This window comes from Streptomyces composti (genome assembly GCF_012034205.1).
GTDB lineage: Bacteria > Actinomycetota > Actinomycetes > Streptomycetales > Streptomycetaceae > Streptomyces > Streptomyces composti.
Genome location: NZ_JAATEM010000002.1, coordinates 56944 through 112467, shown reverse-complemented (window position 1 = coordinate 112467; position 55524 = coordinate 56944). Strand labels below are relative to the sequence as shown.

At 72.6% G+C, this 55524-nt stretch carries 53 protein-coding genes and 2 pseudogenes (2 of these 55 cut by a window edge); 17 read left to right on the top strand and 38 right to left on the bottom strand.

The features are described 5' to 3' along the window. On the top strand, positions 1 to 2404 hold the 3' portion of the coding sequence (gene xdhB, locus HCJ93_RS02170) for a xanthine dehydrogenase molybdopterin binding subunit (protein WP_167990553.1). It extends 8 nt beyond the left edge of the window; the window shows 2404 of its 2412 coding nt (coding positions 9-2412); its start codon lies beyond the left edge, outside the window; it ends in the stop codon at positions 2402 to 2404. Position 2405: 1 nt separating this feature from the next. Beyond that, positions 2406 to 3215: a xanthine dehydrogenase accessory protein XdhC gene (xdhC, locus tag HCJ93_RS02165; RefSeq protein ID WP_167990551.1), complete on the top strand. Its 810-nt coding sequence runs from the start codon at positions 2406 to 2408 to the stop codon at positions 3213 to 3215. A gap of 78 nt (positions 3216 to 3293) precedes the next feature. Here xdhC and HCJ93_RS02160 read toward each other — a convergent pair whose 3' ends face one another. Continuing rightward, positions 3294 to 3797 (bottom strand): nucleoside deaminase, encoded by a 504-nt coding sequence (locus HCJ93_RS02160; RefSeq protein WP_167990549.1) that lies wholly within the window; start codon positions 3795 to 3797, stop codon positions 3294 to 3296. A gap of 234 nt (positions 3798 to 4031) precedes the next feature. Here HCJ93_RS02160 and HCJ93_RS02155 point away from each other — a divergent pair, with 234 nt between their 5' ends. Then, complete coding sequence (locus tag HCJ93_RS02155; protein ID WP_167990548.1) at positions 4032 to 4532, top strand: DUF6314 family protein; 501 nt, start codon at positions 4032 to 4034, stop codon at positions 4530 to 4532. Here HCJ93_RS02155 and HCJ93_RS02150 read toward each other — a convergent pair. The 3 genes and pseudogenes from HCJ93_RS02150 to HCJ93_RS02140 all read right to left on the bottom strand — a co-directional run. Further along, a complete protein-coding gene (locus HCJ93_RS02150; RefSeq protein ID WP_167990546.1) occupies positions 4486 to 5085 on the bottom strand; it encodes a histidine phosphatase family protein in 600 nt (199 codons plus the stop codon). The two genes, HCJ93_RS02155 and HCJ93_RS02150, sit on opposite strands and share 47 nt — an antisense overlap. A gap of 199 nt (positions 5086 to 5284) precedes the next feature. Continuing rightward, positions 5285 to 5728: a GNAT family N-acetyltransferase gene (locus HCJ93_RS02145; RefSeq protein ID WP_167990545.1), complete on the bottom strand. Its 444-nt coding sequence runs from the start codon at positions 5726 to 5728 to the stop codon at positions 5285 to 5287. 41 nt (positions 5729 to 5769) lie between these two features. Next, positions 5770 to 6098 (bottom strand): annotated as a pseudogene (locus HCJ93_RS02140) (PLP-dependent aminotransferase family protein); the annotation flags it as partial. Between HCJ93_RS02140 and HCJ93_RS02135 the strand changes: the two are divergent. Both HCJ93_RS02135 and HCJ93_RS02130 read left to right on the top strand, forming a co-directional pair. After that, positions 6090 to 6529, top strand: a pseudogene (locus HCJ93_RS02135) (DMT family transporter); the annotation flags it as partial. The pseudogenes HCJ93_RS02140 and HCJ93_RS02135 sit on opposite strands and share 9 nt — an antisense overlap. Before the next feature lie 91 nt (positions 6530 to 6620). Beyond that, entirely contained in the window at positions 6621 to 6818 is a 198-nt protein-coding gene (locus HCJ93_RS02130) for a DUF1918 domain-containing protein (RefSeq protein WP_167990543.1), read from the top strand. Here the strand turns inward: HCJ93_RS02130 and HCJ93_RS02125 are convergent. Continuing rightward, the gene (locus tag HCJ93_RS02125) at positions 6790 to 8067 is read right to left on the bottom strand and encodes a glycoside hydrolase family 10-like protein (RefSeq protein WP_167990542.1); all 1278 of its coding nucleotides are present in this window, start codon (positions 8065 to 8067) and stop codon (positions 6790 to 6792) included. The genes HCJ93_RS02130 and HCJ93_RS02125 overlap by 29 nt on opposite strands. A gap of 189 nt (positions 8068 to 8256) precedes the next feature. Between HCJ93_RS02125 and HCJ93_RS02120 the strand changes: the two genes are divergently transcribed. Next, positions 8257 to 9117, top strand: coding sequence for a 3-hydroxybutyryl-CoA dehydrogenase (locus HCJ93_RS02120; protein ID WP_167990540.1), 861 nt, complete (start codon positions 8257 to 8259; stop codon positions 9115 to 9117). A gap of 182 nt (positions 9118 to 9299) precedes the next feature. Next, a complete protein-coding gene (locus HCJ93_RS02115; RefSeq protein WP_167990538.1) occupies positions 9300 to 9557 on the top strand; it encodes a hypothetical protein in 258 nt (85 codons plus the stop codon). A 12-nt stretch (positions 9558 to 9569) separates the two neighbouring features. Here the strand turns inward: HCJ93_RS02115 and HCJ93_RS02110 are convergent, their stop codons facing one another. From HCJ93_RS02110 to infC, 9 genes are all read right to left on the bottom strand, one after another. After that, a complete protein-coding gene (locus tag HCJ93_RS02110) occupies positions 9570 to 10097 on the bottom strand; it encodes an NUDIX hydrolase (protein ID WP_167990537.1) in 528 nt (175 codons plus the stop codon). Between the two features lie 108 nt (positions 10098 to 10205). Further along, positions 10206 to 11546 carry an NsdA family TPR-like regulatory protein gene (locus HCJ93_RS02105; protein WP_167990534.1) on the bottom strand — a complete coding sequence of 447 codons (1341 nt, stop codon included), beginning with the start codon at positions 11544 to 11546 and terminating at the stop codon, positions 10206 to 10208. A 414-nt stretch (positions 11547 to 11960) separates the two neighbouring features. Further along, positions 11961 to 14471, bottom strand: coding sequence for a phenylalanine--tRNA ligase subunit beta (pheT, locus tag HCJ93_RS02100; protein WP_167990532.1), 2511 nt, complete (start codon positions 14469 to 14471; stop codon positions 11961 to 11963). Then, a complete protein-coding gene (gene pheS, locus HCJ93_RS02095) occupies positions 14471 to 15592 on the bottom strand; it encodes a phenylalanine--tRNA ligase subunit alpha (RefSeq protein ID WP_167990530.1) in 1122 nt (373 codons plus the stop codon). Before pheS ends, pheT begins: the two co-directional genes overlap by 1 nt. A 163-nt stretch (positions 15593 to 15755) precedes the next feature. Beyond that, entirely contained in the window at positions 15756 to 16913 is a 1158-nt protein-coding gene (locus tag HCJ93_RS02090) for a sensor histidine kinase (RefSeq protein ID WP_167990529.1), read from the bottom strand. Between the two features lie 53 nt (positions 16914 to 16966). Then, on the bottom strand, positions 16967 to 17815 hold the full coding sequence (locus HCJ93_RS02085) for a TrmH family RNA methyltransferase (RefSeq protein ID WP_167990527.1): 849 nt from the start codon (positions 17813 to 17815) through the stop codon (positions 16967 to 16969). Between the two features lie 205 nt (positions 17816 to 18020). Continuing rightward, the gene (gene rplT, locus HCJ93_RS02080) at positions 18021 to 18404 is read right to left on the bottom strand and encodes a 50S ribosomal protein L20 (RefSeq protein ID WP_167990525.1); all 384 of its coding nucleotides are present in this window, start codon (positions 18402 to 18404) and stop codon (positions 18021 to 18023) included. Between the two features lie 99 nt (positions 18405 to 18503). Beyond that, positions 18504 to 18698, bottom strand: a complete 195-nt coding sequence (gene rpmI, locus HCJ93_RS02075) for a 50S ribosomal protein L35 (RefSeq protein WP_003977225.1) — start codon at positions 18696 to 18698, stop codon at positions 18504 to 18506. Between the two features lie 110 nt (positions 18699 to 18808). Continuing rightward, positions 18809 to 19423, bottom strand: a complete 615-nt coding sequence (gene infC, locus HCJ93_RS02070) for a translation initiation factor IF-3 (protein ID WP_167990828.1) — start codon at positions 19421 to 19423, stop codon at positions 18809 to 18811. Between the two features lie 359 nt (positions 19424 to 19782). On the opposite strand from infC, the gene HCJ93_RS02065 reads away from it, so the two are divergent. Then, a complete protein-coding gene (locus HCJ93_RS02065; protein ID WP_167990523.1) occupies positions 19783 to 20163 on the top strand; it encodes a DUF1844 domain-containing protein in 381 nt (126 codons plus the stop codon). A gap of 63 nt (positions 20164 to 20226) precedes the next feature. On the opposite strand, the gene HCJ93_RS02060 is transcribed toward HCJ93_RS02065, so the two are convergent. The 3 genes from HCJ93_RS02060 to HCJ93_RS02050 form a co-directional block, all read right to left on the bottom strand. Beyond that, positions 20227 to 20958, bottom strand: coding sequence for an SseB family protein (locus HCJ93_RS02060; RefSeq protein WP_167990522.1), 732 nt, complete (start codon positions 20956 to 20958; stop codon positions 20227 to 20229). 93 nt (positions 20959 to 21051) lie between these two features. After that, positions 21052 to 22311 carry a type VII secretion-associated serine protease mycosin gene (gene mycP, locus HCJ93_RS02055; RefSeq protein WP_167990520.1) on the bottom strand — a complete coding sequence of 420 codons (1260 nt, stop codon included), beginning with the start codon at positions 22309 to 22311 and terminating at the stop codon, positions 21052 to 21054. Further along, the gene (locus tag HCJ93_RS02050; protein WP_309141286.1) at positions 22308 to 23309 is read right to left on the bottom strand and encodes a hypothetical protein; all 1002 of its coding nucleotides are present in this window, start codon (positions 23307 to 23309) and stop codon (positions 22308 to 22310) included. The genes mycP and HCJ93_RS02050 overlap by 4 nt, the downstream gene beginning before the upstream one ends. A gap of 713 nt (positions 23310 to 24022) precedes the next feature. Between HCJ93_RS02050 and HCJ93_RS02045 the strand changes: the two genes are divergently transcribed. Further along, entirely contained in the window at positions 24023 to 25225 is a 1203-nt protein-coding gene (locus HCJ93_RS02045) for an amino acid deaminase/aldolase (protein ID WP_167990518.1), read from the top strand. Between the two features lie 28 nt (positions 25226 to 25253). Here the strand turns inward: HCJ93_RS02045 and HCJ93_RS02040 are convergent, their stop codons facing one another. From HCJ93_RS02040 to HCJ93_RS02025, 4 genes are read right to left on the bottom strand one after another with little or no spacing between them, the layout of a single operon-like run. Further along, positions 25254 to 26333 carry a DUF2510 domain-containing protein gene (locus HCJ93_RS02040; protein ID WP_167990825.1) on the bottom strand — a complete coding sequence of 360 codons (1080 nt, stop codon included), beginning with the start codon at positions 26331 to 26333 and terminating at the stop codon, positions 25254 to 25256. Between the two features lie 27 nt (positions 26334 to 26360). Then, on the bottom strand, positions 26361 to 27143 hold the full coding sequence (locus tag HCJ93_RS02035) for a 3-oxoacyl-ACP reductase (RefSeq protein ID WP_167990516.1): 783 nt from the start codon (positions 27141 to 27143) through the stop codon (positions 26361 to 26363). Beyond that, positions 27140 to 28519, bottom strand: a complete 1380-nt coding sequence (locus HCJ93_RS02030; RefSeq protein WP_206316705.1) for an aldehyde dehydrogenase family protein — start codon at positions 28517 to 28519, stop codon at positions 27140 to 27142. The genes HCJ93_RS02035 and HCJ93_RS02030 overlap by 4 nt, the downstream gene beginning before the upstream one ends. Positions 28520 to 28527: 8 nt before the next feature. Continuing rightward, complete coding sequence (locus HCJ93_RS02025) at positions 28528 to 29889, bottom strand: glutamine synthetase family protein (protein ID WP_167990513.1); 1362 nt, start codon at positions 29887 to 29889, stop codon at positions 28528 to 28530. A gap of 107 nt (positions 29890 to 29996) precedes the next feature. Here HCJ93_RS02025 and HCJ93_RS02020 point away from each other — a divergent pair, with 107 nt between their 5' ends. The 3 genes from HCJ93_RS02020 to HCJ93_RS02010 all read left to right on the top strand — a co-directional run bounded on the left by HCJ93_RS02020 (position 29997) and on the right by HCJ93_RS02010 (position 33064). After that, a complete protein-coding gene (locus tag HCJ93_RS02020; RefSeq protein WP_167990512.1) occupies positions 29997 to 30731 on the top strand; it encodes a FadR/GntR family transcriptional regulator in 735 nt (244 codons plus the stop codon). 163 nt (positions 30732 to 30894) lie between these two features. Continuing rightward, complete coding sequence (gene eat / locus HCJ93_RS02015; RefSeq protein ID WP_167990510.1) at positions 30895 to 32349, top strand: ethanolamine permease; 1455 nt, start codon at positions 30895 to 30897, stop codon at positions 32347 to 32349. A 25-nt stretch (positions 32350 to 32374) separates the two neighbouring features. Beyond that, positions 32375 to 33064 (top strand): gamma-glutamyl-gamma-aminobutyrate hydrolase family protein, encoded by a 690-nt coding sequence (locus tag HCJ93_RS02010; RefSeq protein ID WP_167990508.1) that lies wholly within the window; start codon positions 32375 to 32377, stop codon positions 33062 to 33064. A 33-nt stretch (positions 33065 to 33097) separates the two neighbouring features. Here HCJ93_RS02010 and HCJ93_RS02005 read toward each other — a convergent pair whose 3' ends face one another. Beyond that, the gene (locus tag HCJ93_RS02005; protein ID WP_167990507.1) at positions 33098 to 34048 is read right to left on the bottom strand and encodes a LysR family transcriptional regulator; all 951 of its coding nucleotides are present in this window, start codon (positions 34046 to 34048) and stop codon (positions 33098 to 33100) included. A gap of 71 nt (positions 34049 to 34119) precedes the next feature. Here HCJ93_RS02005 and HCJ93_RS02000 point away from each other — a divergent pair, with 71 nt between their 5' ends. After that, the gene (locus tag HCJ93_RS02000; RefSeq protein WP_167990506.1) at positions 34120 to 35286 is read left to right on the top strand and encodes an SLAC1 family transporter; all 1167 of its coding nucleotides are present in this window, start codon (positions 34120 to 34122) and stop codon (positions 35284 to 35286) included. Here the strand turns inward: HCJ93_RS02000 and HCJ93_RS01995 are convergent. From HCJ93_RS01995 to HCJ93_RS01980, 4 genes are all read right to left on the bottom strand, one after another. Then, positions 35213 to 35941 carry a helical backbone metal receptor gene (locus HCJ93_RS01995; RefSeq protein WP_167990504.1) on the bottom strand — a complete coding sequence of 243 codons (729 nt, stop codon included), beginning with the start codon at positions 35939 to 35941 and terminating at the stop codon, positions 35213 to 35215. The two genes, HCJ93_RS02000 and HCJ93_RS01995, sit on opposite strands and share 74 nt — an antisense overlap. After that, positions 35938 to 36507 carry a helix-turn-helix domain-containing protein gene (locus HCJ93_RS01990; protein ID WP_167990503.1) on the bottom strand — a complete coding sequence of 190 codons (570 nt, stop codon included), beginning with the start codon at positions 36505 to 36507 and terminating at the stop codon, positions 35938 to 35940. The genes HCJ93_RS01995 and HCJ93_RS01990 overlap by 4 nt, the downstream gene beginning before the upstream one ends. 282 nt (positions 36508 to 36789) lie before the next feature. Beyond that, positions 36790 to 39402, bottom strand: a complete 2613-nt coding sequence (locus HCJ93_RS01985) for an ABC transporter permease/substrate binding protein (RefSeq protein WP_167990502.1) — start codon at positions 39400 to 39402, stop codon at positions 36790 to 36792. Next, positions 39395 to 40486 (bottom strand): quaternary amine ABC transporter ATP-binding protein, encoded by a 1092-nt coding sequence (locus tag HCJ93_RS01980; RefSeq protein ID WP_167990500.1) that lies wholly within the window; start codon positions 40484 to 40486, stop codon positions 39395 to 39397. Before HCJ93_RS01980 ends, HCJ93_RS01985 begins: the two co-directional genes overlap by 8 nt. 249 nt (positions 40487 to 40735) lie before the next feature. Here HCJ93_RS01980 and HCJ93_RS01975 point away from each other — a divergent pair, with 249 nt between their 5' ends. The 4 genes from HCJ93_RS01975 to HCJ93_RS01960 all read left to right on the top strand — a co-directional run bounded on the left by HCJ93_RS01975 (position 40736) and on the right by HCJ93_RS01960 (position 44195). Next, positions 40736 to 41656 (top strand): 5'-3' exonuclease, encoded by a 921-nt coding sequence (locus tag HCJ93_RS01975; RefSeq protein ID WP_167990499.1) that lies wholly within the window; start codon positions 40736 to 40738, stop codon positions 41654 to 41656. 111 nt (positions 41657 to 41767) lie between these two features. Continuing rightward, positions 41768 to 42616, top strand: coding sequence for a siderophore-interacting protein (locus HCJ93_RS01970; protein ID WP_167990497.1), 849 nt, complete (start codon positions 41768 to 41770; stop codon positions 42614 to 42616). Between the two features lie 118 nt (positions 42617 to 42734). Next, a complete protein-coding gene (locus HCJ93_RS29990) occupies positions 42735 to 43139 on the top strand; it encodes a hypothetical protein (protein ID WP_309141285.1) in 405 nt (134 codons plus the stop codon). A gap of 51 nt (positions 43140 to 43190) precedes the next feature. Continuing rightward, positions 43191 to 44195, top strand: coding sequence for an RluA family pseudouridine synthase (locus HCJ93_RS01960; protein ID WP_167990496.1), 1005 nt, complete (start codon positions 43191 to 43193; stop codon positions 44193 to 44195). On the opposite strand, the gene HCJ93_RS01955 is transcribed toward HCJ93_RS01960, so the two are convergent. From HCJ93_RS01955 to HCJ93_RS01900, 12 genes are all read right to left on the bottom strand, one after another. Further along, positions 44189 to 45829, bottom strand: coding sequence for a cytochrome P450 (locus tag HCJ93_RS01955; protein WP_167990494.1), 1641 nt, complete (start codon positions 45827 to 45829; stop codon positions 44189 to 44191). The genes HCJ93_RS01960 and HCJ93_RS01955 overlap by 7 nt on opposite strands. Before the next feature lie 64 nt (positions 45830 to 45893). Continuing rightward, entirely contained in the window at positions 45894 to 46514 is a 621-nt protein-coding gene (locus HCJ93_RS01950; RefSeq protein WP_167990492.1) for a GTP-binding protein, read from the bottom strand. Then, a complete protein-coding gene (locus tag HCJ93_RS01945) occupies positions 46495 to 46899 on the bottom strand; it encodes a DUF742 domain-containing protein (protein ID WP_167990491.1) in 405 nt (134 codons plus the stop codon). Before HCJ93_RS01945 ends, HCJ93_RS01950 begins: the two co-directional genes overlap by 20 nt. Further along, positions 46896 to 47303 (bottom strand): roadblock/LC7 domain-containing protein, encoded by a 408-nt coding sequence (locus HCJ93_RS01940; RefSeq protein ID WP_167990489.1) that lies wholly within the window; start codon positions 47301 to 47303, stop codon positions 46896 to 46898. The genes HCJ93_RS01945 and HCJ93_RS01940 overlap by 4 nt, the downstream gene beginning before the upstream one ends. After that, on the bottom strand, positions 47300 to 48919 hold the full coding sequence (locus HCJ93_RS01935) for a sensor histidine kinase (protein WP_373563544.1): 1620 nt from the start codon (positions 48917 to 48919) through the stop codon (positions 47300 to 47302). The genes HCJ93_RS01940 and HCJ93_RS01935 overlap by 4 nt, the downstream gene beginning before the upstream one ends. Before the next feature lie 426 nt (positions 48920 to 49345). Next, on the bottom strand, positions 49346 to 52156 hold the full coding sequence (locus HCJ93_RS01930; protein WP_167990486.1) for a DEAD/DEAH box helicase: 2811 nt from the start codon (positions 52154 to 52156) through the stop codon (positions 49346 to 49348). A gap of 146 nt (positions 52157 to 52302) precedes the next feature. After that, on the bottom strand, positions 52303 to 53193 hold the full coding sequence (locus tag HCJ93_RS01925; RefSeq protein WP_167990484.1) for a diacylglycerol kinase: 891 nt from the start codon (positions 53191 to 53193) through the stop codon (positions 52303 to 52305). 30 nt (positions 53194 to 53223) lie between these two features. Then, positions 53224 to 54162 carry a twin-arginine translocase subunit TatC gene (gene tatC, locus HCJ93_RS01920; RefSeq protein WP_167990482.1) on the bottom strand — a complete coding sequence of 313 codons (939 nt, stop codon included), beginning with the start codon at positions 54160 to 54162 and terminating at the stop codon, positions 53224 to 53226. A 47-nt stretch (positions 54163 to 54209) separates the two neighbouring features. Continuing rightward, positions 54210 to 54491 (bottom strand): Sec-independent protein translocase subunit TatA, encoded by a 282-nt coding sequence (gene tatA / locus HCJ93_RS01915; RefSeq protein ID WP_167990480.1) that lies wholly within the window; start codon positions 54489 to 54491, stop codon positions 54210 to 54212. 282 nt (positions 54492 to 54773) lie between these two features. Beyond that, positions 54774 to 54968 carry a hypothetical protein gene (locus tag HCJ93_RS01910; protein WP_167990479.1) on the bottom strand — a complete coding sequence of 65 codons (195 nt, stop codon included), beginning with the start codon at positions 54966 to 54968 and terminating at the stop codon, positions 54774 to 54776. A gap of 99 nt (positions 54969 to 55067) precedes the next feature. Continuing rightward, positions 55068 to 55361, bottom strand: coding sequence for a hypothetical protein (locus tag HCJ93_RS01905; protein ID WP_167990477.1), 294 nt, complete (start codon positions 55359 to 55361; stop codon positions 55068 to 55070). An 85-nt stretch (positions 55362 to 55446) separates the two neighbouring features. After that, positions 55447 to 55524, bottom strand: the 3' end of a protein-coding gene (locus HCJ93_RS01900) for a helix-turn-helix transcriptional regulator (RefSeq protein WP_167990475.1). 918 nt of this gene lie beyond the right edge of the window; only the last 78 of its 996 coding nucleotides appear in the window; the start codon falls outside the window, past its right edge — the gene reads right to left on this strand; its stop codon occupies positions 55447 to 55449.

Sequence of the window (55524 nt, the reverse complement as noted above, 5' to 3'; positions counted from 1 at the left end):
TCTTTCCGAGCGCCCCGAGAAGCCCGTCGTCGGTGTCCCGCTGCCGCACGAGAGCGCCGTCCAGCACGTCACCGGCGCCGCGCTCTACACCGACGACCTGGTGTACCGCACCAAGGACGTGCTGCACGCCTACCCGGTGCAGGTGATGACGGCGCACGCCCGGATCACCGCGCTGCGCACCGAGCCGGCCCTGAAGGTGCCGGGTGTGGTGCGGGTGCTGACCAAGGACGACGTGCCCGGCGTCAACGACGCCGGCATGAAGCACGACGAGCCGCTCTTCCCCGACGAGGTCATGTTCCACGGCCACGCGGTCGCCTGGGTACTGGGCGAGACCCTGGAGGCGGCCCGGCTCGGCGCGGCGGCCGTGGAGGTGGAGCTGGAGGAGCTGCCCTCCCTGGTCACCCTCGAGGAGGCCATGGCGGCCGGCAGCTACCACGGAGCCCGGCCGGTGATGGAGACCGGCGACATCGACGCCGGGTTCGCCGACTCCGCGCACGTGTTCACCGGCGAGTTCCAGTTCTCCGGGCAGGAGCACTTCTACCTGGAGACGCATGCCTCGCTGGCCCAGATCGACGAGAACGGGCAGGTGTTCATCCAGAGCAGCACCCAGCACCCCTCGGAGACACAGGAGATCGTCGCGCACGTGCTCGGCGTGCCCTCGCACGAGGTGACCGTGCAGTGCCTGCGGATGGGCGGCGGTTTCGGCGGCAAGGAGATGCAGCCGCACGGGTTCGCGGCGATCGCCGCGCTGGGCGCCAAGCTCACCGGCCGGCCGGTGCGGTTCCGGCTCAACCGCACCCAGGACCTGACCATGTCCGGCAAGCGGCACGGCTTCCACGCCAGGTGGCGGATCGGCTTCGACGCCGAGGGCCGGATCCAGGCCCTGGACGCCACCCTGGTCGCGGACGGCGGCTGGAGCCTGGACCTGTCCGAGCCGGTGCTGGCCCGCGCCCTGTGCCACATCGACAACACCTACTGGATCCCCAACGCCCGGGTCGCGGGCCTCATCGCGAAGACCAACACGGTCTCCAACACGGCCTTCCGGGGCTTCGGCGGGCCGCAGGGCATGCTGGTGATCGAGGACATCCTGGGCCGCTGCGCGCCCAGGCTCGGGCTCGACCCGACGGAGCTCAGGGAGCGCAACTTCTACCGGCCGGGCCAGGGGCAGACCACGCCCTACGGCCAGCCGGTCACCCAGGCCGAACGGCTCACCACCGTCTGGCAGCAGGTCAAGGAGAGCGGCAGCATCGCCGACCGCAAGCGGGAGATCGCCGCCTTCAACGCCGCGCACCCGCACACCAAGCGGGCCCTGGCGCTCACCGGCGTCAAGTTCGGCATCTCCTTCAACCTGACCGCCTTCAACCAGGGCGGCGCGCTGGTGCTGATCTACAAGGACGGCTCGGTCCTGATCAACCACGGCGGCACCGAGATGGGCCAGGGCCTGCACACCAAGATGATCCAGGTGGCCGCCACCACCCTGGGCATCCCGGTGCACAAGGTCCGGCTGGCGCCGACCCGCACCGACAAGGTGCCCAACACCTCCGCCACCGCCGCGAGTTCGGGTGCGGACCTGAACGGCGGCGCCGTCAAGAACGCGTGCGAGCAGCTGCGCGACCGGCTCCTCCAGGTGGCCGCCACCCAGCTCGGCGCCAACCCGTCGGACGTGCGCATCGTCGACGGCGTGGCCCGCGCCCTGGGCAGCGACAAGGAGCTGGCCTGGGACGACCTGGTGCACACCGCGTACTTCCAGCGGGTCCAGCTGTCGGCGGCCGGCTTCTACCGGACCGAGGGCCTGCACTGGGACGCCAGGAGCTTCCGCGGCTCGCCGTTCAAGTACTTCGCCTACGGGGCCGCCGCGACCGAGGTGGAGGTGGACGGCTTCACCGGTGCCTACCGCATCCGGCGGGTGGACATCGTGCACGACGTCGGCGACAGCCTCTCCCCGATGATCGACATCGGTCAGGTGGAGGGCGGCTTCGTGCAGGGCGCGGGCTGGCTGACGCTGGAGGACCTGCGCTGGGACACCGGCGACGGACCGAACCGGGGCCGGCTGCTCACCCAGGCGGCGAGCACCTACAAGCTGCCGAGCTTCTCGGAGATGCCCGAGGAGTTCCACGTGACGCTGCTGGAGAACGCCACCGAGGAGGGCGCGGTCTACGGCTCCAAGGCGGTGGGCGAGCCCCCGCTGATGCTGGCCTTCTCGGTGCGCGAGGCGCTGCGGCAGGCGGCGGCCGCCTTCGGGCCCGCCGGGGTCTCGGTGGAACTGGCCTCGCCGGCGACTCCGGAGGCGGTGTACTGGGCGATCCAGGCCGCCCGCCGGGGCACCGCCGGAGGGAACGGACACGCCGCCGAGGGCGCCGGCGGCCGGGTCCGTGCCGACGCGGAAGCGCTGAGCGGTGCCTGACATGACGTGGATCGCCGCGGTCGCGCGGTTGCGGGAACGCCGGGAGCCCGGCGTGCTCGTGACCGTCGCGGCCGTGCGCGGCCACGCCCCTCGGGACGCCGGCGCCAAGCTCGTCGTCGGTGAGCGGGAGACCTGGGGCTCCGTCGGGGGCGGCAATGTGGAGGCCGTGGCGATCGACCGGGCCCGGGAGATGATCGCCGCGGGCGAGCGGAAGCCGGAGCTGATGGACTTCGCACTGAACGACAAGGTGACCAACCAGCACGGTGTGCAGTGCTGCGGCGGCACGGTCTCGGTCCTGCTCGAGCCGCTGCCGGTGGTGCGTTCGGTGGCGATCTTCGGGATGGGGCACGTCGGCCTGGAACTGGCCCGGATCCTGGCCCGTCAGGACCTCGATCTGCATCTGGTCGACTCACGGGCCGAGGTCCTCGCCCCGGAACGCCTGACGGCGCTGGCCGACTCGGTGGCCCGGGTGCACGTGCACCACACTCCGCTGCTGCCGGAGGAGGTGCTGGAGGAGCTGCCGCGCGGCACCCATGTGCTGATCATGACGCACGACCACGCCGAGGACGCGGCCCTGTGCGACGCCGCGCTGCGCACCCCCCACCTCGGCTCGATCGGACTGATCGGCTCGGCGGCCAAGTGGGCGCGGTTCCGCAAGCGGCTGGCCACCGAGGGCGGGCACGACGACGCGGCCATCGACCGGATCAAGACGCCGATCGGGCTGCCCGGCATCGGCGGCAAGGAACCGGCGACCATCGCCGTGAGCGTGGCGGCGGACCTGCTGCGCACCTTCGAGTCCGAGAGGGGCTGAAACGAGGACGAACGGACGAAGGTGCCCCGCGCCGGCTCGGCGCGGGGCACCTTCGTCCGTTCGCCCGTACGCCGCCCGTCAGTAGGCGATGCGGTCCGACTTGGCGATCCAGGCGTCGAACGGCTGGGTGCGGTTCGGCAGGTCGAGGTGCACGACCTCCACGGGCCAGGCCTCCTGGGGGCGCTTCTCGAACAGGTCGTAGAACTTGCGGTCGTCGAAGCCGGCCACGGCCGCGTCGTGCCGGTCGGCGGCGTAGATGATCCGGTCGACACGGGCCCACAGGGACGAGGACAGGCACATCGGGCAGGGCTCGCAGGAGGTCACCAGGGTGCAGCCCGCCAGGCTGAAGGTGCCGAGCTTCTGGCAGGCGGCGCGGATGGCGCTGACCTCGGCGTGAGCCGTGGGGTCGAGGCCGGCGGTGACCTGGTTGTTGCCGAGTGCGACGACCTCGCCGTCCTTGGCGATCAGCGCGCCGAAGGGTCCGCCACCCCTGGCCACGCTCTCGGTGGCCAGCTCGACGGCCCGCTCCATCCAAGCGCGCTCCAACTCACGGATGCCGGTCTCGGCCGTGCGGGTGGTCATGGCAAGCTCCTTGTCATCGCGACGCTTCCCGGAGTACGTCGTGTACGAGGAGTACACAGCCTGCCGATCGGCCTCGAACAGGGACCGAAGCCATCAACTGCGGCCCGCTACGGGCCCCTGGTTCATAGGTTCCTACAAGTGCGCCGGGCGCCTCCACTCGACGGAGCGGCACGGTGATGACGGACGGGACACGCGGCGCGGCACGGAACGCGGGAGACAGGGGAACGGAGCGGGATGGGCGAGTTCTGGCCGGTGCCGGACACGCTGGCGTATCTGCGCGGCGGCTGGCGGGTGACCCGCACGGTGCGAGACCTGTCGACCGGCGACGAGGGCGAGTTCCGGGGGACGACCGTGTTCCGGCCGGAGGCCGGGGGCGGCCTGCTGCACGAGGAGTCCGGCTCCTTCACCTGGCACGGCGTCACCCGGCCCGCCGAGCGGACGCTGCGGTTCCTGCCGGGCCCGGGCGGCACGGCCGACGTGCGGTTCGCGGACGGCCGACCGTTCCACGACCTGGATCTCCGCAGCGGGCGGCACGTCGCCGACCACCCCTGCTCGGCGGACCTGTACCGGGGCGAGTTCACGGTCCGGGACGCGGATCACTGGCGTACGGTCTGGCGGGTGCGCGGCCCCGCCAAGGACCTGGAGATCACCACCGACTACGCGCGGGCGGACCGAATCCTCACCGGCGTCACAGGTGTGCCCGGGCGGTCTGGGCGGACACGCTGTCCAGGGTGAGGCTCCAGCGGCCCGCGCGGCCGGTCACGGTGGTGGTGGACAGCGGGCGCACATCGAGGTTCCAGTACGTCGCGGGCGGCGCCTTGAGGGCGTAGACGAGCGCGGCCCGGATCACGGACGGCTCGGCCACGGCGACGATCCGGCAGCCGTCCTCGACGGGCCGGGTGTCCAGCCAGCCGCCGACCCGCATGATGAACTCCAGCATCGACTCCCCGCCGTGCACCTTGGCGGTGGGGTCGGCGAGCCAGGCGTCCACCGTCTGCGGCTCCCGGGCCATCGCCTCGCCCAGGGTCAGTCCGCGCCAGCGGCCCATGTCGCAGTCGCGCAGAGCCAGCTGCACCAGCGGGGCGTAGCCGAGTCCGTCCCCGGTGGCCCGGCTGCGCGGGGCCGGGGAGCAGTAGCGCAGGTCGGCCGCGGCGAGCGGCAGGAGTTCATGGGCGGCACGCTGCACCTCGCTCCAGCCGGCCTGGTCCAGCGGCCGGTCGTCGTCGAAGCGCTCGCCCAGCACCGAGGAGCTCCCCGCGGCGGCGACGAACGTGACCCGAAGTGCCATGCGGCGAATCGTCAGCCGCGGATGTGCCCAGGTCAAGAGGTCCCGTTCGGTCGTGACGCTCAGTGCGACGGAGGTTACTCAGCGGTAAGGACCTTCCGGGCAAACCCGTCCCGACCCACCGCCCGGCGGCCCGTACTCCGCGGAGCCCGCGCGCACGACCGGAGCCCCGCGCGTCACTCATCCGCAGCCGGCCCAGGGCTCACTCGAGGCCGAGCACCATCCAGTCGCCGGACCGTTCGAGCGTGCGGAACCCCAGTTTCGCGTAGACGCCGTGCGCGTCGTCGGTGACGAGCGCGATACGGCGCAGCCCGCAGGGCCGCAGCTCCTCGCACACCCCGGCCACCAGGGCCGTGCCGATGCCCTTGCCGCGCACCGAGCGGTCGACGTACACGTCGCACAGCCAGGCGAAGGTCGCCCGGTCGGTGACGACCCGTGCGTAGGCCACCTGTTCGCCCGAGACGCTCTCGTAGACCCCGAAGTTGAGCGAGCCCTTCATCGCCGCGTCGTGCTTGGCGCGGGGGCGGCCCAGCGCCCAGTAGGCGTCGGTGGACAACCACCGGTGCACGCGGTCGGCGTCGATCCGGTCGGGGTCGGTGGAGATCTCGTAGCCCTCGGGCAGGCGTGGCGTCGCGGTCTCGGTCATGTCCCGGATGCTGGCAGGCGGCCTTCGCGGACGTCGAGCGGTTATCCCGAGTACTGGACGGGGCGTCCCAGCACCTCGTCGCAGGCGGTGCGCAGCCGCCGGCCGCCCTCGGTGACCTCCCCGGTGCCCGCCACGGCCGGGAAGCTCAGCCGGACGCGACCGGCCGGGGGTTCGGCGCCGAAGCAGGGCCCGCCGGGTGTGACGGCGACGCCGGCCCGCAGGTCGGCGGGGTCAGGGCGGACTCGGAGACGCCCTCGGGCAGCCTGAGCCGCAGGTGGTGGCCGCCGGACGGGATGCGCGGAAGGGCGGGTCCGGGCAGCCGGTGCCGGATCGCGGCGGCCGTGGCGTCGCGGCGGGCGCGCAGGGCGGCGGGGTGCTCTCCGCGGCCGACCGGTATCTGTTCGCCGCGCTGCTGGTGTGCGCGGCCGAGTACACCGAGGGCGGCGGGCCGGCCGGGGGGATGCCGGGCTGGCTGGTGGTGAGCTGGGCCCTGGTGCTGTGCCTGCCGCTCACCGTGCCGGTCGCGGCGGTGGCGCCGTCCTGTGAGCCGGCCGAGCTGACCGGTCACGCCGTGGCGGGGCTGCTGTGGGTGGCGGCAGGCTCGCAGTTCCCCGGTCTCGTGGTCGGGTACCGGGGCGTGACCGTGATCGGCATCCCGCGGGCAGTCGGTTGCAGCTCGCCCAGCCCCTGCTCACACTGGTGTGGTCGGTGCTGCTGGGCGAGCACCTGACACCTGCCGCCCCGCTGACGGCCGTCGCGGTGCCGGTGTGCACCGCGGTGACCCGGCGGACCCGCGGCTGAAGGGGCCGCAGGCCCGCTGCCGAGTGGCGTGCCCAGGCCCTAAACTCGAGGTCACGGACCGCTGCTCCCCCCATACGGTGAGGAGGCATCGATGCACGCAAACGTCGGTGACCAGCTTGTCCAGCATGGCAGGGTGGTCGGTCAGCACGACAGGGTCGGTGAGATCGTCGAAGTACTCGGCGAGAACGGAAACCCGCCCTACCGCGTCCGCTTCGAGGACGGTCACGAGGGCATCTGCTCCCCCGGCCCCGACACGGAGATCAGGCACCGGGCGACCACGACCCGGTAGCACGCACAGGGGCTCGGTCCGGGGGGCCGGCCGGCCGGCGGTAGTGGTCGGCGGCCACCCGTGACATCGCCCCGATCGGATCGGCCGTCACCTCGCGCGCGGAGAAGAAGACGTGACCGCGCACCGGCGGGTACCTCTTCGCCAGCGCGAGGTGCCGGGAGAGCTCGGCCGGCTGCTGCCAGGCGGCCGGCTGAGCCGGGTCACCCGCCTTGTAGAGCGCCTCGCCGAGGTACAGCCGGGTCCGAGTGTCCCGCACCACGCCGGCCCACCAGGCGAGCAGGGTGGCGTAGTCGGCGGCGGTGTGACCGATGTGCCAGTACAGCTGCGGGCAGATGTAGTCGATCCAGTTCTCGCGGGCCCACGTGCGGGTGTCCGCGTGCAGGTCGTCGTAGGTCTGCACACCGGCCGCGGTGTCCGAGCCCCGCGGGTCCGTGTCGCTGTTGCGCCACACCCCGAAGGGGCTGATGCCGAACTGCGTGCCGGGCCGGATCTCCTTGATCCGGGCGGCCATCTCCCGCACCAGCCGGTCGACGTTGTCCCGCCGCCAGGAGGCGCGGTCGGGGAATCCGGCACCGTGCGCGTCGTGGGCGGCGGCGTCGTCGAAGCTCTGCCCCGGCAACGGGTACGGGTAGAAGTAGTCGTCGAAGTGGACCGCGTCCACGGGGTAGCGGCGCACCGCGTCGAGCATCGCCTCCTGGACGAAGGCCCGCACCTCGGGCAGCCCCGGGTTGTAGTAGAGCCGCCCGCCGTACGGGACCACCCAGTCGGGGTGGCGCCGCGCCGGATGGGAGGCGGCCAGCCGGGACGGGTCGGCGTGCAGGGCGACGCGGTACGGGTTGAACCAGGCGTGCAGCTCCAGTCCGCGGGCGTGCGCCTCCGCCACGGCCGTGCCCAGCGGATCCCAGCCGGGATCCCTGCCCTGGGTGCCGGTGAGGTACACCGACCACGGCTCGTGCGGCGAGGGCCACAGGGCGTCGGCGGCCGGCCGCACCTGGAGCATCACCGTGTTCAGCCGGTACCGCACGGCGGTGTCCAGCAGGGCGGTCAGCTCGGCGTGCTGCTCGGCGGCGCTCAGCCCGGGAGCGGAGGGCCAGTCCCGGTTGTCCACGCTGGCGATCCACATGCCGCGCATCTCGCCGGCCGGCGTGCCGACCCCGGCGGGCCGCCGCGCCGCGGCGGAGGCCGTCGGCATCACCGTGAGCGCCGACAGCGCCGCCGCCGCGAACGCCCTGCGTGAGACTCGTCCCATGCGCACACCCCTGAGGACCGCCGGTCCGCCGGTCGCGGACCGGTCCGCGCCCCAGGATGCCCGACCCCCGCGATCGATCATCGATTCCTCGGAGTAACGTGCACGAACGGAGCAGGGACCGGGACCCGGCACCTGCGCAAGCCGTAGCAGCGAACAGGCGAGCTGCCCGTAACAGGTGAAGGGGACGATGTGACCGACATCGAACGCGTCGGAGTGGTGGGCTGCGGCCAGATGGGCGCGGGGATCGCCGAGGTGTGCGCCCGCGCCGGTCTGGAGGTGAAGGTCGCCGAGACCACCGGCGAGGCCCTGGAGATCGGCCGTACCCGGCTGTTCAACTCCCTGGCGAAGGCGGTCGGGCGAGGCAAGATCACCGAGGAGGAGCTGGAGGCCACCCAGGCCCGGCTGAGCTTCACCACGGATCTCGGCGAGTTCGCCGACCGCGATCTGGTGATCGAGGCGGTGGTCGAGAACGAGCAGGTCAAGACCGAGATCTTCCAGGTGCTCGACCAGGTGGTGACCCGCCAGGACGCGATCCTCGCCTCCAACACCTCCTCGATCCCGCTGGTGAAGCTGGCGGTCGCCACCGCGCGCCCGGACCACGTCATCGGGATCCACTTCTTCAACCCGGCCCCGGTGCAGAAGCTGGTCGAGCTGATCCCGGCGCTGACCACCTCGGAGGGCACCCTCGGACGGGCCCAGGTCTTCACCGAGAAGGTGCTGGGCAAGCACGCGATCCGGGCCCAGGACCGCTCCGGCTTCGTGGTGAACGCGCTGCTGATCCCCTACCTGCTCTCCGCGATCCGGATGTTCGAGTCGGGCATCGCCAGCCGCGAGGACATCGACAACGGGATGGAGCTGGGCTGCGCCCACCCGATGGGCCCGCTGAAGCTGGCCGACCTGATCGGCCTGGACACGGTCGCCTCGGTCGCGTACTCGATGTACGAGGAGTACAAGGAGCCGCTGTACGCCGCTCCCCCGCTGCTCCAGCGGATGGTCGACGCGGGCCGGCTCGGCCGCAAGACCGGCTCCGGCTTCTACTCCTACGGCTGACCACGCTCAGCGACCAGCGCGGGCCCGGCACTTCGTGAGGTGCCGGGCCCGCGGCTTTCACACACCGTGTGCGCGCCGGGCCCGCATATGCCTGACGCACACTCTCCCCATGCGTCCACCAGGCGAGTTGACTCAGCATGCGCATGCAAGGGACACGCACGACCACGGAAAGGAGCGGTTTCGTGACCGCCGAGTCCGAGCATCTGGCCGTCAAGGGAGAACTCGCAGAGTTACGACGCAGGACGGACGTGGCCCAGGCCCGCGTCGAGGGCGGCCTGGCGCTGCTCTCCCATCGCACCGAGGAGACGGCCCGGGAGATGGAGGACCTCAGCACCCGTCTGACGGCACTGGAGCAGGCCCGCTGGCCCCTGCAGTCGGTCACGGTGCTCACCGCCGTGGCGGCCCTGCTCCTCGCCGTCTGGCAGGCTTTCGGCCGCTAGCAGCCGTCCGGGCTAGATCCTGAGATGGTGCAGCAGCAGTAAGGCCGCCGCCATGTTGGCGGCCGGGACCTCGCCGCGGGCGACCAGATCGGGGACGACCTTGAGGGGCACCCACTCGCGGCGGTCCGACTCGAAGTCGTCCACGGGGTGGCCGACGTACTCGCCCTCCTCGGACCAGTAGATGTGGTGCCGGGCGTCGGTGAGGCCGTTGGACGGCTCCACGCTCATCAGATGGTGCAGCGGGCCGGGCCGCCAGCCGGTCTCCTCCTCCAGTTCCCGGGCCGCGGCGACGGCGACGTCCTCGCCGTCCTCGACCACGCCCGCGGCGAGCTCCCACCCCCAGCTGTCGGTGATGAAGCGGTGCCGCCACAGCAGCAGCACCTCGTTGGCCTCGTTGACCACCGTGGCCACGGCGACCGGCCGCAGCCGTATCAGGAAGTGGTCCAGGTGCCGGCCGTCGGGTAGTTGGACGTCCGCGAGATTGACGCTGAACCAGCGGTTTGAGTACACAGTCTGTTCGTTCTGTTTCGTCCACTGCACGGTTCTGCCACCTTCCGCCGAGTAAGGGGCAATATCGCAGCAGGGACGGTTCGGCAGCAGTGCGCCTCGTCGCGCATGTGCCGGGCCGCCGCGGCGGCCCGGCAGGGTCTACAGCGGTACGCGCAGCGCCCCGTCGATGAGTTCGGCCGCCTCGGCGGTGCCCGCGCAGCCGCTGCGCATCAGGTGCTCGCGCACCGCGCGGAGTCGGTCCCGCAGCCGCTGCGACTCCATCCCCCGGGCCTGCTCGGCCATCTGCACCGCCACCGCCACCGCCTTGTCGGCATTGCCCTGCCGCAGCTCGATGGTGCTGAGCATGGCGAGCCGGTGCACCCGGCCCCGGTCGTGCGCGGGGTTGTCCACGGCGGCCGCCGCGTGCTCACCCGCCGCCGCGAGCTCGCCGAGGCTCAGCAGCGCCTCGGCCACCTGCACATTGACCAGGCCCGGCTGGACATAGCCGGTCTCGTCCGGCTCGTAGCCGCGCCGGATGCGTTCGGCGGCCTGCTCGGCGCGCCGGATGCAGTCCAGCGCGCTGCTGCCGTCGCCGAGGTGCGCGTACGCCTTGGCCTGCATCGCGTACAGATCGGAGGCGAGCGCCGGGGTGATGTGCTTGCCGGCCGCCCGCAGCGCGGACTCGGCGAAGGCGACGGCCTGCCGGAACTCCCGCATGAACAGTGACTGGTTGACGAGGAGCGCGATGACATACGCGCCGAGCCCCCTGTCGCCGCTGGCCTTGGCCAGCCGCAGCGCCTGGTGGAAGTAGCGCTGGGCGAGGCCGTGCGCGTCGGAGTCGTAGGCGCAGATCCCGGCGATCGCCACCAGCCCGCCCGTGGCGCGGTGCAGCTGGCGGCCGACGGCGTCGGTGTAGCTGCCGCGCAGCAGCGGGGCCGCCTCGGCGTTGAGGAAGCCGACGATCCGGGCGCGGGTCGCGATGCCGCCGGCCTTGCGGTACATCTGCTCGTAGTGGCCGCGGGCGGCGCGCAGCATGGCGAGGTCGCTCGCGGTGACCCGGTGCCGGCCGCCACGGGAGACGTCCGTGTCCTCGGGCGGGTTCTCCCATTCCCACACCGGCATCACGGCGGGCGTGCCGGTGACCGCGGGTGCGCCCAGTATGTGCGGCCGCTGCTGCTGGTCGGAGCGCCACAGGGCGGTGGCCCGGTCGACGAAGCCGGACAGCGAGCCGGTGTGCGGGGCGGACGGCTCCCCGGGCACGCCGAGCCCGATGTCGTCCAGGGTGACCGGGCGGTGCAGCCGGGCGGCGAGCACCTCGCAGATCAGGTCGGGTACCTGGCCCCTGGGCCGCTGGCCCTTCAGCCAGCGGGCCACGGCCGTGTGTTCGTATCTCAGGTTCAGTCCGCGGGCCCGCCCGGCCTGGTTGACGTGCGCGGCCAGGCCGGCATGGGAGATTCCCGCCTCGTCCAGGATCGCGTCGAGCAGTGTGTTGGGCTGCATGTCTGGCCCCCCGAGTCCGGTGCCCGTCAGCGTAGTGGCACCCGCTTCACACGGGGTGTGAACGGAGTGCCCGAATCCGCAGTGTGCGCGCACTGTTGCGGAGAGTTTCCAGCCGGTTGACTGAAATGCCTCGAAAGAGACCGGCCGGGCCGCCGGCTCCCCCTCGTACAGTGCGGCGGCCCGCTTCCGCGCCGTCCGCCCAGCTGCCTGCCCGACACTCCGTGGCGGGGCGGACGGCGTCGCCGGTCGGCTGCCGCCGGGGGTCCTCAGGGGGTTCGGCCGCCGCCCTCGGGGAGATGACGTCCTCAAAGGCGCGGGGAACTGCGCGAACGGCCACCGCGCTCCCGCAGTCGCCATATCATCCGCAGTTCCCCGCCCCTGGGTGCTTCTCGGCTCACGTCGGCCGAAGGAGCCTCAGCTGCGCAGCACAGCCCCCGTTCGCTCGCCCGCGAGGGCGACTGCCGCGTCCCGCGCGGCCGACGCCTCGTCGACCGTCAGCGTCCGGTCCGCCGCCCGGAAGCGGAGTGCGTACGCGAGGGACTTGCGGCCCTCGCCCAGCTGCTCCGCGTTCTCGTAGACGTCGAACAGCCGGATGGACTCCAGCAGTTCGCCCGCCCCCTCGCGCAGCGCCGCCTCGACGTCCGCCGCCGGCACGAACGCGTCCACGACCAGCGCGACGTCCTGCGTCGCCACCGGGAACGTGGAGATGCTGGGCGCCTGCGGGGTGTCGTCGCCGACCCGCTCGAGGACGTCGAGGTCGAGCTCCATCGCACAGGTCCGCGCGGGCAGCCCGAGCGTCTTCAGCACCCGCGGGTGCAGCTCGCCCGCGTGTCCGACGACTCGCTCCGTCCCGTCCACGGTGACCACCAGCTCGGCGCAGCGGCCGGGGTGCCAGGGCCCGTACTGGCCCTTGCGGACGGTGAGTTCCGCACCGGCCTCGCGCGCCACGGTCCGCGCCGCCTCGACGGCGTCGGCCCAGTCGGCGGGGCGGCCCTTGCCCCACCAGCCGGCCTGCTCGCGGGCGCCCGCGAGGACCACGGCGACGTGCCGCGGCTGGTCCGGGAGCGCCGCGTTCAGCTCGGCGATCTCCTCGTCGGTGGGCCGCCGGTCGACGGGCAGGCGGACGGCGATCCGCTGCTCGTCGCGCGGGTGGAACACCAGGCCCGTCTCGAACAGCGCCAGATCGTGGCTGCCGCGTCCGTCGTTGCGGCGCAGCGCACCGAGCAGGCCGGGCAGCAGCGAGGTGCGCAGCGCCGGCTCCTCGTCGCTGAGCGGATTGGTCAGCTTCACCACCCGGCGGGCCGGGTCACCGGCCTCGAGACCGAGCTGGTCGAAGATCTGCTCGCTGATGAACGGGTAGGTGGGCGCCTCGACGTAACCGGCTCCGGCCAGGGCCCGGCCGATCCGCCGGTGCAGCCGCTGCCTGCGGGTCAGGCCCCGCCCGGCGGGCGGCTTGGGCAGCGTGGAGGGCAGGTTCTCGTAGCCCTCGAGCCGGATGACCTCCTCGGCGAGGTCGTTCGGGTCGGTCAGGTCGGGCCGCCAGGACGGCACGGTGACGATCAGCTCGTCCTGCCCGTAGACGTCGCAGCCGACCTCCTGGAGGCGGCGCACCACGGTCTCCCGGCCGTAGGCGACGCCCGCGACCTTGTCGGGGTGATCGGCCGGGATGGTGATGGTGGTGGGCGCGGACGGCGCGATCACCTCGGTGACCCCGGCCTCCGCGGTGCCGCCGGCGAGCAGCACCAGCAGGTCCACGGTGCGCTGCGCGGCGGCCGAGGCGGCCATCGGGTCGACGCCGCGCTCGAAGCGCCGGGACGCCTCGGAGGACAGCTTGTGCCGGCGGGCGGTGCGCGCGATGGCCACCGGGTCGAAGTGGGCCGCCTCGATCACCACGTCGACGGTGGCGCTCCCGGCGTCGTGGTCGGCGATCTCGGTGTCGGCGCCGCCCATCACGCCGGCCAGGCCGATCGGGCCGCGCTCGTCGGTGATCACCAGGTCCTCGGGGTCGAGCGTGCGCTCGACGCCGTCGAGGGTGGTGAGCTTCTCGCCCGGCTCCGCCCGGCGCACTCCGATGGCGCCCTGGACCAGGGAGCGGTCGTAGGCGTGCAGCGGCTGGCCGAGCTCCATCATCACGTAGTTGGTGACGTCGACGGCCAGCGAGATCGGCCGCATGCCGACCTTCTGCAGCCGGCGCTGCAGCCAGATCGGGGAGCGCGCCTCGGGGCTGAGCCCGGTGACGGTGCGGGCGGTGAAGCGGTCGCAGCCGGCGGGGTCGGAGACCTTCACCGGGTAGCCGTAGGCGTTGGGCGCGGGCACGTCCAGCAGGGCCGGGTCGCGCAGCGGCAGCCCGTAGGCGGTGGCCGTCTCGCGGGCGACGCCGCGCATCGACAGGCAGTAGCCGCGGTCGGGGGTGACGGCGATGTCGAGCACCTCGTCGACCAGTTCGAGCAGCTCGATGGCGTCCTTGCCGACCTCGGTCTCGGGCGGCAGGACGATGATGCCCTTGCTGCCGTCGTCGCCCATGCCCAGCTCGTCGCTGGAGCAGATCATACCGCGGGACATCCGGCCGTACGTCTTGCGCTCGGAGATCTGGAAGTCGCCGGGCAGAACGGCGCCGGGGAGGGCGACGACGACCTTGTCGCCCTCGGAGAAGTTCCGGGCGCCGCAGATGATCTCCTGCGGCTCGCCGGTGCCGTTGGCCTGTCCGACGTCCACGGTGCAGAAGCGGATGGGCTTCTTGAAGCCCTCCAGCTCCTCGATGGCCGTCACCTGCCCCACCACGAGGGGGCCCTTGAGGTCGGCGCCGAGGTGCTCGACGGTCTCCACCTCGAGGCCGGCCGAAATCAGTCTGGCCTGTACGTCACGGCCGGTCTCCGTCGCCGGCAGGTCGACGTACTCCCGCAGCCAGGAAAGCGGGACCCGCATCAGATCTCCATCCCGAACGGCCGGGTGAACCGGACGTCACCCTCGACCATGTCTCGCATGTCCTCGACGTTGTGGCGGAACATCAGCATCCGCTCGATACCGAACCCGAAGGCGAAGCCGCTGTACTTCTCCGGGTCGACCCCGCAGGCGGTCAGCACCCGCGGGTTGACCATGCCGCAGCCGCCCAGCTCGATCCATCCCTCGGAGGAGCAGGTGCGGCAGGGCCGGTCGGGGTTGCCGACGGACTCGCCCTTGCACACGTAGCAGAGCATGTCCATCTCGGCGCTCGGCTCGGTGAACGGGAAGAAGTTCGGCCGCAGCCGCGTCTTCATGCCCTCGCCGAACAGCGACTGCACCATGTGGTCCAGGGTGCCCTTGAGGTCCGACATGGTCAGGCCCTCGTCGACGGCGAGCAGCTCCACCTGGTGGAAGACGGGGGTGTGCGTGGCGTCCAGCTCGTCGGTGCGGTACACCCGGCCGGGGCAGATCACGTAGACCGGCAGCTCGCGGTCGAGCAGGGAGCGGATCTGCACGGGCGAGGTGTGGGTGCGCAGCACCACGCCGGACTCGGTGCCGCCCTCGGGGCCCTGCACGAAGAAGGTGTCGTGCTCGCCGCGCGCCGGGTGGTCCGGGCCGATGTTGAGCGCGTCGAAGTTGAACCACTCGGCCTCGACCTGCGGGCCCTCGGCGACCTCGTAGCCCATGGCCACGAAGATGTCCTCGATGCGCTCGGACAGCGTGGTGAGCGGGTGCCGCGCGCCGGCCGCCACCCGGTCGTAGGGCAGTGTGACGTCCACGGCCTCCTCGACCAGCACGCGCGCGTCCCGCTCGGCCTCGAGCTCGGCCTGGCGGGCGGCGAGCGCCTTGTTCACGGCGCCGCGGGCCTGGCCGACGCGCTTGCCGGCCTCCGCCTTGGCGTGCGGGGGCAGGGCGCCGATCTCGCGGTTGGCGAGGGCCAGCGGGGAGGCGGGGCCGGTGTGGGCGACCTTGGCCTCATGGAGTGCGTCGAGGGAGTCCGCGGCAGCGAAAGCGGCGAGCGCCTCGTCCCGCATGCGCTCGATCTCTTCTGGTTTCAGTGCCTCGACCTCGACAGGGTCGTACGACTTGTTCGGTGCCGACATCTCTTCCCGTGCTTCCGATTGGCTGGCTGAAGGTCCCCGTCACCGACGCATGGACGGTCTGTCACGGCTTTCGGGACACAAAGGTGCCAAAGGCCGAGTCTAACGGGGTGGAGACAGGCGAATGCGCCCGCGGGCCGCTCCGGCGCCCCTGCCCGCCCGTGTCCTAGCGGACCGTGCGCGGCAGGTCGAAGTCGATCGCCGGTGCCCCCACGGGCAAGGTGAATCGGAACTGGGCGCCGCCGCCCGGAGCGCGGCCGACCGTGATGGTGCCGCCGTGGGCCTCGACGATGCCCTTGACGATGTACAGACCGAGGCCCGTCCCGCCGCGCTTGCTGCCCCGCCAGAAGCGGGTGAAGACACGGTTCATGGACTCCTCCGGGATGCCGGGACCCTCGTCGCTCACGGTGACCGACGTGCCGGCGTCCTCGCCCTCGCGGGGTGACGCCGTGGCCGTGACGTCAATGGTGACCGTTCCCTCGCCGTGCCGCACGGCATTTTCCAGCAGGTTGCTCAGGACCTGGTCGATCTTGTCCGGGTCGGCCCACAGATCGGGCAGCGGCTGCTGGACCCGCAGCAGGAACCGGTCGGCGGCCTGCCCCGCGGCGACGTGCGCCTGGATGTGCCGGGAGACGGCGGCGCCCATGTCGACGGGCTGGCGGCGCAGCTCGAGCCGGCCGGAGTCGATGCGGGAGATGTCGAGCAGTTCGGCGATGAGCCGGGTGACCCGGTCGGCGTCGGCGTCCACGGTCTCCAGCATCAGCCGCTTCTGGTCGTCGGTGAACCGCTCCCATTTGGCGAGCAGGGTGGCGGTGAAGCCCTTGACGGAGGTGAGCGGCGAGCGCAGCTCGTGGGCGACGGTGGCGATCAGCTCGGCGTGGCTGCGCTCGGTGCGGCGCCTGGCTTCGGTGTCCCGCAGGGTGACCACGACACGGTGCACCGGTCCTGCGGGCCGGGTGCGCACGTAACGGGCGGCGACGAGGACTTCCCGGCCGCCGGGCAGCAGCAGGTTCCGCTCGGGCTGCCGGACCCGGATGGACAGACCGCCGTAGGGGTCGGTGAGCTGCCACCAGCGCCGGCCCTCGAGGTCCTCCAGGGGCAGCGCCTTGTCGAGCCGCTGCCCGAGGGCCTCCTCGGCGGGCACCGCGGTGATCCGGGCGGCGGCCGCGTTGAAGCAGATCACCCGCCCGTGCTCGTCGGCGACGACCAGCCCGTCGGGCAGTTCGTCGGGGTCGATGCCGAGGTCGGCGAGGTCACCGGGACGGGGCGAGAGCGGGCGTGCCGCACCGTGTGCTCCCGTTGCCCTGCTCGTGCCGACGCTCATCCACGTACCCCGCCTCTCGGACTTCTCAGGGGGCTCCCGAGCTGGTCACACTACTAGGCTCCGGTGACGGAGCGGCACCCTCCGGCGGCGCGCTGTGCACGTGCCGACGCGTAGAGACATACGGCGGCGGCGGTGGCGAGGTTCAGGCTCTCGGCCTTTCCGTGGATGGGGACCCTGACGACGGCGTCGGTGAGGGCGCGGGTCTCCTCGGGCAGTCCCCAGGCCTCGTTGCCGAACACCCAGGCGGTGGGCCCGCCCATGCTGCCCTTGTCGAGCTCCTCGTCCAGGTCGCGGTCGCCCGCCCCGTCGGCGGCGAGCACCCGCACCCCGGCGTCCTTCAGCCCGGCCACGGCCCGCTCGACCGGCACGCCGACGGCGACGGGCAGATGGAACAGCGACCCGACGGAGGCGCGCACGGCCTTGGGGTTGTAGACGTCCACGGAGGCGTCGGTGAGCACCACGGCCTCGGCCCCCGCGGCGTCCGCGCAGCGCAGCACGGTGCCGGCGTTGCCCGGGTCGCGCACATGGGCGAGGACGGCGACCAGCTTGGGCCGGGCGGCGAGGATCTCCTCGAACGGCGTGTCCAGGAACCGGCAGACGCCGACCAGGCCCTGCGGGGTGACGGTGGTGGAGATGTCGGCGATGACCTGCTCGGAGGCCAGATGCAGACGGACGCCTGCGTCCCGCGCCGCCCCGATGATCTCCGCGTACCGCTCGGCGGCCTCGGGCGTGGCGAACAGCTCGGTGAGGGTGTCCGGATGCATGGCCGCCTCCCGCACGGCCTGCGGCCCCTCGGCCAGGAACAGCCGCTCCTTCCCCCGGAAGTTCCGCTTCGCCAGCCGCCGCGCGGCCACCACACGCGACGAACGGGGGGAGATCAGCTCGGGACCGACGGAGGACATCTTCTCTCTTCACTTCCGGGAGTACTCGGCGGGGCGAACCGCACCTCCCCAGGGGCGCGGGGAACCGCGCGACCGGTCACGACGGCCCCGCGGCCGGACGACGGCGGACGACCGGCAGAGGACGGCGGCGACGACCGGCAAGAACAGGACCCGCAGGCTGAAATCCTGCGGGTCCCACGATGACACCGGCTCGAAGCCGGCAGCGTCACGCAGCCTTGGGCGCGTTCACGTCCGCCGGCAGCGCCTTCTGGGCGACCTCGACGAGCGCGGCGAACGCCGTCGCGTCGTTGACGGCCAGCTCCGCCAGCATCTTGCGGTCGACCTCGATGTTCGCGGCCTTCAGACCCTGGATGAAGCGGTTGTAGGTGATGCCGTTGGCGCGGGCAGCGGCGTTGATGCGCTGGATCCACAGCTGGCGGAAGTCACCCTTGCGCTTCTTGCGGTCGTTGTAGTTGTAGACCAGCGAGTGGGTGACCTGCTCCTTGGCCTTGCGGTAGAGGCGCGAACGCTGACCGCGGTAGCCGGAAGCCTGCTCGAGGATCGCCCGGCGCTTCTTGTGGGCGTTGACTGCCCGCTTGACGCGTGCCACTTGTTAACTCCTTGTAGCGGGGCCGCGGTGGTCCTCACACGGCCCGGAAATCGACTGGGTCCCGGTCTGACGTACGGCGCTCGTTCAGGGCGCCGGGCGTCACTTGCCGAGAAGCTTCTTGATCTTCGCGGCGTCGCCCGGGGCCATCTCGGCGTTGCCGGTGAGGCGACGCGTCACACGGGACGACTTGTGCTCGAGCAGGTGGCGCTTGCCGGCACGCTCGCGGAGCACCTTGCCGGAGCCGGTGATCTTGAAGCGCTTGCTGGCACCGCTGTGCGACTTGTTCTTCGGCATAGCGCCGTTCTCTCCTCGTCGGTGGCGCTCCTGTGCCCGGTCACGAGACCGGGCACGGTGGAGCGTCGTACTGGTTTCGGTTGCTTCCCGGGACCTGGCGGTCCCCTGGATCACGCCTCGGCGTCCGCAGGGTTCTGCGAGCGGCCGGGGTTGGCCTTCGCGGAAGCCTTGCGGGCCTCCTGAGCCTGGCGGGCCTCGGCCATCGCCTCGGTCTTCTTCTTGTGCGGACCGAGGACCATGATCATGTTGCGACCGTCCTGCTTCGGGTTCGACTCGACGAACCCGAGGTCGGCCACGTCCTCCGCGAGACGCTGCAGCAGCCGGTAGCCCAGCTCGGGCCGGGACTGCTCACGACCACGGAACATGATCGTGATCTTGACCTTGTCGCCCTGCTTGAGGAACCGGACTACGTGACCCTTCTTGGTTTCGTAGTCGTGCGGGTCGATCTTCGGCCGGAGCTTCATCTCCTTGATGACCGTGTGCGCCTGGTTCTTGCGCGCCTCACGGGCCTTCATGGCCGACTCGTACTTGAACTTCCCGTAGTCCATGAGCTTGCACACGGGCGGACGGGCGTTCGCCGCGACCTCGACCAGGTCCAGGTCGTACTCCTGCGCAAGCTCCAGTGCCTTGGCCAGGGGGACGATGCCCACCTGCTCGCCACTGGGACCGACAAGTCGCACCTCGGGAACGCGAATCCGGTCGTTGATGCGGGGCTCGGCGCTGATGGATCCTCCTCGGTAGCACCACGCGACGGTCTGGCAGACAGCCGCGTAACGTGTGTTTTCGTTAGACCTAACCGCGCCGGTGCAGAAAAAATGCCCCGGACGATCACAGGCGGGGCTCCTCGAACTACCGGAGCACCGCCGCGTTCGGTCGCGGGGCGCGCTCTCGGGCGGTGCACTCTCGGGGACTGCGCCGCCTGACCGGTGACCCGCCACCCGCGAGGGTGACCAGGTGGGAGTTCGAAAGCCTCCACTTGTGGGCCGGGCACAGTCGTGTCCGGCCGGTCGTGGACCAGATTACCAGGATCGCTTGACAAGGGCTAACCGGAGGGCTCCGGAGCGCACCGCCTATCGTGTGGGCCATGAGTGAGACCTCCCCCTCGGACAGCGCCGAGACCCCAGGCAACCCCGACTTCGACGCCATGGCCCGCGACATCGCGGAGGTACCGGCGGTCGAGGTGATCGTGACCGTGGCCGTGAACCTGATGAGCGCGGCGGCCGTGAAGCTCGGCCTGACCGAGGAGGGGGACAAGTTCAAGGACCTCGACGAGGCGCGCAAGCTGATCCACGCCCTGGCCGGGCTGCTGGACGGCAGCACGACCGAGATCAGCTCCTTCCACGCCGCCCCGCTGCGGGACGGCCTGAAGTCGCTGCAGCTGGCCTTCCGCGAGGCCTCCCTGGTGCCGGACGAGCCGGGCCAGGGCCCGGGCGAGAAGTACACCGGCCCGGTCTACGGCGGCTGAGCACCGCCGGCGCCCTCTCCTCCCGGCTTCTTCTGTCCCCGTCCGTCCTGTTCCTCTATTCCTTTATTCCTTCACGTACAGGGGCTCGCCCGGTGGGACGGTCCCGGCCGGCAGCACCGCCAGGTCGAGACCGCGCACCAGGCGGGCCCTGAGCGTCTCGTCGGCCGCCAGCCGCTCGGCCACGGCACGGGCGGCCTCGGCGACGGGCGCGGCGGGGTCCAGGACCAGGGCGAGGGTGCCGTCGGCCTGGCCGGGTCCGAGGTGGGCGCGGCGCACGGCGGGTTCGGCGGCGACCACCGCTCGGACGGCCTCGGTGACCGCGGGGTCCTGCAGCGGGTCGGTACTGGTGCGTCCCTCGGCGAGTGCGAGCAGCGCGGGCCCGGTCAGCTCGAACGGCACGGGGCCCGCCAGGTCGAGGACCACGGTGTCCGCCTTCTCGTGCGCGGCGGCCTGCAGGGCCTGGTGCAGCGGCACGGCGACCGGGCGGGCCCCCGGGTCCCAGCGGGCCAGCGAGTCGGTGGAGGTGAAGGCGGGCAGCGCGGTGCGGTCGCCGGCCTTCAGGGTGGGGACGGCCATGTCGCTGGTCTTCTCGCGGCGCAGCCCGTTCTCGTCCTCCTCCACCTCGCCGAGCACCGCCACGACCGGGACGAGCAGCCGGGCGCCCTTGAGCGCCTCCAGGACGGGTCCGACGGCGTCGCGGTCCTCGGCCCAGGCCGCGAGCGCGGCGCTCAGCCGGGGGTCGGCGGAGCCGTCGTCGTCGCGGAAACCGGGGTCGGGAATGTTCTTCTTGGCCACGGTCACCGACCCTATCGGCAGCCGGTCGGCACCCTCCCGGCGGGAGCGCCCGGTCGCCCGGCCCGGCACCGGCCCGGACCGGCCCTGCCGGAGCTAGATGCCGCCGTGCGGGTCCTCGCGGCTCGCGCTGCGGCGGCCCCGCCACAGGACGACGGCGGCGACCAGCAGGACCCCGCCGGCGCTGCCCGCGAGCGGAGCGGCCCAGCCGGCGGCGCCGTCGCCGGCCCGGGCCTCGTCGGGGCCGGGCCCGAAGTACTTCTCCCCGTAGGCGGCCGAGCGCAGGCCCTCCGGCTTCAGGCGGCCCGCCGCCCTGATCGCCGCCGCGGGGTCGATGAAGCCGAAGCCGCGGCTGTCGTCCCGGCCGCCGGCGGGGGCGTTGCGGGCGGTGTCCTCCAGGAGCCGCTTGACCTGGGCCGGGGTGAGATCGGGGTGGGCCGATCTGATCAGGGCGACGGCGCCGGAGACGAAGGCGGCCGCCGCACTCGTGCCCCAGCCCTCGTAGTACTTGCGGTCGGGGTCGGCGATGATCACGTCGACGCCGGGGGCGCTGACCGTGGCGTACCAGCGGCGGGTGGAGAAGGAGGCGCGGGTGCCGTAGCGGTCCACGGCGGTGGCGGCGATGACGCCCGGGTAGGCGGCCGGGTAGGAGACGTGGTCGCCCTTCTCGCCGCCGTTGCCTGCGGAGGCGACCACGGAGACGCCCTTGCGCAGGGCGTACTGGATGGCCTCGTCCTCGCCTGCCTCGGGGTGGGCGGAGGCGGAGTCGTCGCCGAGGGAGAGGTTGATGACGTCGGCGCCGTGGTCGGCGGCCCAGCGGATGCCCTCGGCGAGGGCGCTGCCGCGGGTGCTGCGGGCCTTGCTCCGGGAGGGGTCGCGGTCCTCGAGGATCACGCGGACGGGAAGGATCTTCGCCTCGGGGGCGACGCCCATGACGCCGTCGGCGTTGCCCGGACCGTGTCCGTGACCGGCGATGATCCCGGCCATGGCGGTGCCGTGCCGGGCCCAGGCACGGTCGCCGGGGCCGGCGCCGAAGCCGATCAGGTCCTTGCCGCTGAGCACGTTCCCGGCGAGGTCCGGGTGGCCGGGGTCGACCCCGGTGTCCAGGACGGCGACGGTGACGCCCCCGCCCTTGGTGGTCCGCCACACCTCCTCGGTGTGCAGGGCGTCCAGGGCCCACTGCCGGGCGCGGATGCCGTCCGCGTGCGCGGCGGTGGCGGGCAGCAGAGCGAGCGTGGCGGCGAGCGCGATGCCGAGGCCGGTGCGCGCGGCGCGGCCTGTGCGGCGCAGGCGGCCCACCCGGGTCACGCGGCGCAGGCGGCTCGCGTCGGACGAGGGCGCGGAGGACGGCTTCATGAGGCACGCTCCTGGTTCGCCGGGTCTTCGTCGCCGCCGACGGCCTTGCGCAGTCCGCGTTCGGCGCGGTCCGCGAGCCCCTGCGCCTCGTGGCCGAGGCCGGACTGGGCCGGGGCCGTGGTGGCGCCGGACTCCAGGGCTTCCGCGGCGGGCTGCGGTTCGTCGACGGCGCGCCCGTCGGCCCAGCCGGAGACGGCGTAGACCACGACGGGTGCGTCGGTCAGCACGGAGATGGCCCAGGCGGCCCGCTGCTGCTTCCCGAACTTCTCGGCGGCGGTGCCCTTGGCGGCGTACGGCAGGGGCATCAGATCGGTACGCCGGTCCAGGCGCTCGCGTTCGAAGCGGCGGGCGAGGACGGTCATCCCGGCGGGGTCGGTCTTGGTGAACAGCAGGCCGACGGTGGTGACATGGCTCTGGGTGGCGTCGGTGTAGGTGGCGCGCAGCAGGCGTTCGCAGCCGACGGGCGCGAGGACCTTGTGCAGCAGCGGGTCGAAGGCGTCCTTGCAGCCGCTGTCCGGGGCCACGGCTATCCGCGTCCAGGTCCGGTCGGCCTCGCCGGGCCCCGCACCGGTCCCCTTCACGACCGGCGGGAACAACTGGTCCACGGGCACGCTGTGCCACAGATCCCGACCGGCGGTGAACCCGGTCCGGCGGCCCTCCTCCTCGGATCCCCCGGACAGGTAACTCCCGGTCACCGCTCCCCCGATGAGCCCGATTCCGAGCACCAGGCACACGGCAGCGGCCACGGCCTGCCCGCGGGCCGTGGTCCTGCGCGCCCACGTCGAGGACGCCTGCGCCGGCTGCGGTACGGGTACCTCGCCCGTCACGCCCTCCGGCGCCGGGGAGGGCGCGGTGGCACTCCACGACAGGGCGGGATCCGGCAGCGGGTAGGCGGCTGCCGCCCGCGGCGGCACGGCGGGCGGCTCGGGCGGCGTCCTGCCGGCGGTGCCCGCGTCGCCGTTGCCGGTGCCGGGCCCGCGCTGCGGCTGCCGCGGCACGGCCGCTCCCCTGACACCCCGGCCCACGGTCGGCGGGGCATCGGGGAACCGGGCGGACGCCTGCGGCGGAGGCGGCGCCGCACGCTCCCCACCGGCCGGAACCCCGGCCCCGAAGCTCGGGTTGCGCGCAGCCCGCACGGCCTCCGCCGGGGCGGCAGAGGCACGAGGACCGCTTCCGGCATCCCTCGGCACGGCCTCTCCGCGGCGCCGGGGGCGTGCGTCGCCCGCCGCCGGAGGCCGGTCGTCCGTGGCACGAGGCTCCGGGCGGCGAGAGGCCGGCGGGCGGCCGGTGCCGGGCGGTGTGCGGTCGGCGGCGCCGGAACCGTCGGGCGCCGTGCTCGCCGGACGGTGGTGCTGGGCGGTGCCGGGCGCGTCGGGGCCGGCCGCCACCGGACGGTGGTGCTGGGCGGTGCCGGGCGCGTCGGGGCCGGCCGCCACCGGGGGGTGGGGCGGGGGCGGTGGGGTCGTCGGGCGCGGGGGGTAGGGAGTGCGCTGGGCTTCCGTGCTCATGCACCCCCCCGTCTCCTCGTCGCACAGTTACCCGCACCGGCGGTCCGTCATCCCGGCGCGTTCACGCTGCCGGTGGCGGGCCGCCCTGCGTGCGCGTACTCTACGGCGTGGTGCCACCCGAACGGGAACCGGTCCGCAGGCCGGTGGCATCTGCCCGGAACGTCCCCCTACCCTGCGGTAATCCCGTCTGGCAGGCTGCGTCCATGACTGCGCGCGCCTCTGACCGGGCCCGTTACGACCGGGCCACCGCCCATCTCGACGCCCCGCTGGCGATCGTCGATCTGCCCGCCTTCGACGCGAACGCTGACGACCTGGTCCGCAGGGCCGGCGGAAAGCCGATCCGGGTGGCGAGCAAGTCCGTGCGCTGTCGTGCGCTGCTCGAACGGGTCCTCGCCCGGGACGGGTTCGCGGGCATCATGTCGTTCACGCTCGCCGAGTCGCTGTGGCTGGCCCGCTCCGGGTTCGACGACGTGCTGCTCGCCTACCCCTCCGCCGACCGCGCCGGGTACGCCGAGCTCACCGCCGATCCCAAGCTCGCCTCCGCCGTGACGGTGATGATCGACGATCCGGCGCAGCTGGACCTGATCGACGCCGCGCGCTCCGGCGGGGGCGAAGAGGTGCGGGTGTGCCTGGAGTTGGACACCTCGCTGAAGCTGCTCGGCGGGCGGGTGCGGGTGGGCGCCCGGCGCTCCCCGCTGCACTCCCCCGCGCAACTCGCCGATGTGGCACGGGCGGTGGACCGGCGGCCGGGGTTCCGGGTCGTGGGGGTCATGGCGTACGAGGGTCATGTCGCCGGGGTCGGCGACGCGGTGGCCGGGCGTCCGCTGCGCTCCCGGGCCATCCGCCTGATGCAGGCGGCGGCCCGGCGCGAGCTGGCCGAGCGGCGGGCGGCGGCGGTGCGCGCGGTGCGCGCGGTGGTGCCGGACCTGGAGTTCGTCAACGGCGGCGGCACGGGCAGTGTGCAGCACACCGCCGCCGAGGAGGCGGTCACGGAGGTCGCCGCCGGTTCGGGGCTGTACGTGCCGCGGCTGTTCGACCACTACACCTCGTTCACCGGGCGTCCGGCGGCCCTGTTCGCGCTGCCCGTGGTCCGCCGGCCGGGCGTGGGCGTGGTGACGGTGCTCGGCGGCGGGTATCCGGCCTCCGGCGCTCCGGGCGCCGACCGGCTGCCGATGCCGTATCTGCCCGAGGGGCTGCGCTACGACCCGCAGGAGGCGGCCGGTGAGGTGCAGACGCCGCTGCTCGGCCCGCCCGCCGACGATCTGCTGATCGGCGACAAGGTGTGGTTCCGGCACGCCAAGGCGGGCGAGCTGTGCGAGCGGTTCGACGCGCTGCATCTGGTGGAGGGCGAGGCGGTGACGGACACGGTGCCGACGTATCGCGGCGAGGGCCGCACCTTCCTGTAGCCCCGCCCCGGCACTCCGGCCGCCCGGGTCAGTCCTCGGGGCCGATGCTGCTGCCCACTCCGCCGCCCGTGCCGGCGCCGTTGACGGAGCGGATGCCCTTGGTGATGCGGTCCATGTCGGACAGGGGCGGGCCGTCCTCGCCCGCGTCGAAGACGTACCGCACCACGATGGGCGACTCGGTGCCGACGCTGGACGGGAAGACCATGGACTGCACATAGCCGCCGGGGCCCTTGCCGGTGGTGACCCGCCAGCGCACCAGGTAGCCGGCCCGGCCCGCCACCGCGACCGGGCCGGACTTGACGACGGTGTGGGACTTCAGGCCGCCGTAGGGACGCTGGCCGAGCTGGTCCTTGTCGAAGGCGTCCTCGGCCGCGTCGGAGATGTCCTTCTTGGCGAGTACCTCGGGCGAGGTCTCGTCGGTCCCGGTGACGGTGCGGGAGATCACCGTGCCGTGGCGGCAGACGATGCCCTCGCCGGGGCAGTCGTAGGTGCCGTCGGTGGTCATCACCACGTCGTCGTCGGCGACGTGCTCGGGGCGGATCCAGCCGTCGAGGAGAGGGAAGGTGATGCCGTTCAGGGGGTCCTCGACGACGGCCGGGTCGTCGGCCGAGGGCTCGGAGGAGGACGCGGACGGCGACGGGGTCCCGCTCTGCGAGGCCGAGCCGCCGCCCGGAGCCGGGTCGGCACCGGACGAGGTCTCGGTGCGGGCCCGGGGTTCGCCGTCGTCCCGGCCGAGGAACACGGCTCCGGTGACGACGGCGGCCACCAGGACCGCCCCCGCGGTGGTCAGGGCGATCACCTTGGAGCGGCCGGCGGCGCCGGCGGCGCCGCCGGGACCGACGGGACCGCCAGGACCGACAGGATGGCCGGGCCCGACAGGACCGACGTGACTGCCGGGTCCGGCGGGTGCGCCGGTGCCGCCCTGGACGAGGGGCGCCGGCGTCGCAGGTGCCCCGGGTGCCCCAGGGACCCCGGGTGCTCCAGGTACCCCGGGTGCCCCGGCGGCGGCCTCCGGGGTGCGGCGGTGCTCGGTCCAGGCCGTGCCGTCCCACCAGCGCTGCAGGTGGGGTGCCTTGGGATCGGGGTACCAGCCGGGCGGAGGCGTCATGCTCATTCCGGCACTGTAGGACGCGGTCTACAGCGGTGTGACATAGGCCCCCGAGATTCCGCCGTCGACGAGGAAGTCGGTGGCGTTGACGAAGGAGGAGTCGTCGCTGGCCAGGAAGGCGACCGCGGCGGCGATCTCCTCGGCCTCGGCGAACCGGCCCAGCGGGATGTGCACGAGCCGGCGGGCGGCGCGCTCGGGGTCCTTGGCGAAGAGTTCCTGCAGCAGCGGGGTGTTGACCGGGCCGGGGCACAGCGCGTTGACCCGGATGCCGTCCCGGGCGAACTGGACGCCGAGCTCGCGGGACAGGGCGAGGACGCCGCCCTTGGACGCGGTGTAGGAGATCTGGCTGGTGGCCGCTCCCATCCGGGCCACGAAGGACGCGGTGTTGATGATGGAGCCCTTGCCCTGGCGCCGCATATAGGGGATCACGGCCTTGCAGCACAGGTAGACGGAGGTGAGGTTGACCTCCTGGACGCGCTTCCAGGCCTCGAGTCCGGTCTCCAGGATGGAGTCGTCGTCGGGGGGCGAGATGCCGGCGTTGTTGAAGGCGACGTCGACGCTGCCGTAGGTGTCGTACGCGGTCCTGAACAGCGCCTCGACCTGCTCGGGGTCGGTGACGTCGACGCCGGCGAAGATCCCGCCGGTCTCCTCGGCGGCGGCCTTGCCGCGGGCCTCGTCCACGTCGCCGCAGACGACGTTGGCGCCCTCGGAGGCGAGCCGGCGGGCGGCGGCGAGGCCGATGCCGCTGCCGGCTCCGGTGACGACGGCGGTGCGGCCGACGAGCCGGCGGCAGATGATCTCTTCGGTCACTGTGCGGGGCCTTCCGTGCTGATGAAGACGTTCTTGGTCTCGGTGAAGGCGGTCAGGGCGTCCGGGCCCAGTTCGCGGCCGATGCCGGACTGCTTGAATCCGCCGAAGGGTGTCCAGTAGCGGACGCTGGAGTGGGAGTTGACGGACAGGTTTCCGGCCCGGACCGCCTGGGACACCCTGAGGGCGCGGCCGACGTCCCGGGTCCAGACGGAGCCGGACAGCCCGTAGTCGGTGGCGTTGGCGAGCCGCACGGCCTCGGCCTCGTCGTCGAAGGGGAGGACGACGGCGACGGGACCGAAGACCTCCTCGACGGCGACGCGGTCGCGCGGGCCGGCGCCGGTGAGGACGGTGGGCGGGAACCAGAAGCCGGGGCCCTCGGGGGCCTTGCCGCGGATCCCCTCCAGGTCGTCGGGGACGTAGGAGCGGACGCGGTCGAGCTGGGTCCGCGAGATCAGCGGCCCCATCTGGGTCTTCTCGTCGGCCGGGTCGCCGACCAGCACCGCCTCGATCGCGGGGGCGAGCAGTTCGAGGAAGCGGTCGTGAACGCTGCGCTGGACCAGGATGCGGGTGCGGGCGCAGCAGTCCTGCCCCGCGTTGTCCAGGAAGGACATGGGGGCGGCGGCCGCGGCGGACTCGAGGTCGGCGTCGGCGAAGACGATGTTGGGGCTCTTGCCGCCGAGCTCCAGGGTGACCCGCTTGAGCCGCTCCGAGCCCTTGGCCAGCACCTGTTTGCCGACCGCGGTGGACCCGGTGAAGACGATCTTGGCGACGCCGGGGTGCTCGACGAGGGCGTTGCCTGCGACCGGGCCGTGTCCGGGCAGCACCTGGAACAGGTGCTCGGGCAGTCCGGCCTCCAGGGCCAGTTCGGCCAGTCGCAGCGCGGTGAGCGGGGTGGTCTCCGCCGGCTTGAGGATCACCGCGTTGCCAGCGGCGAGCGCGGGGGCGGTGCCCCAGGCCGCGATGGGCATGGGGAAGTTCCAGGGCGCGATCACGCCCACCACGCCGAGCGGTTCCAGGATGGTGACGTCCAGGCCGCCGGGCACCGGGATCTGGCGCCCGGTCAGCCGCTCCACTCCCCCGGCCGCGTAGTCCAGCAGGTCGCGGACATTGCCCGCCTCCCAGCGGGCGTTGCCGATGGTGTGCCCGGCCTCGCGGACCTCCAGCCGGGCCAGTTCCTCGACATGGGCGTCGACAGCGGCGGCGAAGCGGCGCAGTGCCCGGGCGCGGTCACCCGGCGCGAGGGCGGCCCAGGCGGGCTGGGCGGAGGTGGCCCGGGTGACCGCGGCGTCCACGTCGGCCGGTCCGGCGGCCGGGACGGTGGCGACGGCCTCCTCGGTGGCGGGGTTGAGTACCTGCAGCTCGTGCTCGTGGGACAACAGGGGCCTCACATGCGTTCGAAGGAGCGGCGCAGCTCCCAGTCGGTCACCGCGGCGTCGAAGGCGTCCAGCTCGACCCGCGCCATGTTGCGGTAGTGGGCGACGACCTCGTCGCCGAAGGCGTCCTTGGCGATGGCGGACGTCTCCCACAGCTCGGCTGCCTCGCGCAGCGTGGTGGGCACGTGCTCGAAGTCGGCGGTGTAGGCGTTGCCGGGGCAGGGTTCGGGCAGCTCGAGCCGCTGCTCGATGCCGTACAGACCGGCCGCGACCATGCCGGCCACGGCGAGGTGCGGGTTGACGTCGCCGCCGGGCAGCCGGTTCTCGAAGCGCAGCGAGCGGCCGTGTCCGACGACACGCAGCGCGCAGGTGCGGTTGTCGTGGCCCCAGGCGACGGCGGTCGGGGCGAAGGAGCCCGGCTGGAACCGCTTGTAGGAGTTGATGTTGGGGGCGTAGAGCAGGGAGAACTCGCGCAGCGCGGCGAGCTGCCCGGCCAGGAAGTGGCGCATCAGCTGGGACATGCCGCCGTCGGCGTCGCACATGGCGTTGTCGCCGTCGGCGCCGGCCAGTGACAGGTGGATGTGGCAGGAGTTGCCCTCCCGCTCGTTGTACTTGGCCATGAAGGTGAGGGAGACGCCCTCCTGGGCGGCGATCTCCTTGGCGCCGGTCTTGTAGATGGCGTGCTGGTCGCAGGTGACCAGGGCCTCGTCGTAGCGGAAGGCGATCTCGTGCTGGCCGGGGTTGCACTCCCCCTTGGCGGACTCCACGGTGAGTCCCGCGCCGGCCATCTCGTTGCGGATGCGGCGCAGCAGCGGCTCGATGCGTCCGGTGCCGAGGACGGAGTAGTCGACGTTGTACTGGTTGGCCGGGGTCAGGCCCCGGTAGCCGGCGTTCCAGGCCTGCTCGTAGGTGTCCTTGAAGACGATGAACTCCAGCTCGGTGCCGACCTGGGCGGTCAGTTGGTGCTCCGCGAGGCGCTCCAGCTGGCGGCGCAGGATCTGGCGGGGTGCGGCGAGCACGGGGGAGCCGTCGGCCCAGCCGAGGTCGGCGATGACCAGGGCGGTGCCCTCGTTCCAGGGCACGCGGCGCAGGGTGGCCAGGTCGGGGTGCATGGCGAAGTCGCCGTAGCCGTTGTCCCAGGACGACATGGCGTAGCCGTCCACCGTGTTCATCTCGGCGTCGACGGCGAGCAGGTAGTTGCAGCCCTCGGTGCCGTGGTGGAGGACCTCGTCCAGGAAGAAGGGTGCGGCGAAGCGCTTGCCCTGCAGCCGCCCTTGCATGTCGGGAAAGGCCAGGACGACAGTGTCGATCTCACCGCTCGCGACGAGGGTGCGCAGCTCCTCGACGCCGAGTGGTGGTGTGCGGTCTGCCACGGGAGGGCCTCCTCGGGCTGCTGTGAGCTGATTCCCGGTCGTCCGTGACCGGTCGGGAGCCATAAGGTATTGCCGAGAACCATTGGTTGGGAAGGGGGCACGGCCAGATGACCGGGGAAGTCGTCGGGGGGCTCGGGGACCGGCTGGCGCCGGTGCTGCGGCCGGTGCGGGCGGGCAACGGCTTCGAGGAGGCGCTGGAGCAGATCCTGCAGGTGGTGCGCCTGGGCCTGGTGCCCGCGGGCGAGCGGCTGCCGGCCGAACGGGAGCTGGCCGACCGGCTGGGCATCAGCCGGGTGACGCTGCGCGAGGTGCTGAAGGTGCTCCAGGACCAGGGTCTCGTGGAGTCCCGGCGCGGGCGCTACGGCGGCACCTTCGTGCTGCCCCGGCCCACGGACACCGGCGGTGACGAGCTGCGGCGGCGGACGGCCGAGGTCGACATCGAGGACGTGCTGCGGTTCCGGGAGGTGCTGGAGGTGGGCGCCGCGGAGCTGTGCGCGGCGCACGGCCTGACGGACGAGCAGGCGGCACGGCTGCGGGAGGCGCTGGCCGGCACGCGGGACGCCCCGCTGGCCGACTACCGGCGCCTGGACACGCTCTTCCACCTCACCCTGGCCGAGCTCAGCGGCTCCCCCACGCTGACCGCGCAGTACGCGGCGGTGCGGGCGAGGGTCAACGACCTGCTGGACTGCATCCCATTGCTGGTGCGCAACCTGGAGCATTCCCAGCAGCAGCACACGGCCCTGGTCGAGGCGGTGCTGGAGGGCGACGCGGACGGGGCGCGGGAGATGATGCGCGAGCACTGCGCGGGGACGGCGGCGCTGCTGCGCGGCTTCCTGGCGTGACACCGGCGGGGCGGGCCCGCGCCGGAGCGGTGAGAGTTTACGGCGGCTTCACGCAAGGGTCTTGCATTCCGGCCACCGGGCCCACGAAGGTATGGCCCCACAAAGGTCTGGATCCATGCCATTGCTTCCTCCGTCGTCTCCACCGCCCCTGGGGAGTAGCCCCATGCCCGTTCCGTCCACCTCCCGTGACTCCCGACGAACCGCCACCGAACCGGACGACTACCTGGAGCGCAGGAAGCTGCGCCGCGGCAGCGCCGGCTGGCTGCTGCTGACCGGGCTCGGCGTCGCCTACGTCGTCTCCGGCGACTACTCCGGCTGGAACTTCGGCCTGGCCGAGGGCGGCTTCGGCGGCCTGGCGATCGCCATGGTGCTGATGGGCACCATGTACACCTGCATGGTGTTCGCCCTGGCCGAGCTGTCGTCGATCCTGCCCACCGCAGGCGGCGGCTACGGCTTCGCCCGCCGGGCGCTCGGCCCCTGGGGCGGCTTCCTCACCGGCACGGCCATCCTCGTCGAGTACGTGCTGGCGCCCGCCGCGATCTCCATCTTCATCGGCGACTACGTCGAGTCGCTCGGCCTCTTCGGACTGGAGTCGGGCTGGCCGGTCTACCTCGCCTGTTTCGTCGTCTTCATCGGCATTCACCTGTGGGGTGTCGGCGAGGCGCTGCGCTTCAGCTTCGTCGTCACCGGAGTCGCGGTGGCCGCGCTGCTGGTGTTCGCCCTGGGCGCGCTGCCCGAGTTCGACGCCTCCTCGCTGGACGACATCCCGGTCGACTCCTCGGCGTTCGGCGCGAGCTCCTGGCTGCCGATGGGTCTGCTCGGCATCTGGGCGGCGTTCCCGTTCGGCATGTGGTTCTTCCTGGGTGTGGAGGGCGTGCCGCTGGCGGCGGAGGAGACCAGGGAGCCGGCGCGTACGCTGCCCCGGGCGATCCGCTGGTCCATGGGCATCCTGGTGGCTCTGGCCCTGCTCACCTTCTTCACGGCGGCGGGCGCACGGGGTTCCTCGGCCATCCAGGACGCGGGCAACCCGCTGGTGGAGGCGCTCCAGCCGGACGGCGAGCCGACCGCGCTGAGCCGCGTCGTCAACTACGCGGGCCTGGCGGGCCTGGTCGCCTCCTTCTTCTCGCTGATCTACGCCGGTTCGCGCCAGCTGTTCGCGCTGTCCCGCGCCGGGTACCTGCCGAAGTTCCTGTCCCTGACCAGCAGCCGCAAGGCGCCCTACCTCGGTCTGCTGGTGCCCGGCGCGATCGGCTTCGCGCTGGCGGCGAGCACCGGCAACGGCGCGCGCATGCTGAACATCGCGGTCTTCGGCGCGACCATCTCCTACGCGCTGATGTCCCTGTCCCACATCGTGCTGCGCCGCCGCGAGCCGGAGCTGCCGCGGCCGTACCGGACGCCGGGCGGTGTGTGGACATCGTCGGTGGCGCTGGTGCTGGCCTGCGCGGCGCTGGTGGCGACGTTCCTGGTGGACGTGACGGCGGCGTTCATCGCGCTCGCCGTGTACCTGGTGGCCCTCGCCTACTTCGGCCTCTACAGCCGCAAGCGCCTGGTCGCGAAGGCGCCGGAGGAGGAATTCGCGGCGCTGGCCGCTGCCGAGGCAGAGTTGTCCCGGAACTGAGCACAGAGCAGGAGGAGCCGAGCAGATGACGTCCAGGCCGCTCATCGGCATCAGCACCTACGCGGAGTCCGGCGTGCGCTGGGGAGTGTGGCAGCTGGACGCCGCGCTGCTGCCCGCCGGATACCCACGGCTGGTGCAGCGGGCGGGCGGACTGGCCGCGATGCTGCCGCCGGACGCGCCGGAGCTGGCCGATGCGGCGGTGTCCCGGCTGGACGGCCTGGTGATCGCGGGCGGCCCGGACGTCGAACCCGTCCGCTACGGCGCCGAGCCGGACCCGCGCACCGGGCCGCCCGCCCGGGCCCGGGACGCCTGGGAGCTGGCCCTCATCCGGGCGGCGCTCAAGCGCGAGCTGCCGCTGCTCGGCATCTGCCGGGGCATGCAGCTGCTGAACGTCGCCCTGGGCGGCACGCTGGTCCAGCACATCGACGGCCACGCCGAGACCCCGGGCGTCTTCGGCCGTCACCCGGTCAAGCCGGTGCCCGGCACCCGCTACGCCTCGATCGTCCCCGAGGAGACCGAGGTCCCCACCTACCACCACCAGTCGGTGGACCGCCTGGGCACCGGCCTCGTCCCCTCGGCCCACGCGGAGGACGGCACCGTCGAGGCCATCGAACTCTCCGGGGCACCCTGGACCCTCGGCGTCCAGTGGCACCCCGAGATGGACGACGACCTCAGAGTCGTCCAGTCCCTGGTCACCGCCGCGGCCTACATCTGACCCACGGGCACCCGCTCGGCCGGTGCGGCCGCGTCACCGGACGGCGCCCTGACCCCGTGTCAGGGACAGCAGGTCGCGGGCCGGGCCCGTGGGGCGGTGGCCCATGGGCCAGACGGCGCGCAGGTCGCGGGTGAGGGCGATGCCGTCGACCGGGATGCGGACCAGGCGCCGCATCGCCAGTTCCTCGCCGACGGCGAGTTCGCTGAGGACGGCGGGGCCCGCACCGCCGACCGCCGCCGCCTTGACCGCGGTGGTGGACGACACCTCGATCAGCGGCCGCGCCAGTCCGCCCAGGGCCGCGTCCAGCACCTGCCGGGTGCCGGACCCCTTCTCCCGCAGGATCAGCGGGGTGGTGGCCAGTTCCTCGCCGGCCAGCGGGCGTCTGCGGCGGGCCCAGGGGTGGGCGGGGGCGGTCACCACGATCAGCCGGTCGTGCGCGACCACCGCCGAGTCCAGGCCCGACGGGACGGTCAGCCCCTCCACGAAGCCCAGGTCCGCCTCGCCGGACAGCAGCCGCTCGGCCACCGCGGCCGAGTTGCCCGCGAGCAGCGACACCGCCGTGTCCGGGCGTCCGGCGCGCAGCGCCAGCAGCCAGCCGGGCAGCAGGTACTCGGCGATGGTCATGCTCGCCGCCACCCGCAGCCGGGAGTCCCGGCGGTCCCGCAGCGCCTGCGCGCCCGCGTCGAAGGCCTCGGCCGCCTCCACGATCCGCCGCGCCCAGTCGGTCACCAGCGCCCCGGCGTCCGTGAGCCGGGAGCCGCGCGGTGAGCGGTCGACCAGGGCCACGCCGAGCTGCCGTTCCATCGAGCGGATGCGGCTGCTGGCGGCGGGCTGGGTGATGCCCAGCTCCCGCGCCGCCCCGCCCAGGCTGCCCAGCCGGGCCACCGCGAGCAGCAGCTCCAGGGCCCCCAGATCCGGCACCCGGTGGGCGAGAGACCCGGCGGCACCGGGCCGGTGACCGGGGTGATCGTCCGTGTTGCTCATAAGGCAAGCTTATGCCGTGATAAGAGGGCACCCTCTGGCCCAGGTCAGGAGGCCGTACGACGGTGGGGGGCATGGTCTCCGTCGCCCGTCGTCCGCGCCCGCTCCCCCGTGCCGCCGCCCGGCCGCCGCGCGTCCCCGCCGTGCGCCATCTCGGACCCAACTGGTACGCCTGCGTGATGGGCACCGCCGTCGTGGCGAGCGCGGGAGCCGGGCTCCCGCTGCGCCTGCCGGGGCCGCGCGCCGCCCTCACCGCCGTCTGGGCCGCCTCGGCCCTGCTCCTGCTGACGCTGCTGGCCGCCCGCGCCCTGCACTGGTGCCACCACCGCGACCAGGCCCGCGCCCATCTCCTGGACCCGGCCGTGGCCCCGTTCCACGGCTGCCTGTCGATGGCGCTGCTGGCCGTGGGCGGCGGGGCGCTGAGCGCCGGACGCGATCTGCTCGGCCCGCACGCGGCCGTGGTGGCCGGCGCCGCGCTGTTCGCGGCCGGTACGGTGGTCGGGCTCGCGGCGGCCGTGGCCGTGCCGTACCTGATGACGGTGCACCACCGGGTCACGCCCCGGCAGGCGACACCGGTCTGGCTGCTGCCGCTGGTGGCGCCCATGGTGTCGGCCGCCACCGGGCCGCGCCTGGTGCCGCTTCTGCCGCCGGGCCAGGCCCGCGCGACGCTGCTCGTCGCCTGCCTGGCGCTGTTCGGGCTGAGCCTCCTCGCCACCCTGCTGATGCTGCCACTGGTCTTCGCCCGGCTGCTCACCGGCGGCCCGCTCCCCCTCGCCCTGACGCCGACGCTGTTCCTGGTGCTGGGCCCGCTGGGGCAGTCGGCCACCGCGGCCGGCGCATTCGCGGACGCGGCGCCCGGCGTGGTGCCGGGACTGCGCGACACGGGGCTCGGTGCCCTCGCGGTGGTGTACGGCGTTCCCGTCATGGGGTTCGCGCTGCTGTGGCTGGCTCTGGCGACCGCCCATGTCGTACGGGCCCGGCGGCGCGGGATGCGCTTCGCGATGACCTGGTGGTCGTTCACCTTCCCGGTGGGCACCTGTGTCACCGGCGCCGGGGCCCTGGCCCGGCACACCGGGCTCGCCGTCTGCGGCGCACTGGCGCTCGCGCTGTACGCGGTGCTGGTCGCCGCCTGGGCGGTCGCCGCCCGGCACACCGTGCGGGGCGTGCTCAGCGGTGCGCTGCTCGCAGGGCCCGCCCCAGCACCGCGGGGGCCTCGGCCAGCGACGGCCCGTACCAGGTGAGACACCGGCCGTCGACGAGGGCGCACGGCAGGCCGGGGAAGGCCTCGGGGCCGTCGTCGGCGGTGAAGCGATAGGGCTCGTCCGGGAGCACCACCAGGTCCGGGCGCGCGGCGCGCAGTTCACCGAGCGGCACGCGCGGATAGCGCTCCGGGTGCCCGGCGTAGAGGTGGTCGACGCCGAGCCGGGCCAGCAGGTCGCCGGCGAAGGTGTCGCGGCCGAGGACCATCCAGGGGCGCCGCCAGACAGGGACGACCGCGGTGCGGCGGCGTCCGGGCGCCGGCACGGCCGCCCAGGCCTCCTCGGCCTCGTCCAGCCACCGGGGGCGGCCCGCGACGCCGCAGGCGGTGAGCACCCGGTCCAGCTCGCGGAACGCCTGCGGCAGGGTACGCACCTCGGTGACCAGCACCTCGAGCCCGGCCGCGCGCAGGGCGTCCAGGTCGGGGGCGCGGTTCTCCTCCTCGTTGGCGATCACCAGATCGGGGGCCAGCTGCACGATCCGGTCGGTCTTCGGGTTCTTGGTGCCGCCGATGCGCGGCACGTCCAGGCCGGCCGGATGTGTGCACCAGTCGGTGGCCGCGATCAGCGCACCGGGCGCCGACACCGCTATGGCCTCGGTGAGCGAGGGGACCAGGGACACCACCCGGGGAGCGGTCATCGCTGCGGCTTGTCCCGCAGCGCCTCGATGTGCTCGGCGACGGCGACGACCACCAGCCGGGTCTCCGGCACGGTGGCCCGCCAGCGGTGCCGTACGCCGCCGGTGAGGTACAGCGTGTCGCCGCGGCCGAGGCGGTAGGCGCGGCCCTCCGCCTCGATCTCCACGGCCCCGTCCGCCACGTACATCAACTGGTCGTTGCGGAACTGCAGTTCGCGGCCGGCCTCGTGGTCGCCGGTGAACTCCGAGGCGTGCATCTGGTGGTGGCCGCGCACCAGGGAGCGCACCCGGGGTTCCAGCCACGACCCGGTGTCGTCGGCGCGGACCACGTCCACGCTGCACGCCGGGTCGGCGGCGGCGAGCAGTTCCACGGCGGTGGTGCGCAGCGCGTCGGCCACCTTCTCCAGGGAGCTGCGACTGGGCCGGGCCCGCTCGTTCTCGATCTGGCTGAGGAACGGAACCGACAGACCGCTGCGCTCGGACACGGCGGCAAGGGTGAGGTCCAGCGCCCGGCGTCGCCGCCGCACGGCCGCGCCCACGCGCAAGGGCTGTTCCTTGTGGTCGCCCATTGCTCGTCCCTCCTTCACCCATCGTCCCGCGCCCTGCACCCCGCTGCCCGGCGTACGCCGATGACGGCTTGTCTGCACCCTACGCAGATCCGGCGGACCGTTTCATGCCGCCAGCTCGAGCCGGTGCCGGCTCGCGCTCGATGTCGGGGGTGTTCTCGCCATTGTTGCCCGTCGGCGGCCGAAGGTCACGAGGAAGGCGGACATGAACCGGGGGCGGACCGGGCCGTGCGCCGTCGGGCGCGGCCGGTCCGCCCCCGGGTGAGGCGGTACGGAGCCGGGCGGTTACGAGGCGGTCATGCGCTGCGCGACCTCGGGGTGCTCCTTCAGCCAGGCGGCGACGGCCTCTTCCTCCTTGCCCTGGCCGCGGTCCTTGATCTCCGCCTCCAGGGTGGCGAGCTCCTGCTCACTCATGGTGAACTTCCTGATCCACTCGGTGAGCCGCGGATACTGCTCCGGGAACTTCTTGCTGGCGATGGTGTGGATCTTGTTGTTGTCGCCCCAGAACTTCTCCGGGTCCTTGAGCTTGGTCAGCTCGTACTCGGCGTAGGCCCAGTGGGGGGACCACAGGGTGACCGCGACCGGCTTCTTCTTGGCGATGGCGCGCTTGAGTTCGGCCAGCATCGCCGGGGTGGAGCCGTCGACGACCTTGTACTCGCCGTCCAGGCCGTATCCGGGCAGGACCTTGTTCTTGAGCAGGTTCATCTCGCCGGTGCCCGGCTCGATACCGATGATCTTCCCGCCGAACAGGTCGGACTTGCCCTTGAGGTCCTCCATGGACTCGACGCCCTTGACGTAGCTCGGCACGGCGATCTCCAGTGAGGTCGGCTCGTACCAGCTGCCGAGGTCGGTCAGGTTGTCCTTGCTCTTGTCCCAGTAGTTCTTCTGGGCGTGCGGCAGCCAGGCGTCGAAGTTGAGGTCCATGTCGCCGGAGGCGAGGCCGGTGTAGACCGGGCCGACGTCCATCTGCTTCAGGTTCAGCTTGTAGCCGCGCCGCTCCAGGACGTTCTTCCACAGGTAGGTGACGGCGACGTCCTCGTCCCAGGGGAACCAGGCCACGTTCAGCGGGCGCTTCGCCTCGGCCGGGGTGTCGCCGCCGGACTCGACGGGGGCGAGCTTGTCGACCAGGCCCGGGTTGGCCTTCAGCCAGGTGCGGACCGCGTCCTGCTGCCTGCCCTTGCCGGCCTTGTTGATCTCGGCCTCGAGGCTGGTGAGCTGCTTCTCGGTGAGCGTGAAGTTCTTCAGCCATCCGGCGGCGGTGGGGTCGTCGCCGGCGAAGCCCTTGCGGGCCAGGGTGTGCACGCCGTCGCCCTTGCCCCAGGCGCCCTTGGGGTCCTTGAGCTTCTTCAGCTCGTAGTCGTTGTACGCCCAGTGCGGCGACCAGAGCGTGACGACGATCGGTTCCTTCTTGCTGTAGGCCCGCTTGAGCTCGGCCAGCATCGCCGGGGTGGAGCTGTCGACGACCCGGTACTCCTTGTCCAGGCCGTACTCCTTGAGGACCTTGCTCTTGAGCAGGGCCATCTCGCCGGCGCTGGACTCGATGCCGGTGATCTTGCCGCCGAACAGGTCGGCCTTGCCCTTGAGGTCCTCGAGGGAGTCGACGTCCTTCATGTAGGCGGGGACGGTCAGCTCCAGGGAGGTCTCGTCGTACCAGGAGCCGAGGTCGTCCAGCTGGGAGCCGTGCTTCTTCCAGTACTGCTCGTGGGTGGTGGGCAGCCAGGAGTTGGTGACGACGTCGATGTCGCCCTGGGCGAGGGAGGTGTAGAGCGGTCCGGCGTCGAACTGCTTGGCCTCGACCTGGTAGCCGCGCTGCTCCAGGATCTCCTTCCACAGGAAGGTGGAGGCGATGCCCTCGTCCCACGGGACGTAGCCGAGGGTGACCTTCTTGCCCTCGCCGACCTTCTCGCCGCCGGCGGCCTCCTTCGGGGAGGTGCCGCCGAAGAGGCCCATGCCGCCGGCCACCAGGGCGAGGATCACCACGCCGATGACGGCGACCTGCGGGCGGGGACGGTAGGACCAGATCCTCAGTCCGCCGGCGGCGGCGCGGGCCTTGGCTGCGGCGCGGCGGCCCAGCGGGGAGACCTGGGTGCCCAGGGCGCTGGTCATCCGGTCCAGGTAGATCGCCAGGATCACGATGGCGATGCCGGCCTCGGAGCCGAGGCCCACGTTGAGCTGGCCGATGGCCTCGTTGACGTCGCCGCCCAGGCCGCCGGTGCCGACCATGCCGGCGATCGCGGCCATGGACAGGCCGAGCATGATGACCTGGTTCACGCCCGCCATCACCGTGGGCAGAGCCAGCGGGAGCTGGACGCGCAGCAGGGTCTTGCGCGGAGTGGTGCCGAAGGCCTCGGCGGCCTCGACCAGCTCCTTGTCGACCTGGCGGATGCCCAGCTCGGTCATGCGCACGCCGGGGGCGAGCGCGAAGATCAGGGTGGCCACGATGCCCGCGGAGGCGCCGGTGCCGAAGAACAGGATCGCCGGGATGAGGTAGATCATCGCGGGCAGCGTCTGCATGAAGTCCAGCACCGGCCGCACCAGGCTGCTGACCCGGTCGGAGCGGGCCGCCCAGATGCCGACGGGCACCGAGATGATCAGCGCGATCAGCGTGGCGACCAGCACCAGCGACAGCGTGATCATCGCGTTCTCCCACAGGTCGAGGGAGACGATGAAGGCGAAGCCGGCGAAGGTGAGCAGGCCGGCGAAGGTGCCGCGCAGCCAGAACGCGATCACCGCGAAGATGCCGACGAGCAGCAGCGGCTCGGGCGCCTGCAGGACGGCGTTGATGCCGTCGTAGGTGCCGGTGAAGACGGCCTTGAAGAAGGAGAACAGCCAGTCGACGTGGTCGAGCAGCCAGTCGACGGTGCTGTTGACCCAGTCGCCGAGCGGGATCCTAGGCATTGGCCATCACCTTCTCGCCGCCCTTGTCCCGCGGGGCGTCGCACACGCCCTGGTCCGCCTCCTCGTCGCCGAGGAAGCCCACCAGCCGCTGCCGGGGCACGACGCCGACCAGGGTGCGCTCGCCGTCGAGGACCGCGACCGGGTGCGGCACCCGGGCGCTGATCGCGCAGAGCTCGTTGAACGGGGTCTGCGGGGTGGCGGTCTCGCAGCCGCAGTCGGCCTCGTCGCCGCGGACCTCGGTCTCCATGACGGAGCCGGCGGTGAGCACGCGGGAGCGGTCGACGTCCTGGGTGAAGGAGGCGACGTAGTCGTTGGCGGGCCGCACCAGGATGTCCTCGGCGGTGCCGATCTGCACGATGCGGCCGTCGCGCATCACCGCGATGCGGTCGCCGAGGCGCATGGCCTCGTTGAGGTCGTGGGTGATGAAGACGATGGTCTTCTTCAGCGTCTTCTGCAGCTCGAGCAGCTGGTCCTGCATGTCGCGGCGGATCAGCGGGTCGAGGGCGCTGAAGGACTCGTCCATCAGCAGCAGGTCCGCGTCGGTGGCGAGCGCGCGGGCGAGGCCGACGCGCTGCTGCATGCCGCCGGACAGCTCGTCCGGCCACGACTTCTCCCAGCCGGCCAGGCCGCACAGGGCGAGCGCCTCGTCGGCGCGGCGTTCGCGCTCGGCGCGGGGCACGCCCTGCACTTCCAGTCCGTACGCGGCGTTCTCGCGGACGCTGCGGTGCGGGAAGAGCGCGAAGTGCTGGAAGACCATGCTGATCTTCTTGGACCGGACCTCGCGCAGCTGACGGTCGGAGAGCGCGGTCAGATCCTGGCCGCCGAAGCGCACCTGCCCCGCGGTCGGCTCCAGCAGACCGTTGAGCATGCGCAGCAGGGTGGACTTTCCGGAACCGGACAGGCCCATCACGACGAAGATCTCGCCGGGTTCCACGGTGAATGAGGCGTCGATGACGGCCGCGGTGGTCCCGTCGGCGCGCAGCTCCTCCCGGTCGGTCTCGCCCTTGCGCAGTCTCTCGACCGCTCTGTCCGGTCGTCTGCCGAACACCTTGTACAGGTGCTCGGCCTCAAGCCTCGCTGACACGCGTACCTCTAGCTCTAGACGGCAATGAAAAGGGCGACGCCGGGTCGAATGTGTGAACGGCATCGCGCCGGGGCGGCGCCTCCCCGGTTTTGCGCAGGGCAAACGTTGTCGTGCGGCACCTCACAGTGTTCGCGCAGGACGCAACACGTTGCGGTGGGCGATTCCGAGCGCGACCGGGACGGGGGGCACGGTGCGCCCGGCGGCCGCGGGGTACGGGGCGCTGTCGGTGGCGTGGGGCATGATGCGGACGTGACCGGACGACTGATGCTTCTCGACACCGCCTCGCTGTACTTCCGGGCCTATTTCGGCGTCCCGGACACCGTGCGGGCTCCCGACGGCACCCCGGTGAACGCCGTGCGCGGGCTGCTGGACTTCATCGACCGCCTGGTGCAGGACCACCAGCCGGACCACCTGGTGGCCTGCATGGACGCGGACTGGCGCCCGCACTGGCGGGTGGAGCTGATCCCCTCCTACAAGGCGCACCGGGTCGCCGAGGAGCACGCCTCCGGCCCGGACGTGGAGGAGGTGCCGGACACGCTCTCGCCGCAGGTGCCGGTCATCGAGGAGGTGCTGGACGCCATCGGCATCGCCCGGGTGGGCGTCGCCGAGTACGAGGCGGACGACGTGATCGGCACGTACACGGCGCGGGCGAAGGGCCCGGTCGACATCGTCACCGGCGACCGGGACCTGTATCAGCTGGTGGACGACTCCCGCGGGGTGCGGGTGCTGTACCCGGTCAAGGGCGTGGGGACGCTGCAGATCACCGACGAGGCGGCGCTGCGCGCCAAGTATGGGGTGGACGGGCGCGGGTACGCGGATCTGGCGCTGCTGCGCGGCGACCCGAGCGACGGTCTGCCGGGCGTGCCGGGCATCGGGGAGAAGACGGCGGCCAAGCTGCTCGCCGAGTTCGGCGATCTGGCCGGGATCCTCGCGGCCGTGGACGACCGGAAGGCCAGGCTCACGCCGACGCAGCGCAAGCGGCTGACCGAGGCGCTGCCGTACCTCGCGGTGGCGCCGAAGGTGGTCAGGGTCGCGGACGACGTTCCGCTGCCCGACGTGGACACAACATTGCCGAAAACTCCGCGGGACCCGGCGGCGGTGGAGGAGCTGGCGGCCCGCTGGGGACTCGGCGGCTCGCTCCGGCGCCTGCTGACGACCCTGGCGCGCTGAGGCCCCGCGCACGCGGGTCACTCCACGCGTTCTCAAGATCGGCCGGGTGTGCGGTGTTCTCCGGCACGAGGTGCTAGGTTAGGTAACCCTAACCAATACAGGGAGGCCTCCATGGCAGAACGACCGGGACGCCGTCCGCGCCGGCTGTACTCCGCGCAGGTCGCCCGCACCGAGCGGCTGACCCCGCACATGCAGCGCGTGGTGCTGGGCGGCGAGGGTCTCGCCGGATTCACGGCCGACACCTGCACCGACCACTATGTGAAGCTGCTGTTCCCGGTCCCGGGCGTGGCCTACCCGGAGCCTTTCGACCTGGAACGCATCCGCGCGGAGTTCCCCCGCGACCAGTGGCCGGTCACCCGGACGTACACCGTGCGGCACTGGGACCCCGAGCACCGCGAGCTCACCCTCGACTTCGTGCTGCACGGGGACTCGGGCCTGGCCGGCCCCTGGTCGCTGCGCGCCCGGCCCGGCGAGACCGTCCGCTTCGTGGGCCCCGGCGGCGCCTACGCGCCCGATCAGGAGGCCGACTGGCATCTGCTCGCCGGCGACGAGAGCGCGCTGCCCGCCATCGCCCGCTCCCTCGAGGCGCTCCCCCGCGGCGCGCGGGTGCATGCCTTCGTCGAGGTCCAGGGCCCCGAGGAGGAGCAGAAGATCGACTCCGACGCGGAGATCACCTGGCTGCACCGGTCGGACCGCCCGGTCGGCGAGGCCCTGCTGTCGGCCGTACGCGCCCTGGACTGGCCCGCCGGCCGCGTCCACGCCTTCGTCCACGGCGAGGCCCACTTCGTGAAGGAGCTGCGCCGCCTCCTCCGCGTCGAGAAGCAGATCCCCCGCGAGGACCTCTCCATCTCCGGCTACTGGCGCCTCGGCCACAACGAGGACGGCTGGCAGGCCTCCAAGTCCGAGTGGAACGCCCGCATCGAGGCGGAGCAGGAGCAGATCCGGGCAGCGGCGAGCTGAGGCCCGCCTGCCCCGTGAGCCGCACCCCCGCCCGGCCGGGTGAACCGGAGGGGGGCGTGCGGCCGTGGCGGCGTGGCGGCTCGGTCCGGTGTGCGGGGCTGCTTCAGGATCCGGGCGCGTGGCACACACCTTCGACGAGATCGTCGCCAAGCAGCGCGCGGCCGATGCCGCGTACGCCCGCGTACGCCATCTGCAGGAGACCTACGGGCCGCCCACCGCGGCCAAGTGGAGCGAGCAGCAGACCGCCACCTGGGAGACGGCCTGGCGGGCCTGGCGGGACCTCGCCCGTGACGTCCATGTGGCGGTGAGCGACTACGCCCGGCAGGAGGACGTCCCGCGCAGGGAGGTCGAGACCCGGGTGCGGGAGGCGGTGCTCCGGTCCGCGGAGCCGGGCGCGAAGACTCCGGGACCGACGACACCGGCTCCGAAGACGCCGGGCTCCCGGCCGCCGGGTTCAGCCACTCCGGGGGCGGACGACTCGACGGCCGAAGGGCCCGGGGGCTCCGGGGCGCGGGAGTCCTGACGGCCCGGGCGCCGGGGCCCGGGGTGGGCCGGGCTCGTAGGCTTGGCGGTCGTGAGACGCAGGCGAATGGTTCCGCCCGCTCCGCTGCCGCAGCGGGAGGGGGTCGACCCGGTGCGGGTGCGGCTGCCGGCCGGCGGGACGTGGCGCACGGTCCGGGACCATCTGGTGGAGCGGCTCGCGGCCGGGCCCGGTGTGGTGGACTCGATGTTCGACGCCGGGCAGATCGTCGGGGCGGACGGGCGGCCGGTGCCCGCGGACACGCCCTACCGGCCGGGGCTGTTCGTCTGGTTCCACCGGGAGCTGCCCGAGGAGGTGCCGGTGCCGTTCCCGCTGGAGGTCGTGCACCGGGACGAGCACATCGTGGTCGCCGACAAACCTCACTTCCTGGCCACCACCCCCCGCGGCCGGCATGTCGCCGAGACCGCGCTCGCCCGCCTGCGCCGCAGGCTGGGCATCCCCACGCTCAGTCCCGCGCACCGGCTGGACCGGCTCACCGCGGGCCTGGTGCTGTTCACCGTGCGTCCCGAGGAGCGCGGCGCCTACCAGAGGCTGTTCCGCGACCGGGGGGTGCGCAAGGAGTACGAGGCGGTGGCACCGTACGACCCGGCGCTGGACCTCCCCCGGACCGTGCGCAGCAGGATCGTGAAGGAGCGCGGTGTGCTGACCGCCCGTGAGGTGGCCGGTGAGCCCAACGCGGTCAGCGAGATCGCCCTGCTGGAGCACCGTGCGGACGGGCTGGGCCGGTACCGGCTGGTGCCGCACACCGGCCAGACTCATCAGCTGCGGGTGCACATGACCGCCCTGGGCGTGCCCATCCTCGGCGACCCGCTCTACCCGGAGGTGACCGGCCCCGTACCGGCCGACGACTTCCGGCGCCCGCTGCAACTGCTGGCACGGACACTGGAGTTCACCGACCCGGTGACCGGTGCCGCGCGCCGCTTCCGCAGCGGGCGAGTGCTCGCGGCCTGGGCCTCCTACGAGAACTGGACCGCCGGCCGGTCCGGCGCGTCCGGTCAGTCCGGTCAGTCCGGCGAATCCGGCCGGTCCGGTCAGTAGAGGTCGCCGCGCCACCAGCGCAGGAACCGCTGCCACAGGTTCCGCGGCGGGGCCGGCGCGGCGGGCGGCGGCGGGGGGACCAGCTGCGGCGGCTGGGGTGCCGGGGGCTGCTGCGCCGTTGCCGCAGGTGCGGCCGGAGCTGCCGGCGCGGCCGGCGCGGTGGGTGCCGTCGGTTCGGTCTGCTGCCGGGGCACCGGGACCGGGGCGGCTGTGGCGGTGCGCCCGGGACGGACGCCCGGCTGCGGAACCCGCTGCGCGGAGGGACGGGAGTGCGGCGCGAACGGGTCCGGCCCGCCGATGTGCCAGTCGGTGGCCGACGGGTCCCGCTTGGCGTCGTGGTTGGGCCGCTCGTTGATGTCCTGCGGCTCGCGCGGAGTGAAGTACACCGGCAGCTCCACCAGGTGCCGCGAGGCGATGGACTCGGTGTAGCGCAGCTCCTCCTCGTCGATGCTCAGCTCCACGTCGGGCAGCCGCATCAGCAGCGCGTCCACACCGATCTCGGCGATCACACGCCCGATGTCCTGGCCGGGGCACTCGTGCGGGCCGCCGCTGAAGGCGAGGTGGGCGCGGTTGCCCATCATGTCGGCGGTCGGGTCGGGCCGCACGCGCGGGTCGACGTTGGCGGCGATCGGCGCCAGCAGCAGACCGTCGCCCCTGCGGATGCGCTGCCCGCCCAGCTCGGTGTCCTGCTTGGCGAAGTAGGCGAAGATCGTGCTGAACGGCGGCTCGTCCCACAGCAGCTGCTCCACCGCCTGAGGAACGGTCATCTGCCCGCCGTTGAGCTGGGCGCGGAAGCGCGGGTCGATCAGCACGGTGCGCAGCACATTGGCGAGCAGGTTGGCGGTGGCCTCGTAGGCGGCGATCAGCACCACCCTCAGGTGCTCGCGGACCTCGTCGTCGGTGAGCCCGGCCGGGTGGGTGATGAGATGGCTGGCGAAGTCGTCCTGCGGATGCGCCCTGCGCTGTGCGGTGAGCCGCCCGAGCGCGTCCATGATGTACGCGTTGCTGGCGATGGCGGTCTCGGTGCCCCGCAGCATGTCCCGCGCGGCCTGCACGATCCGGTCGTTGTACTCGTCCGGCATGCCGAGGATCTGGCACATCACGGCCATCGGCAGATGCTCGGCGTACTGGCTGACGAGCTCGGCCTCCCCCGCCTCGCAGAAGGTGTTGACGATCCGCTGGGTGGCGCGGTTGATGTGGCGGCGCAGGGTGCGGAAGTTGAGCGTGGCGACGGCGGAGTCGATGGCGCCGCGCAGCCGGGTGTGCTCCTCGCCCTCGGCGTGGGCGCACATCGGCTGCCAGGCGATGTGCGGCATCAGCGGGTGGTCGGGCTTGACCATGCCCTCCCGGAGCGGGGACCAGATGCGGCTGTCGCGGGTGAAGACGGTGGGCGTGCTCACCATGTGCAGGTTCTCGGCGTGGCCGAGGACGATCCACACGGGCACGTCGTCGTGCAGCAGCACGGGCGCCACCGGGCCGTGCTCGGCCCGCAGCTCCTCGTACAGCTTCTTCAGGTCGTCCGACTCGTGCAGCCGGGCCAGCCCCCCGGGTCCCCGCCCGTGTGCGGGGCAGCCGGGGGGCGGGGTGAGCCTGGAGGCGTCCGTTCCGGTCGGGGGGTGGGTTTCTGACGTCACAGTGGTCGCTCCGGGAATGAGGGACGAAGGGAGTGAGGCGGTGCGTGGGGGGCTGGTGCGCGGGTCAGGTGAGCGAGCCCGACATGGCGAGCGAGTGCAGGAACCGCATGAGGGTCAGCAGCACGTCCCGGCTGGAGGCGCGGCGCCGCACGTCGCACTCCACGATCGGCACGTCCTCGGGCAGATCGAGCGCGGTGCGCAGCTCGGGGATCGGGTACCGGGGCGCGTCCGGGAAGGTGTTGACGGCGACGACGAACGGCACGCCGCGCTCCTCGAGCCGGCCCATCACGTCGAAGCTGACCTCCAGGCGACGGGTGTCGACCAGCACGACCGCGCCGAGCGCGCCCTCGAACAGGCCGTTCCACAGGAACCAGAAGCGCTCCTGGCCGGGGGTGCCGAACAGGTACAGCACCAGCTGCTCGGTGATGCGGATCCGGCCGAAGTCCATGGCCACGGTGGTGGCGGTCTTGGACGCGGACCCGAAGTTGTCGTCGACGCCGATGCCGGCCTGCGTCATGGTCTCCTCGGTGGTCAGCGGTCTGATCTCGCTGACGGAGCCGACCATGGTCGTCTTGCCGACCCCGAAGCCGCCCACGATCACGATCTTGGCCGCGGCCTGCGCGGTCTGCGGCAGCCGGTCCTCGGTGCGGGGGCCCGGGACGGTCTCAGAGCCTTTGAAGTCCATGCATCACCGCTTCGAGAAGGGAACGGTCGGGCAGCGCCTGGCGGACGATCGGGGCGCGTGCCTGGACCAGTTCCGCCGTCAGCATCTCGGTGAGCAGTGCGGTCACCGCGCTGAACGGCAGGTTCAGGTAGGCCGAGAGCTCGGCCACGGACAGGGGGGCGGAGCAGAGCCGGAGCAGCGCCGCCTGCTCGGGGGTGGCGGAGCTCGGCGGGTCCGGGGACGTGGCGACGATCAGGGTCACCAGGTCGAGTTCGGCCCGTTCGCCCTCGGGGTCGGCGACGACGTAGATGCGCTCCGGGTTGCTCTTCGGGCCCTTCTGGGTCTCGGCGGACCGGGGAGGCGGGTCCTCCCCCGGTGTGCGCCGTGTGCGTTGCGGAGGAGTCATACGGCCTGCCCGTTCCTTCGGGGCGGGGTGGTGAGATGGGCGCCGATGCGGACCACGAGGTCGCGCATCATGCCGCTCATGCGGCCGGGTTCGCAGGTCATGTCGGAGAGCACCGCGAGGTAGGCGTTGTCGCCCGCGGCCATGAGGTAGAAGTAGCCGCCCTTGAGCTCGATGAGCACCATCTGCATCTCGCCGTCGCTGTAGGGCAGTTCCTGGGCGACGGCGCCCGCGAGGCTCTGCACGCCGGCACAGGCGGCGGCGACCCGGTCGGCGGCGTCCTGGTCGCCGCCGTAGCGGGCGAGGCGCAGACCGTCGGCCGAGAGCACCACGACCATCTCCACGCCGGGTGCGCCGTCGGCGAGTTCCTTGAGCATCCAGTCGAAGTTGGCTCGTTGCCGGATCACTTGAGGTCCCCCTCGTCGTCGGCCTCGGTACGGGCCGGATCGTTGATGAGATGCAGGTAGGCGGTGGGGTTACGGGTGAAGTCGGTGGGGTGGACGCCGGGTTCCAGGCCCTCCTTCAGGCCCTCCCAGAAGGCGTCGACCCACAGACCGGGCTCGCGCTTCTCCTCCTTCTTCCCGGGTTCCGGCTCGGGGGTGGACTCGGCCCTGGACCAGATGGTCTTCTCGCCGCGCGCGGCGGCCTCCCGCTCCTCGCGCTCCGCGGCGGCCTTCTCCGCGTAGCGCTGGTGCATCGGGGTCTTGACCCGGCTGCGGCGCTGCGGCAGTCCGTTCGGGGTCCACTCCGTGACCTCGGGGACGTCGTCCTCCATGGGCACCGAGGCGGGGACGCGGGGGCTGGTGGGGCGGCGCTTCTTGGGGGCGCGCTTGGGGCCGGGGAGCATGTCGACCGGCTGGGGCACGGAGGTGGCGCCGATGCCGTGCGCGAGGCCGACGCCGGGCTCGTCGGTCAGCATGTCCTTCGGCACGATCAGTACGGCGCGGATGCCGCCGTAGGCGGAGGGCCGCAGCGAGATCTGCATCTTGTACTGGGCGCAGAGCCGGCCCACCACGGAGAGGCCGAGCCTGGGGTTGGCGCCGATCTCCTGGATGTCGTTGCCGGCCATGGCCTGCTCCAGCATGCCCTCGAGCCGGGCGCGAGCCTTCTCGTCGAAGTTGACGCCGGCGTCCTCGATCTCGATGGCGACGCCGGTCTGCACCTCGATCGCGGTGACGTGCACCTTGGTCTGCGGCGGCGAGTAGCGGGTGGCGTTGTCGAGGAGCTCGGCGACGGCGTGGATGACGGGTTCGACGCAGATGCCCTTGACGTTGACCTTGGCGATGGACTTCAGGTCGATGCGCCGGTACTCGAGGATGCGGGACATGGCGCCGCGCAGCACGCTGTAGAGCGCGACCGGGTGGGGCCACTGACGTCCGGGGCGGCCGCCGCCGAGGACGGAGATGGAGTCGGCGAGGCGGCCGATCAGCGCGTTGCCGTGGTCGATGCGCAGCAGGTCGTCGAAGACCTCCGGGTTGCGCCCGTGGTCCTCCTCCATCTCCCGCAGTTCCTCGGCCTGCTGATGGACGATGGACTGGACACGGCGGGCGATGCTGACGAAGGAGCGCTGGTTGGAGTCCCGCAGGGTCTCCTCGTAGTCGATGATGGACAGCACCCTCTGCAGCAGGTCGAGCTGGTACTGCGGCAGGTGCTCCCAGGCCGGGTTGAGCCGGGGCAGGTCGCGCAGCACCTCCCGGACCTCGTTGCCGCGGTGCATGTGGTCGAGCGCGGCGGGCAGCACCTCGTCGGTGAAGTGCTTCGTCTCCGTGTCGTGGGCGGCGATCCGGGCCTCCAGATACGCACGGTGACGCTCGAACTCGGCTCGGGCGTTGCGCAGCTGCCGTCCGCGGCGTGCGGACTCGGCCGACGCGGCGGTCACGAGCAGGGTGGCGACGGCACCACAGACTCCGACGGCGATCCGGGCGGGCTCCGTCACCAGGGCGACGGCGGCTCCGGTCGCCGCGGCCATCAGTATGGCCGGCAGCAACAGCACGCGCGCATAAGGAAGTTGGTCACTCGCCATGTGGGCCCTCTGAAACAAGTCGGCTGATGGTTCGGGGAACTAGCGGGTCGGAACTGGCACATTGGGGAACAAGCGCACGAATTCACCCCAACTCGGTGCGCTGCGGGCGAGCTTAGTCCGACCGGATCATCGCCGAGTCATATTCAGCAAGTGCCTGAAACGGGACCGGGGACAGGAGTACCCTCGGGTCATTTGCACGCTGCGCCAGCGTTCGAACACGAGCCGTCACCGCGTACGCGCGTACGAAAATCGCTCACCGTAAGGGGTGAGGAAGGGCCCTCGGCGGGCGGCCCACTGAGCCTTTCCCGGCCGGAGGGCGGTGATGCGCCCGGCGGGGGGCGCACAGGATGCGAGAGCCCGGCGCGCACGATGCACGCCGGGCTCTCGAGCTCGGGCGGGGCCGGTCCGCCGATGCGGCAGGAGGAGTCAGCCCACGGAGGAGTAGGCCACCACCCCGCGCAGCAGCTGGTCGACCGCCCTGCGGGCGTTCCTGGCGACCGTCGAGCCCTCCACCGCGGGCGCGGCGGCCGCGATCTGGCCGAGCACGTCGATGACCTGCTTGCACCAGCGCACGAAGTCACCGGCCGGCATCTCCGCCTCGCGCAGCACCTCGTCCAGCCCCCTGCCCGAGGCCCACATGTACGCGGCCCAGGCGAAGCCGAGGTCGGGCTCGCGCTGGCCCACGCCCTCGGTCTGGCTGATGCGGAACTCCTCCTCCAGGGCGTCGAGCCGGCCCCAGATGCGCACCATCTCGCCGAGCGCCGCCTTGGCCCGGCCGGACGGCAGTTTGGGCGCCAGCGCGTCGTCGCCGACCCTCGCCTCGTACACCAGGGCCGAGACGCAGGCGGCGAGTTCGGCGGGGGCGAGCCCCTCCCAGACGCCCTCGCGCAGGCACTCGCTGGCCAGCAGGTCGAGTTCGCCGTAGAGGCGGGCGAGGCGCTTGCCGTGCTCGGTGACCTCGTCGCCGCGCAGATAGTCCATCTCGGTCAGCAGCGCGACGATCCGGTCGAAGGTGCGGGCGATGGTGTTCGTCCGGCCCTCGATGCGCTGCTCCAGCCGCGTGGTGTCGCGCAGCAGCCGGTGGTAGCGCTCGGCCCAGCGGGCGTGGTCCTCGCGGTCGTTGCAACCGTGGCAGGGATGGGCCCTGATCGCCTTGCGCAGCCGGGCGATCTCCCGGTCGTCGGCCGCCTGGGAGCGGCGCTTGCGGTGCCGCTCCGGAGGGATGTGCCCGGCCTTGGTGCGCAGCGCCGAGGCGAGGTCGCGACGGGACTGCGGGGAGCGCGGATTGAAGGACTTCGGGATCCGCATCCGCTCCAGCGGCTCGACCGGCACCGGGAAGTCCACCGACGCCAGCCGCTTGACCTGCCGTTCGGCGGTGAGCACCAGCGGACGCGGGCCGTCGTGATACTCCAGACCGCGGTGGCCGTTGGTGCGGCCCGCGGGCAGCCCCGGGTCGAGGACCAGGGCCAGGCCCGCGTGCCGGCCGGCGGGGACGTGGATCACGTCGCCGGGCCGGAGCTTCTCCAGCGCGACGGCCGCCTCGGCGCGGCGCTGGGCGACGCCCTGCCGGGCCAGCTCCGTCTCCCGGTCCTTCAGTTCGCGGCGCAGCCGCGCGTACTCCTCGAAGTCGCCGAGGTGGCAGGTCATGGAGGCCTTGTAGCCGGCCAGACCCTCCTCGTTGCGCTGCACCTGCCGCGAGATGCCGACCACCGACTTGTCCGCCTGGAACTGCGCGAACGACGTCTCGAGCAGCTCACGGGAGCGGTGCCGGCCGAACTGCTCGACCAGGTTGACCGCCATGTTGTACGACGGCTTGAAGCTGGAGCGGAGCGGATAGGTGCGGGTGCCGGCGAGACCGGCGAGGTGCTCGGGGTTCATGCCGCGCTGCCACAGCACCACCGCATGCCCCTCGACGTCGATGCCGCGCCGGCCCGCCCGGCCGGTCAGCTGGGTGTACTCGCCGGGGGTGATGTCGGCGTGCTGCTCGCCGTTCCACTTGACCAGCTTCTCCAGCACCACCGAACGGGCGGGCATGTTGATGCCGAGGGCGAGGGTCTCGGTGGCGAACACGGCCTTGACCAGACCGCGCACGAACAGCTCCTCCACGACCTCCTTGAAGGTCGGCAGCATGCCCGCGTGGTGGGCGGCGATGCCCCGCTCCAGGCCCTCCAGCCACTCGTAGTAGCCGAGGACGTGCAGGTCCTCGGGCGGGATGGAGGCGGTGCGCTCCTCGACCAGGGCGCGGACCTCGGCGCGGGCCGCCTCGTCGTTGAGCCGCAGGCCCGCGTACAGGCACTGCTGGACGGCGGCCTCGCAGGCGGCCCGGCTGAAGATGAAGGTGATCGCGGGCAGCAGGCCCTCGGCGTCGAGCCGCTCGATGACCTCGGGCCGGCTGGGCGTCCACACGCGCGAGCGCTGCCGGCGCTCCCGCTCGCGGTCGGCGTCGCGCATGGCGCGGCCGCGCCTGCGGTCGCCGTAGGAAGGGCGGCTCGCCTCCAGGCGGGCCATGCGCAGCAGGTCGGGGTTGACGGCCCTGCGCTGCCCCTCCCCCTCCTCGAACAGGTCGTATATGCGGCGGCCGGCCAGCACGTGCTGGAACAGCGGCACGGGCCGGTGCTCGGAGACGATCACCTCGGTGTCGCCGCGGACCGTGTCCAGCCAGTCGCCGAACTCCTCCGCGTTGGACACCGTCGCCGACAGTGACACCAGGGTCACCGACTCGGGGAGGTGGATGATCACCTCCTCCCAGACGGCGCCGCGGAAGCGGTCGGAGAGGTAGTGCACCTCGTCCATCACCACATAGCCGAGGCCGAGCAGCGTCTGGGAACCGGCGTAGAGCATGTTCCGCAGCACCTCGGTGGTCATCACGACCACCGGCGCCTCGGAGTTCAGGCTGTTGTCGCCGGTGAGCAGGCCGACCTTCTCGGCACCGTAGCGGCGGCACAGGTCGGCGTACTTCTGGTTGGACAGCGCCTTGATCGGCGTGGTGTAGAAGCACTTCTTGCCCTGTTTCAGGGCCAGGTGGACGGCGAATTCGCCGACGATCGTCTTGCCGGAGCCGGTGGGGGCCGCCACCAGCACTCCCTTGCCCGCCTCGAGAGCCTTGCAGGCCTCGATCTGGAAGGGGTCGAGGCCGAAGTCGTACATCTCGCGGAAGGAGGCGAGCGCGGTGGCCTGCTCGGCAGCGCGCCTGCGTGCTGCCGCGTACCGCTCGGCCGGTGAGAGGTCCTGAGTCATCGTTCTTCGAGCGTACCGGTCCGCACCGACAACAGGACGATCATTGACGTGATCGCTCCCGGCCGGGGGCCGCATCCGCCCAGCTCAGGGCCGCACGGCTCGGGGCACCGCGACCGCCGGAGCCGGTAGCACCACCGCAGCCCGGTTCAGGGACCGACCACTCGCACCGCCGCCGGGACGCAGCGGGCGGTCAGCGGGAGGCGGCCCACCGGCTCGCCGTCGGCGTAGGCGGTCACGTCGTCGGCGGCCAGTTCGACGGACGAGGCACGCAGCACGGTGACCACGGGGTGGTCGACATGGGTGCCCCGGTAGACCCTGGGGAACACCCGCAGCAGCGTGGCCCGGCTGCACGCGCCGACCACGGTGATGTCGAAGAGCCCGTCGGAGAGGTCGGCGCCGGGGCATATCCGCATGCCGCCGCCGTAGGACGGGCCGTTGCCGACGGCCACCAGAGTGGCCTCCACTTCGCGCACCTCGCCGCCGTCCAGCGTGATCCGGTACGGCAGGGGCCGGAAGGCGGCCAGCTCGGCGACCACGGCCACGTCGTACTTGTAGCGGCCGAGCGGCATCCGCAGCCGGTTGCCGCGGTCGTTGACGCGGGAGTCGAAGCCGGACGCGAGCACCGCACCGAACCAGCGGTCGCCGACCCGCCCGAGGTCGATGTCGCGCACCCGGCCGCACTTCAGGGCGTCGGCGGTCATCCGGCCGGCCGCGGCCGGGTCCCGCAGCGGCAGTCCGAGGGACCGCGCGAAGTCGTTGCCGGTCCCGGCGGCGATCAGACCGAAGGGGGTGCCGGTGCCGACCACGGCCTGCAGGGCCAGATGCGCCATGCCGTCGCCGCCGACGGCGACCAGCGCACCGGTGCCCTGGTCGACGGCCTTGCGCGCCTGGTCCAGTGCGTCCTCGGGGCCGTCGCCGAGGACGGTGCGCACGGAGAATCCGGCGGCCCGGAACGCGGCGGCGGCCGGCTGCGCCGCGCGGGCGCCCCGGCCGCGTCCCGCGGTGGGGTTGACGAAGAGGGTGATCTCGCTGGTCACGGAAGGACCATACGAGGTCCGGCCGGTTCGTCAGGTCACGTCGTCATAACCGTTGACCCGGTCCTTGCTGCTCTGCTCGGGCAGCGCGGCCACGGGCTCGGCCGGTTCGACCGGCTCGGGCGTGAGGTCCAGCTCGGAGGCCTCGTCGTCGCCGGGCCCCATGGCCTCGATGCGGCGCCTGCGCCGGTCGTTGAGCAGGGCGACGGCGACCGCGCCGAAGTACAGCACCCAGATCGGTCCGGCCAGCGCCAGCATGGTCAGCGGGTCGGTGCTCGGCGTGGCGATCGCCGCGAACAGCGTGATGCTCAGGATCATGCCGCGCCACCAGCCGAGCATGCGCTTGCCGCTGAGGCTCCCGGTGAAGTTCAGCATGATCAGCAGCAGCGGCAGCTCGAAGGAGAGGCCGAAGACCACGACCATGCGCGTGACCAGGTCGAGCAGGTCGTCCAGCGGCAGCAGGTTGTCCACGCCGAACGGCGTGAACTCGATGAGCACCTTGGCGGTGGTGGGCAGCACCCGGTAGGCGAAGTAGGCGCCGCCGACGAAGAGCGGGACGCCGGTGGCGACGAAGGCGTAGGCGTACTTCTTCTCGTGCCGGTGCAGCCCCGGCGCGACGAAGGCCCACAGCTGGTAGAGCCAGATCGGCGAGGCCAGCACCACGCCGGCCATCAGGGAGACCTTCAGCGCCAGCGTGAAGGGGGTGAGCAGACCGTTGATGGTGATCCGGGCGCACTGGGTTTCCTCGTCGAGCTTGGCCAGCTCCTCGAAGGACTGCTGGCACCCGACCGCCCTCAGGATCGGCTCGGTGAAGAAGTTGATGATCTCGTTGTAGAAGAAGGCCGCGACGACCGTCACCAGGACGATGGCCACCAGCGCCTTCGCGAGCCGGTTGCGGAGCTCACGGAGGTGTTCCGCGAGGGGCATCCGCCCTTCGGGATCCTTCTCCTGCTTGCGGGCAGACTTGAGCAACCCACGTTCCCATCTCGTGCGGCGGGCCGGTACTCACCGGCCCTGCGTCAGCGCTTGGTCGTGTCCGTCGGCTCCGTCACCGGGCGGGAACTGGTGACGTCGCCGGGGGCGGCCTGGATGGTGCGCTGCGCCGGGGGCTGCTCGCCCGGGTTCGGCGGGTCGGCCGGGGCGGAGGACTTGTCCTCCTTCATCGCCTTGGCCTCGCTCTTGAGGATGCGCGCGGACTTGCCGAGCGACCGCGCCATGTCCGGAAGCTTCTTCGCGCCAAACAGCAGGATGATGACGACGAGGATGAGAATGATCTCGGGGGCTCCGAGCTTTCCGAACATAAGTCTTTACCTTCTCACCGAGGCTGCTGGGGGTGGCGGTGCTGTCCGACCGGCCGGACAGCTGTCCGATCGATCGTGTCGTGCAGCGATCGTAACTCTCGGGGGTGAACGCGAGGCAATCCCCGTGCATCCCCCGCACGTACTCCCGTCCGCGGACCGGGCCTCGTTCTCCGGGCCGCATCAGCAGCGTACCTGTCGGCGGCGGCGAGGTGACAGGGCGAAGCGGTGCAAGCCGTGTCAGAGACGTACCGGCCGCACACCGAGAGCTGACGGAGGGTGCACTCAGAGTGCCTCGGCCGAGCGTGCCGCACCGGCCGCCGCCCGCTCCAGGTCCTCCGCGGCGCGGCTGATGCGGCGCGCGGACTCGGAGACCTGTCTGCCGAGCCGCTCGGCCTCCAGGAACACCCGGACGGCGAACACCCCCAGGACCACGAGTCCCAGAAAGCCCAGAGCAACCGCGAACATCGGCCAGAACATGAGGCGAGCCTAGACCGTGCCGGGCACGGGGCGTGCGCGGGGCCTCGCCGCGGGTCTCACCACGGGAGTCGCCCGCCGCCCGCCCTCCGGGAGACAGTTCTACGCGGTCGAGTGCAGCCGCAGGGTGCGCACACCGCCGCCGGTGAGCAGCTGCACGATCCGCTCCCCCGCCGGCTTGCGCACGGCCGCCCCGCAGTCGGGGCAGGTGAAGGAGTAGAAGGTGGTGCGGCTGCTGGCGCCTATCGCCAGCCGCAGCGCGCTCGCGGAGAGCTCGAACCGCCCCCGGCAGTCCGGGCAGCCCGCCCGGAACCTCACCGGGGCCGCGTTCCGCATCCCGGCGAAAGCGGACGCCACCGTCATCCCCCGCGCTCCGGACGTCGCCGACTCGCTCAAAGCACTCGCTCCTGCCTGTCGTCCTGCCTGCCGCCCGCGGCCGCCCGGCCCGTCGGTGCCGCGGCCCGCTCCACCGGTCGCCGCCTCACCCGGCCGCCTCGACCCCGTCGTAGGCCGCCAGCGCCTCGCGGGCCGCCTGCCGGGCGCTCTCGGCCAGCTCCCG

Excerpts from the sequence above, each read along its gene's own strand:
- HCJ93_RS02160 (WP_167990549.1), bottom strand. The coding sequence starts at position 3,797 with ATGACCACCCGCACGGCCGAGACCGGCATCCGTGAGTTGGAGCGCGCT.
- HCJ93_RS02105 (WP_167990534.1), bottom strand. The coding sequence starts at position 11,546 with ATGCAGCCCAACACACTGCTCGACGCGATCCTGGACGAGGCGGGAATC.
- HCJ93_RS01970 (WP_167990497.1), top strand. The coding sequence starts at position 41,768 with ATGGCAGAACGACCGGGACGCCGTCCGCGCCGGCTGTACTCCGCGCAG.
- HCJ93_RS02045 (WP_167990518.1), top strand. The coding sequence starts at position 24,023 with ATGACTGCGCGCGCCTCTGACCGGGCCCGTTACGACCGGGCCACCGCC.
- HCJ93_RS02155 (WP_167990548.1), top strand. The coding sequence starts at position 4,032 with ATGGGCGAGTTCTGGCCGGTGCCGGACACGCTGGCGTATCTGCGCGGC.
- HCJ93_RS02005 (WP_167990507.1), bottom strand. The coding sequence starts at position 34,048 with ATGAGCAACACGGACGATCACCCCGGTCACCGGCCCGGTGCCGCCGGG.
- HCJ93_RS02145 (WP_167990545.1), bottom strand. The coding sequence starts at position 5,728 with ATGACCGAGACCGCGACGCCACGCCTGCCCGAGGGCTACGAGATCTCC.
- pheS (WP_167990530.1), bottom strand. The coding sequence starts at position 15,592 with ATGTCGGCACCGAACAAGTCGTACGACCCTGTCGAGGTCGAGGCACTG.
- HCJ93_RS02065 (WP_167990523.1), top strand. The coding sequence starts at position 19,783 with ATGAGTGAGACCTCCCCCTCGGACAGCGCCGAGACCCCAGGCAACCCC.
- tatA (WP_167990480.1), bottom strand. The coding sequence starts at position 54,491 with ATGTTCGGAAAGCTCGGAGCCCCCGAGATCATTCTCATCCTCGTCGTC.
- HCJ93_RS02085 (WP_167990527.1), bottom strand. The coding sequence starts at position 17,815 with ATGTCCTCCGTCGGTCCCGAGCTGATCTCCCCCCGTTCGTCGCGTGTG.
- HCJ93_RS02090 (WP_167990529.1), bottom strand. The coding sequence starts at position 16,913 with ATGAGCGTCGGCACGAGCAGGGCAACGGGAGCACACGGTGCGGCACGC.
- HCJ93_RS02020 (WP_167990512.1), top strand. The coding sequence starts at position 29,997 with ATGACCGGGGAAGTCGTCGGGGGGCTCGGGGACCGGCTGGCGCCGGTG.
- HCJ93_RS01930 (WP_167990486.1), bottom strand. The coding sequence starts at position 52,156 with ATGACTCAGGACCTCTCACCGGCCGAGCGGTACGCGGCAGCACGCAGG.
- HCJ93_RS02040 (WP_167990825.1), bottom strand. The coding sequence starts at position 26,333 with ATGACGCCTCCGCCCGGCTGGTACCCCGATCCCAAGGCACCCCACCTG.
- HCJ93_RS01945 (WP_167990491.1), bottom strand. The coding sequence starts at position 46,899 with ATGACTCCTCCGCAACGCACACGGCGCACACCGGGGGAGGACCCGCCT.
- rpmI (WP_003977225.1), bottom strand. The coding sequence starts at position 18,698 with ATGCCGAAGAACAAGTCGCACAGCGGTGCCAGCAAGCGCTTCAAGATC.
- HCJ93_RS02000 (WP_167990506.1), top strand. The coding sequence starts at position 34,120 with ATGGTCTCCGTCGCCCGTCGTCCGCGCCCGCTCCCCCGTGCCGCCGCC.
- HCJ93_RS02125 (WP_167990542.1), bottom strand. The coding sequence starts at position 8,067 with ATGGGACGAGTCTCACGCAGGGCGTTCGCGGCGGCGGCGCTGTCGGCG.
- HCJ93_RS01990 (WP_167990503.1), bottom strand. The coding sequence starts at position 36,507 with ATGGGCGACCACAAGGAACAGCCCTTGCGCGTGGGCGCGGCCGTGCGG.
- HCJ93_RS01995 (WP_167990504.1), bottom strand. The coding sequence starts at position 35,941 with ATGACCGCTCCCCGGGTGGTGTCCCTGGTCCCCTCGCTCACCGAGGCC.
- HCJ93_RS01935 (WP_373563544.1), bottom strand. The coding sequence starts at position 48,919 with ATGGCGAGTGACCAACTTCCTTATGCGCGCGTGCTGTTGCTGCCGGCC.
- xdhC (WP_167990551.1), top strand. The coding sequence starts at position 2,406 with ATGACGTGGATCGCCGCGGTCGCGCGGTTGCGGGAACGCCGGGAGCCC.
- HCJ93_RS02150 (WP_167990546.1), bottom strand. The coding sequence starts at position 5,085 with ATGGCACTTCGGGTCACGTTCGTCGCCGCCGCGGGGAGCTCCTCGGTG.
- HCJ93_RS02130 (WP_167990543.1), top strand. The coding sequence starts at position 6,621 with ATGCACGCAAACGTCGGTGACCAGCTTGTCCAGCATGGCAGGGTGGTC.
- mycP (WP_167990520.1), bottom strand. The coding sequence starts at position 22,311 with ATGAAGCCGTCCTCCGCGCCCTCGTCCGACGCGAGCCGCCTGCGCCGC.
- HCJ93_RS01910 (WP_167990479.1), bottom strand. The coding sequence starts at position 54,968 with ATGTTCTGGCCGATGTTCGCGGTTGCTCTGGGCTTTCTGGGACTCGTG.
- eat (WP_167990510.1), top strand. The coding sequence starts at position 30,895 with ATGCCCGTTCCGTCCACCTCCCGTGACTCCCGACGAACCGCCACCGAA.
- HCJ93_RS01950 (WP_167990492.1), bottom strand. The coding sequence starts at position 46,514 with ATGGACTTCAAAGGCTCTGAGACCGTCCCGGGCCCCCGCACCGAGGAC.
- pheT (WP_167990532.1), bottom strand. The coding sequence starts at position 14,471 with ATGCGGGTCCCGCTTTCCTGGCTGCGGGAGTACGTCGACCTGCCGGCG.
- HCJ93_RS01985 (WP_167990502.1), bottom strand. The coding sequence starts at position 39,402 with ATGCCTAGGATCCCGCTCGGCGACTGGGTCAACAGCACCGTCGACTGG.
- HCJ93_RS02010 (WP_167990508.1), top strand. The coding sequence starts at position 32,375 with ATGACGTCCAGGCCGCTCATCGGCATCAGCACCTACGCGGAGTCCGGC.